56 protein-coding genes, 1 tRNA gene and 1 other RNA gene (1 of these 58 running past the window's edge) are annotated in these 55,095 nt (G+C 67.8%); 38 read left to right on the top strand and 20 right to left on the bottom strand.

Features of this window, described 5'->3' with window-relative positions; translation table 11 throughout:
- Positions 1-303 carry the 5' portion of a DUF7345 domain-containing protein gene (locus ACQUQR_RS09305; protein ID WP_435196186.1) on the bottom strand. It extends 753 nt beyond the left edge of the window, so 303 of the gene's 1,056 nt are visible here — the first part of the coding sequence; it begins with the start codon at positions 301-303; the stop codon falls past the left edge of the window.
- A 193-nt stretch (positions 304-496) separates the two neighbouring features.
- Here ACQUQR_RS09305 and ACQUQR_RS09300 point away from each other — a divergent pair, with 193 nt between their 5' ends.
- Positions 497-685, top strand: coding sequence for a DUF7554 family protein (locus ACQUQR_RS09300; RefSeq protein ID WP_435196185.1), 189 nt, complete (start codon positions 497-499; stop codon positions 683-685).
- 45 nt (positions 686-730) lie between these two features.
- Positions 731-1,207: a 2'-5' RNA ligase family protein gene (locus ACQUQR_RS09295; protein ID WP_435196184.1), complete on the top strand. Its 477-nt coding sequence runs from the start codon at positions 731-733 to the stop codon at positions 1,205-1,207.
- On the opposite strand, the gene ACQUQR_RS09290 is transcribed toward ACQUQR_RS09295, so the two are convergent.
- Both ACQUQR_RS09290 and ACQUQR_RS09285 read right to left on the bottom strand, forming a co-directional pair.
- Complete coding sequence (locus tag ACQUQR_RS09290; protein ID WP_435196183.1) at positions 1,204-3,366, bottom strand: ATP-dependent DNA helicase; 2,163 nt, start codon at positions 3,364-3,366, stop codon at positions 1,204-1,206. The two genes, ACQUQR_RS09295 and ACQUQR_RS09290, sit on opposite strands and share 4 nt — an antisense overlap.
- Before the next feature lie 171 nt (positions 3,367-3,537).
- Entirely contained in the window at positions 3,538-4,485 is a 948-nt protein-coding gene (locus ACQUQR_RS09285) for a cation diffusion facilitator family transporter (protein ID WP_435196182.1), read from the bottom strand.
- Between the two features lie 59 nt (positions 4,486-4,544).
- Between ACQUQR_RS09285 and ACQUQR_RS09280 the strand changes: the two genes are divergently transcribed.
- Complete coding sequence (locus tag ACQUQR_RS09280) at positions 4,545-5,057, top strand: metallophosphoesterase (protein ID WP_435196181.1); 513 nt, start codon at positions 4,545-4,547, stop codon at positions 5,055-5,057.
- 168 nt (positions 5,058-5,225) lie between these two features.
- Here the strand turns inward: ACQUQR_RS09280 and ACQUQR_RS09275 are convergent, their stop codons facing one another.
- Complete coding sequence (locus ACQUQR_RS09275) at positions 5,226-6,050, bottom strand: helix-turn-helix domain-containing protein (RefSeq protein WP_435196180.1); 825 nt, start codon at positions 6,048-6,050, stop codon at positions 5,226-5,228.
- Positions 6,051-6,142: 92 nt separating this feature from the next.
- Between ACQUQR_RS09275 and ACQUQR_RS09270 the strand changes: the two genes are divergently transcribed.
- On the top strand, positions 6,143-6,274 hold the full coding sequence (locus tag ACQUQR_RS09270) for a hypothetical protein (protein ID WP_435196179.1): 132 nt from the start codon (positions 6,143-6,145) through the stop codon (positions 6,272-6,274).
- Here the strand turns inward: ACQUQR_RS09270 and ACQUQR_RS09265 are convergent.
- Positions 6,271-7,278 carry a threonine aldolase family protein gene (locus tag ACQUQR_RS09265; protein WP_435196178.1) on the bottom strand — a complete coding sequence of 336 codons (1,008 nt, stop codon included), beginning with the start codon at positions 7,276-7,278 and terminating at the stop codon, positions 6,271-6,273. The genes ACQUQR_RS09270 and ACQUQR_RS09265 overlap by 4 nt on opposite strands.
- Positions 7,279-7,351: 73 nt before the next feature.
- On the opposite strand from ACQUQR_RS09265, the gene ACQUQR_RS09260 reads away from it, so the two are divergent.
- Complete coding sequence (locus tag ACQUQR_RS09260; protein WP_435196177.1) at positions 7,352-7,849, top strand: PaaI family thioesterase; 498 nt, start codon at positions 7,352-7,354, stop codon at positions 7,847-7,849.
- Here ACQUQR_RS09260 and ACQUQR_RS09255 read toward each other — a convergent pair.
- Positions 7,846-8,415: a cysteine hydrolase family protein gene (locus tag ACQUQR_RS09255; protein WP_435196176.1), complete on the bottom strand. Its 570-nt coding sequence runs from the start codon at positions 8,413-8,415 to the stop codon at positions 7,846-7,848. The two genes, ACQUQR_RS09260 and ACQUQR_RS09255, sit on opposite strands and share 4 nt — an antisense overlap.
- A gap of 76 nt (positions 8,416-8,491) precedes the next feature.
- On the opposite strand from ACQUQR_RS09255, the gene ACQUQR_RS09250 reads away from it, so the two are divergent.
- The 3 genes from ACQUQR_RS09250 to ACQUQR_RS09240 are packed head-to-tail and all read left to right on the top strand — an operon-like array spanning position 8,492 to position 12,497.
- Positions 8,492-9,991 (top strand): Hvo_1808 family surface protein, encoded by a 1,500-nt coding sequence (locus ACQUQR_RS09250; RefSeq protein ID WP_435196175.1) that lies wholly within the window; start codon positions 8,492-8,494, stop codon positions 9,989-9,991.
- Positions 9,988-11,292 (top strand): Hvo_1808 family surface protein, encoded by a 1,305-nt coding sequence (locus tag ACQUQR_RS09245; RefSeq protein ID WP_435196174.1) that lies wholly within the window; start codon positions 9,988-9,990, stop codon positions 11,290-11,292. The genes ACQUQR_RS09250 and ACQUQR_RS09245 overlap by 4 nt, the downstream gene beginning before the upstream one ends.
- Before the next feature lie 50 nt (positions 11,293-11,342).
- A complete protein-coding gene (locus ACQUQR_RS09240; RefSeq protein ID WP_435196173.1) occupies positions 11,343-12,497 on the top strand; it encodes a nicotinate phosphoribosyltransferase in 1,155 nt (384 codons plus the stop codon).
- Here ACQUQR_RS09240 and ACQUQR_RS09235 read toward each other — a convergent pair.
- Complete coding sequence (locus ACQUQR_RS09235; protein WP_435196172.1) at positions 12,488-12,823, bottom strand: winged helix-turn-helix transcriptional regulator; 336 nt, start codon at positions 12,821-12,823, stop codon at positions 12,488-12,490. The two genes, ACQUQR_RS09240 and ACQUQR_RS09235, sit on opposite strands and share 10 nt — an antisense overlap.
- Before the next feature lie 105 nt (positions 12,824-12,928).
- Here ACQUQR_RS09235 and ACQUQR_RS09230 point away from each other — a divergent pair, with 105 nt between their 5' ends.
- Positions 12,929-13,159 carry a SelT/SelW/SelH family protein gene (locus ACQUQR_RS09230; RefSeq protein ID WP_435196171.1) on the top strand — a complete coding sequence of 77 codons (231 nt, stop codon included), beginning with the start codon at positions 12,929-12,931 and terminating at the stop codon, positions 13,157-13,159.
- Entirely contained in the window at positions 13,156-14,061 is a 906-nt protein-coding gene (locus ACQUQR_RS09225; protein ID WP_435196170.1) for a bile acid:sodium symporter family protein, read from the top strand. Before ACQUQR_RS09230 ends, ACQUQR_RS09225 begins: the two co-directional genes overlap by 4 nt.
- Positions 14,062-14,280: 219 nt before the next feature.
- Here the strand turns inward: ACQUQR_RS09225 and rnpB are convergent.
- Positions 14,281-14,619, bottom strand: an RNA gene (gene rnpB / locus ACQUQR_RS09220) — RNase P RNA component.
- Positions 14,620-14,696: 77 nt separating this feature from the next.
- On the opposite strand from rnpB, the gene ACQUQR_RS09215 reads away from it, so the two are divergent.
- Complete coding sequence (locus ACQUQR_RS09215; protein ID WP_435196169.1) at positions 14,697-15,710, top strand: matrixin family metalloprotease; 1,014 nt, start codon at positions 14,697-14,699, stop codon at positions 15,708-15,710.
- Between the two features lie 218 nt (positions 15,711-15,928).
- Here the strand turns inward: ACQUQR_RS09215 and ACQUQR_RS09210 are convergent, their stop codons facing one another.
- From ACQUQR_RS09210 to ACQUQR_RS09200, 3 genes are all read right to left on the bottom strand, one after another.
- A complete protein-coding gene (locus ACQUQR_RS09210; protein ID WP_435196168.1) occupies positions 15,929-17,008 on the bottom strand; it encodes an aminopeptidase in 1,080 nt (359 codons plus the stop codon).
- Between the two features lie 41 nt (positions 17,009-17,049).
- Entirely contained in the window at positions 17,050-19,665 is a 2,616-nt protein-coding gene (locus ACQUQR_RS09205) for a valine--tRNA ligase (protein WP_435196167.1), read from the bottom strand.
- Between the two features lie 346 nt (positions 19,666-20,011).
- Positions 20,012-20,791, bottom strand: a complete 780-nt coding sequence (locus ACQUQR_RS09200; RefSeq protein WP_435196166.1) for a carbon-nitrogen hydrolase family protein — start codon at positions 20,789-20,791, stop codon at positions 20,012-20,014.
- A gap of 169 nt (positions 20,792-20,960) precedes the next feature.
- Here ACQUQR_RS09200 and ACQUQR_RS09195 point away from each other — a divergent pair, with 169 nt between their 5' ends.
- The 16 genes from ACQUQR_RS09195 to ACQUQR_RS09120 all read left to right on the top strand — a co-directional run bounded on the left by ACQUQR_RS09195 (position 20,961) and on the right by ACQUQR_RS09120 (position 36,564).
- Entirely contained in the window at positions 20,961-23,831 is a 2,871-nt protein-coding gene (locus ACQUQR_RS09195; protein ID WP_435196165.1) for an FAD-binding and (Fe-S)-binding domain-containing protein, read from the top strand.
- Positions 23,828-24,709 (top strand): DUF6282 family protein, encoded by an 882-nt coding sequence (locus tag ACQUQR_RS09190; protein WP_435196164.1) that lies wholly within the window; start codon positions 23,828-23,830, stop codon positions 24,707-24,709. The genes ACQUQR_RS09195 and ACQUQR_RS09190 overlap by 4 nt, the downstream gene beginning before the upstream one ends.
- Positions 24,710-24,789: 80 nt before the next feature.
- Positions 24,790-25,611 (top strand): amidohydrolase family protein, encoded by an 822-nt coding sequence (locus ACQUQR_RS09185; protein ID WP_435196163.1) that lies wholly within the window; start codon positions 24,790-24,792, stop codon positions 25,609-25,611.
- A gap of 7 nt (positions 25,612-25,618) precedes the next feature.
- Positions 25,619-26,932, top strand: a complete 1,314-nt coding sequence (locus tag ACQUQR_RS09180; RefSeq protein ID WP_435196162.1) for an MmgE/PrpD family protein — start codon at positions 25,619-25,621, stop codon at positions 26,930-26,932.
- A gap of 37 nt (positions 26,933-26,969) precedes the next feature.
- A complete protein-coding gene (locus ACQUQR_RS09175) occupies positions 26,970-27,677 on the top strand; it encodes a helix-turn-helix domain-containing protein (protein WP_435196161.1) in 708 nt (235 codons plus the stop codon).
- Positions 27,678-27,735: 58 nt separating this feature from the next.
- The gene (locus ACQUQR_RS09170; RefSeq protein ID WP_435196160.1) at positions 27,736-28,182 is read left to right on the top strand and encodes a universal stress protein; all 447 of its coding nucleotides are present in this window, start codon (positions 27,736-27,738) and stop codon (positions 28,180-28,182) included.
- Positions 28,183-28,294: 112 nt separating this feature from the next.
- Positions 28,295-29,245, top strand: coding sequence for a glycine betaine ABC transporter substrate-binding protein (locus tag ACQUQR_RS09165; protein ID WP_435196159.1), 951 nt, complete (start codon positions 28,295-28,297; stop codon positions 29,243-29,245).
- Position 29,246: 1 nt separating this feature from the next.
- Complete coding sequence (locus ACQUQR_RS09160) at positions 29,247-29,981, top strand: ABC transporter permease (protein WP_435196158.1); 735 nt, start codon at positions 29,247-29,249, stop codon at positions 29,979-29,981.
- Positions 29,978-30,982, top strand: coding sequence for an ABC transporter ATP-binding protein (locus ACQUQR_RS09155; protein WP_435196157.1), 1,005 nt, complete (start codon positions 29,978-29,980; stop codon positions 30,980-30,982). The genes ACQUQR_RS09160 and ACQUQR_RS09155 overlap by 4 nt, the downstream gene beginning before the upstream one ends.
- A complete protein-coding gene (locus ACQUQR_RS09150; protein ID WP_435196156.1) occupies positions 30,983-31,657 on the top strand; it encodes an ABC transporter permease in 675 nt (224 codons plus the stop codon).
- Positions 31,658-32,442: 785 nt separating this feature from the next.
- Entirely contained in the window at positions 32,443-33,339 is an 897-nt protein-coding gene (gnd, locus tag ACQUQR_RS09145) for a phosphogluconate dehydrogenase (NAD(+)-dependent, decarboxylating) (protein ID WP_435196155.1), read from the top strand.
- A 146-nt stretch (positions 33,340-33,485) separates the two neighbouring features.
- Entirely contained in the window at positions 33,486-34,070 is a 585-nt protein-coding gene (locus ACQUQR_RS09140; protein ID WP_435196154.1) for a 2Fe-2S iron-sulfur cluster-binding protein, read from the top strand.
- Between the two features lie 169 nt (positions 34,071-34,239).
- A complete protein-coding gene (locus ACQUQR_RS09135; protein WP_435196153.1) occupies positions 34,240-35,658 on the top strand; it encodes an MATE family efflux transporter in 1,419 nt (472 codons plus the stop codon).
- 40 nt (positions 35,659-35,698) lie between these two features.
- Positions 35,699-35,771, top strand: a tRNA-Arg gene (locus ACQUQR_RS09130).
- A 267-nt stretch (positions 35,772-36,038) separates the two neighbouring features.
- A complete protein-coding gene (locus ACQUQR_RS09125) occupies positions 36,039-36,299 on the top strand; it encodes a type II toxin-antitoxin system HicB family antitoxin (protein WP_435196152.1) in 261 nt (86 codons plus the stop codon).
- Positions 36,199-36,564: a type II toxin-antitoxin system HicA family toxin gene (locus ACQUQR_RS09120; RefSeq protein WP_435196151.1), complete on the top strand. Its 366-nt coding sequence runs from the start codon at positions 36,199-36,201 to the stop codon at positions 36,562-36,564. The genes ACQUQR_RS09125 and ACQUQR_RS09120 overlap by 101 nt, the downstream gene beginning before the upstream one ends.
- A 326-nt stretch (positions 36,565-36,890) precedes the next feature.
- Here ACQUQR_RS09120 and ACQUQR_RS09115 read toward each other — a convergent pair whose 3' ends face one another.
- The 3 genes from ACQUQR_RS09115 to ACQUQR_RS09105 form a co-directional block, all read right to left on the bottom strand.
- Positions 36,891-37,538: an alpha/beta hydrolase gene (locus ACQUQR_RS09115; RefSeq protein WP_435196150.1), complete on the bottom strand. Its 648-nt coding sequence runs from the start codon at positions 37,536-37,538 to the stop codon at positions 36,891-36,893.
- Positions 37,535-38,437 carry a VOC family protein gene (locus ACQUQR_RS09110; protein WP_435196149.1) on the bottom strand — a complete coding sequence of 301 codons (903 nt, stop codon included), beginning with the start codon at positions 38,435-38,437 and terminating at the stop codon, positions 37,535-37,537. The genes ACQUQR_RS09115 and ACQUQR_RS09110 overlap by 4 nt, the downstream gene beginning before the upstream one ends.
- A gap of 71 nt (positions 38,438-38,508) precedes the next feature.
- Entirely contained in the window at positions 38,509-38,994 is a 486-nt protein-coding gene (locus ACQUQR_RS09105; protein ID WP_435196148.1) for a deoxyuridine 5'-triphosphate nucleotidohydrolase, read from the bottom strand.
- Between the two features lie 140 nt (positions 38,995-39,134).
- On the opposite strand from ACQUQR_RS09105, the gene ACQUQR_RS09100 reads away from it, so the two are divergent.
- From ACQUQR_RS09100 to ACQUQR_RS09065, 8 genes are all read left to right on the top strand, one after another.
- The gene (locus ACQUQR_RS09100; RefSeq protein WP_435196147.1) at positions 39,135-41,105 is read left to right on the top strand and encodes an aconitate hydratase; all 1,971 of its coding nucleotides are present in this window, start codon (positions 39,135-39,137) and stop codon (positions 41,103-41,105) included.
- A gap of 297 nt (positions 41,106-41,402) precedes the next feature.
- The gene (rimI, locus tag ACQUQR_RS09095) at positions 41,403-41,879 is read left to right on the top strand and encodes a ribosomal protein S18-alanine N-acetyltransferase (RefSeq protein ID WP_435196146.1); all 477 of its coding nucleotides are present in this window, start codon (positions 41,403-41,405) and stop codon (positions 41,877-41,879) included.
- An 844-nt stretch (positions 41,880-42,723) separates the two neighbouring features.
- A complete protein-coding gene (locus ACQUQR_RS09090; RefSeq protein WP_435196145.1) occupies positions 42,724-43,356 on the top strand; it encodes a DUF5810 domain-containing protein in 633 nt (210 codons plus the stop codon).
- A gap of 44 nt (positions 43,357-43,400) precedes the next feature.
- Entirely contained in the window at positions 43,401-43,802 is a 402-nt protein-coding gene (locus ACQUQR_RS09085) for a DUF5809 family protein (RefSeq protein ID WP_435196144.1), read from the top strand.
- Positions 43,799-44,200: a hypothetical protein gene (locus ACQUQR_RS09080; RefSeq protein WP_435196143.1), complete on the top strand. Its 402-nt coding sequence runs from the start codon at positions 43,799-43,801 to the stop codon at positions 44,198-44,200. Before ACQUQR_RS09085 ends, ACQUQR_RS09080 begins: the two co-directional genes overlap by 4 nt.
- Positions 44,201-44,244: 44 nt before the next feature.
- Positions 44,245-44,826: an NUDIX hydrolase gene (locus tag ACQUQR_RS09075; protein WP_435196142.1), complete on the top strand. Its 582-nt coding sequence runs from the start codon at positions 44,245-44,247 to the stop codon at positions 44,824-44,826.
- Between the two features lie 51 nt (positions 44,827-44,877).
- Positions 44,878-45,228 (top strand): rhodanese-like domain-containing protein, encoded by a 351-nt coding sequence (locus tag ACQUQR_RS09070; RefSeq protein WP_435196141.1) that lies wholly within the window; start codon positions 44,878-44,880, stop codon positions 45,226-45,228.
- Between the two features lie 11 nt (positions 45,229-45,239).
- The gene (locus ACQUQR_RS09065) at positions 45,240-45,836 is read left to right on the top strand and encodes a GNAT family N-acetyltransferase (RefSeq protein ID WP_435196140.1); all 597 of its coding nucleotides are present in this window, start codon (positions 45,240-45,242) and stop codon (positions 45,834-45,836) included.
- 42 nt (positions 45,837-45,878) lie between these two features.
- Here ACQUQR_RS09065 and ACQUQR_RS09060 read toward each other — a convergent pair whose 3' ends face one another.
- The 6 genes from ACQUQR_RS09060 to ACQUQR_RS09035 form a co-directional block, all read right to left on the bottom strand.
- Complete coding sequence (locus ACQUQR_RS09060; protein ID WP_435196139.1) at positions 45,879-46,223, bottom strand: DUF5615 family PIN-like protein; 345 nt, start codon at positions 46,221-46,223, stop codon at positions 45,879-45,881.
- Positions 46,223-46,510 (bottom strand): DUF433 domain-containing protein, encoded by a 288-nt coding sequence (locus tag ACQUQR_RS09055; RefSeq protein WP_435196138.1) that lies wholly within the window; start codon positions 46,508-46,510, stop codon positions 46,223-46,225. The genes ACQUQR_RS09060 and ACQUQR_RS09055 overlap by 1 nt, the downstream gene beginning before the upstream one ends.
- A gap of 125 nt (positions 46,511-46,635) precedes the next feature.
- Positions 46,636-46,929 carry a stress response translation initiation inhibitor YciH gene (gene yciH / locus ACQUQR_RS09050; RefSeq protein ID WP_435196137.1) on the bottom strand — a complete coding sequence of 98 codons (294 nt, stop codon included), beginning with the start codon at positions 46,927-46,929 and terminating at the stop codon, positions 46,636-46,638.
- 51 nt (positions 46,930-46,980) lie between these two features.
- Positions 46,981-49,158: a transglutaminase TgpA family protein gene (locus ACQUQR_RS09045; RefSeq protein ID WP_435196136.1), complete on the bottom strand. Its 2,178-nt coding sequence runs from the start codon at positions 49,156-49,158 to the stop codon at positions 46,981-46,983.
- On the bottom strand, positions 49,155-50,102 hold the full coding sequence (locus tag ACQUQR_RS09040; protein ID WP_435196135.1) for a DUF58 domain-containing protein: 948 nt from the start codon (positions 50,100-50,102) through the stop codon (positions 49,155-49,157). The genes ACQUQR_RS09045 and ACQUQR_RS09040 overlap by 4 nt, the downstream gene beginning before the upstream one ends.
- The gene (locus tag ACQUQR_RS09035) at positions 50,099-51,052 is read right to left on the bottom strand and encodes an AAA family ATPase (RefSeq protein WP_435196134.1); all 954 of its coding nucleotides are present in this window, start codon (positions 51,050-51,052) and stop codon (positions 50,099-50,101) included. Before ACQUQR_RS09035 ends, ACQUQR_RS09040 begins: the two co-directional genes overlap by 4 nt.
- Positions 51,053-51,195: 143 nt before the next feature.
- Here ACQUQR_RS09035 and ACQUQR_RS09030 point away from each other — a divergent pair, with 143 nt between their 5' ends.
- The 3 genes from ACQUQR_RS09030 (at position 51,196) to ACQUQR_RS09020 (ending at position 54,801) form a co-directional block, all read left to right on the top strand.
- The gene (locus ACQUQR_RS09030) at positions 51,196-52,812 is read left to right on the top strand and encodes an AAA family ATPase (protein WP_435196133.1); all 1,617 of its coding nucleotides are present in this window, start codon (positions 51,196-51,198) and stop codon (positions 52,810-52,812) included.
- Positions 52,790-54,139, top strand: coding sequence for a hypothetical protein (locus ACQUQR_RS09025; protein ID WP_435196132.1), 1,350 nt, complete (start codon positions 52,790-52,792; stop codon positions 54,137-54,139). The genes ACQUQR_RS09030 and ACQUQR_RS09025 overlap by 23 nt, the downstream gene beginning before the upstream one ends.
- Before the next feature lie 257 nt (positions 54,140-54,396).
- Positions 54,397-54,801: a MarR family transcriptional regulator gene (locus tag ACQUQR_RS09020; protein ID WP_435196131.1), complete on the top strand. Its 405-nt coding sequence runs from the start codon at positions 54,397-54,399 to the stop codon at positions 54,799-54,801.
- The last annotated feature ends 294 nt before the right edge of the window (positions 54,802-55,095 follow it).

Genomic DNA, 55,095 nt, shown 5'->3' with positions numbered 1-55,095 from the left:
CTCCGCGTCGGCGACGGTCGCCTTCATCCGGTTGCGGAACCGGTCGCTGTAGGTCGTTCCGTTCTCGATCTCCGCCCTGATGGACTCGAACGCCTCGGTCGCGTTCTCGTCGTCGAGGAGGATGCGGTGTTCGATGACCCACGACGCGTTCCCCCCTGCACGCACGTCGGCGTGCATGAGCACGCTGTCTGGGGTCACCGCACCATCGGTCATACCACCACCAGCATCGACCGGGAGGGTCGCTACGAGCAGCATTGCGGCGAGGAATACCCCGACGGCGACCACGTTCCGCGTTCGTTGCACAGCCATGACAACGGTTTCTCCGTTCAAAACCGTTTCCACCCACGGTATCCGGACCAGTGTCCGTCGTGAAGTCCCCCGTGCCGGTGGCGGGGGCTTCGCCGTTTGGTCACGCCCCAGAGAACACGCTGTCATTCTCCCCGACTAGCCCGTCTGGGCCACAACGCTTTCCCCCTCTCCGCGCGCGAGAAGGAGTATGCTCCCGGATGCACGCGGCAAGATGGACGCCGAGGGACTGCTCAGAATCATCCTCATCCTCGTGGTGGTCTGGATCGCGCTGCAGATCGTCGGGGAGATCATCGACCTCGTGTTCGGCCCGTTCTCCTCTATCATCGGACTCGTCATCATCGTCCTCATCGTGCTCTGGCTGCTCGACCGCATCTAACGCGAAAACCGACGGCGCTTTTTTCCTCGATAGGCTAACGGGGCTGTGTACAGCGTCAACGTCCCCGTACCGCACGATGTGGCCCGGCTCGCGTCGGGCCTGGCGTCGAACTGCTATCTCGCGGACGTCCGCACCCGCCACACCCTCGTCGCCAAGCGGCTCGGCGAGCTCCCCAGCTCGGAGGAGATCCGACGCGCGCTCGCCGACACCCCACCGTTCGCCGCGCGGGTCTCGAAGATCGAGGCGTTCCACGACCCGCCGCGCGGGGCCGCGCCCGTCGTCTATCTCACCGTCGAATCCCCCGAACTCTACGCGCTCCACGACCGGCTCTGCGAGCGATACGAGCCCGTCGCGGGCTTCGAGGGCGAGGGGTACGACCCGCACGTCACCATCGCCCGGGGGGGCGACGCGGACAAACTCCTCGGCTCCGCTGTCGACCCCATCGAGTGGACCGTGGACCGGCTCGACGTCTGGGACGCCGAGTATCGAGAGGTCGTGGAGACGGTCTCGCTTCCAGTTTAGGGTCGCGGCGGCTCCCCGTCCCACGCGTCCATATCCGAGTAGAAGTTCAGCATCCCGATTTTGAGCTTCTCGGGGGCGATATCGATCATCTCCTCGCGCTCCTCCTCCGGGAACGAGGCGTAGACGGAGTACTCACCCAGTTCCGTCGCGTTCGCCAGCCCGTAGCGCTCGTCGGCGAGGATGCGGACGCCGAAGTCCGAGGGGGAGCGGACGACGCGCCCGAGCGCCTGCCGTGTCTTGCGAACCGTCGGGACCTCGACGGCGTACTGCCAGCCCGCGTCGCCGTCCTCGAACGCCGTCTCGTAGGCGCGCTGGACGGCCTTCATCCGGTCGTCGAGATGCGGATAGGGGACGCCGACCACGACCACCGTCCGGGCGTCGTCGTCGTCGTAGCTCACCCCCTCGGCGAGGGTGCCCCACAGGGAGGTGAAGAGGATCCCGTCGTCGTCGTCGACGAACTCCCGTCGCAGCTCCTCCGCGCGGACGCCCGGCCGGTCGAGATACGGGGTACCCGTCGTCTCCACCCGGTGGAAGTAGCGCTCGGCCTCCGCATACGAGGGGAAGAAGGCGAGGGTGTTCCCCGGGGTGAACCGGGTCGCGTCTTCGAGGAGGGTCGTCACGCGCTCCTGTATCTCCGGGTCGTCGCGTTTCGAGGCGAACAGCGCGGGCATGTCCACCGCGTAGGTCCGGCGGTTCTCGCGGGGGAACTGGTCGGCGTACGCCATCGTGAGCGGGTCCTCCACCCCGAGGACGTCCTGCGTCACGTCGAACGGCCGGAGCGTCGCGCTCATGAGCACGGTGGAGTGTAACTCCTCGAACAGTGGCTCGGTCACGTCGCGGGGGATGCAGGTGTAGAGCTCGGCCTTCCCGTACACCCCGGACTCGTTCCGGCGGACGGAGATGACGGGGTAGGTCCCCTGCTTCTTCGAGTCGGTGATCCACGCGTCGATGAACGCCGCCGACTGGAGCACGCGACACTCCTTCCGGCTCGTCGTTTCGCCCTCCTTGTACGCCTCCTGATACCGCTGGTCGAGCGCCTTCCCCAGATTCAGCGCCTGCTCTAAGTCCTCCTTGAACCCCGGGCCGGTGTACTCGTCGAGGAAGGCGAGCGTGAGGTCGTCGCGCCCCTGCTCGTTGTCGACGGTGAGGTCCTCCCAGTCCTCGCCGATCTGCTCGCGCTGGCCGATGCCGAGCTTCTCGTCGTAGGTCCGGACGAGCGCGTCGCGGAACGCCCGGATGGCGCGCTCCGCGGCGTCCGTCCGGTAGTCCTCCACGTCCTCCAGCTCCTCGACGCCCGCGGTGAGCGTCGTCTCGGTCAGCTCGCGGGTCGCGTGGTCGCGCGCGGCGTCCTCGACGTTGTGCGCCTCGTCGAACACCGCGATGACGTCCTCGGGGTCGCGCCCGAGCCACCGGAAGAACTGCTCGCGGATCATCGGGTCGAGCAGGTGGTGGTAGTTACAGACGACCAGATCGACCCCCTCCATCCCCTCCTTGAGGAGCTCGTAGCCGCAAAACCCCGTGCGCTCGGCGTACTCGTACACGTCGTCGGGGGTGCGCACGTCCTCGTAGAGCCACCCGTAGAACTCGTCCGTATCGGCGGTGAGGTTCTGATAGAAGCGCTCACAGACGTTGGCTTCCTCCTCCAGCGCCTCCAGCCCCTCCTGGACGTGCTGGAGTTCGTCCATCACGGCCGAGCGGGCCTCCGCCGCTTGGTCGTTCCCGTCCTTCGCCGCGTCGAGCAGTTCCTCCTCTCGCTCCTCGAGTTCCGCGAGGTCCTGCTCCTTCTCGACGAGCTCACGGGTCGTATCCCGGAGCGCCTGACACTCCTCGTAGCCCACGTCGATATGGCACATCGACGCCTTCCCGCGGAAGACGACGGCCCGGATGGGCTCCTGCCGCGTGATCGCCCGCGCCTCCTGGATGAACTGCCGCGTCTGCTGGTGGACGTTCGTCGTGATGACGACCGTCTTCCCCTCCTCGCGTGCGTACTCGAGGGCGGGGGCGAGCGAGGCGAGCGTCTTGCCCGTCCCGCAGGCCCCCTCGAACAGTACGTCCCGCCCGTCTTCGAGCGCGCCGTGTATCTCCCCCATCGCCTCCTTCTGGTGGTCGTACGGCTCGTCGTAGGGAAAAAAGCGGAGGAACGACTCGGCTGTTGCCACAGCGGGGGTTTGGCGCTTTCGGATAAAAGGCTTGAGGGGGGAGGCGAGTCGAGGCCGGGGGCCGAGAGTTCAAATACGAAGCCGGGACCAGCGTCTCCATCACCTGAACGACGCGCGGGTCGGCCACGGCGGGAGCGCGGGGCACCGGCTCGCGAGCGGTCGCCCCGCCTGTCAGATTTCGGGCTCGATGTACACCTTCGAGATGTCGGGTTCCAGCTCCTTCAGCCGCGCCTCGATAGCGGAGATGGTCTCGTCTATCGTCCCGGTGTCGAAGCCGGGCTCGAAGGCCACGTCGGCGGTGACGAGGACCTGCTTCGGGCCGAAGTAGACGGTCCGGAAGTCGACGATGCGGTCGACCCCCTCGTGGCCCGCGACGGCCTCGCGGAGCTCCCGCTCGTCGCTCCTGGGGAGCGACTCACCCAGGAGCAGACGCTTGTTCTCCCACGCCAGCGCGAGGGCAAAGCCCATCAGCATCACCCCGATGAGGAACGCGGCCACCGCGTCGTAGACGGGGTTCCCCGTGACCCGCGAGAGGTAGATGCCGAGTAGCGCCAGCCCCGCACCTCCCATCGCGATGGTGTCCTCGGTGAGCGCCGTCAGCACCGTCACGTCGGAGGTCTTGCGGAACGCCTCGCGGAAGCCGGACCACTCGTGTTCCTCGATCTGGGCCGACATCGCCGCGTACGCCTTCTTGAACGCGTACGCCTCGAAGACGATCGCTCCGACGAGCACCGCGTAGCTCACCCAGACGTTCGGGATGGTGCCGGCGACGGGAAGCGTCACGGTCCCCGGGTCGACGGGATGCGGGTGGCGGATGGCGTCGTAGCCGTGTTTCAGCGACTCCCAGCCGGCGATGCCGAAGAGGAACACGCTGACGAGGAAGGCGTAGAAGAACTGCGCCTTCCCGTAGCCGAAGGGATGCTCGCGGGAGGCCTCCTTCCCCCCGTAGAAGATACCGACGAGGAGGAACACCTGGTTCCCCGTATCGGAGATGGAGTGATACGTCTCGGAGAGCATCGCGGGGCTCCCGGTGAGGAGATACGCGCCGAACTTCAGCACCGCGATGGCCCCGTTCGCGAAGAGAGCCGCGAGGACGACGGACGTGCTGGTGCCAGCCATTTACCCGTCGTGCACGGGCGGACGGGAAAGCCCTTACCGTCGTCAGGGGAAGGGCGAGTATGCTCGTCGTCGTCTCCGACACCCACGGTCGGGACTCCCACCGGCTGGAGGGGCGCACCCTCGAAGCCGTCGAGTCGGCCGACCTCGTCCTGCACGCGGGCGATTTCACGACCGAGGCCGTCCTCGACGCCTTCGAGGCCATCTGCGAGCTCCGCGGCGTCACCGGCAACAACGACACGCAGGGGCTACGCGACCGCCTGCCGAAGACCCGCGTCGTCGAGTGGAACGGCTGCAGAATCGCGATGGCCCACGGCCACGAACACACCGACACCAGCCTCGCGCTGTTCGGCCGGCAGTCGAACGCCGACCTCGTCGTCGTCGGCCACTCGCACGACCCGGGGTTCGGCCACCTCGGGACGGTCCCCGTATTGAACCCGGGGAGCCACGCGGACCCGCGGTGGCACCGGCCGGCACACGCCGAACTCGAGGTCGAAGACGGGTCGCTCGTGGGGAAGCTCGTCGAGCCGGACGGCACCGTCTTCGAGGAGTTCCGCGTGGAGAAGCGGGGGTGACGTGTCGGGGGACACGCTGGATACGGTCGGCCTGCTGGAGGGCGACGGGCCGACGCGTGGAGGGCTGAAGCGTCAGCGGGGGGAGAGCCGAGCGTTCAGCACCCGTCTCTTCTACCTGAGTTGAAAAGTACCCACCGTAAGCTCAAACACCCGTTTTAGTTACCCCGGTCACCGCCAGTGGACGACGAGGGCGACGGCCAGAAGCACCGTCAGGCCGCCGAGGAAGAACACCAGTCCGGGTGGGAGCGCGAGCGGGTCGCCACCGCTCGCGGCCGTCTCGATGGTCCGCTGGGCGGCCTCGGTCGCGGTCGCCATCGGCGTCCCCGTCGGCTCGGCGGTCGGCTGTGGGGTGGGCGTCTGGGTGGCCTGCGGGGTCTCCGTCGCCTCCGCGATGCTGACCCCGCCGCCGTCGCTCGCCGTGGCGGTCGGTTCGGCGGTCGGCTGTGAGGTGGGCGTTGCGGTCTCGGCCGCCGTGTCCTGACTCTGCGTGGTGAGATTCGCCCCCCCACTCCCACCGCCTCCGCCATCCGCACTTCCATCCGTGCTCGCGAAGCCGGGGAGGCCATCTCCCAGGAGGGCCTGGACGAGGAGACTCCCGAGCGCGAGCGCGCCCACGCCGCCGAGCAGCTGTGAGAGGGCGGCGCGCAGCCCCGAGGCGTCCTCGTCGCGCCCGGCGTAGATGACGAGCGGCTCGTCGGCGGGCGCGTAGACGTCCATCTCGCGACCCTTCTCGGAGTAGGCGGTGCCGACGACCTCGATGGCGCCGGCCTCGGAGAGCCGCCCGAGGTGGTACTGGGCGTTCTGCAGCGAGGTGTCAGCCCGCTCCGCGAGGGCGGCGGGCGGGGCTGGCTCCTCGTGGAGTTCGGCGAGCAGGCGACGGGCGGTGTCCGAGGAGAGGGCACTCATCAGCGCGTCGGCCTCCTCGCTGTCGAGCCCGACTACGCGGGGGTCAGACTCGCTGGTGAAATCCAGGGTGGAGGGCAGGAGGCTCATCGGGCGTGGATTTCTGGCCCACCGTCATGAGTCTTGTCAGTGGGCAGGAGGGACAGGGGAAACGCCTTTAGTCCCGAGTCGGTAGCAGGGGTATGGTCAACGTGGACCCCGTGCTCGTGGGTATCATCGCCTTCCTCCTCCTCGTCGTCCTCGCCATCTATCTGATGATCCGCCGGACGGTCACGGCGTTCACCCAGGGGATGCGCGAGGGGAACAAGCGCTAGCGCTGGGCCGCGGGAACGGCCTCGATGGCGGCCTCGATCTCCGCACTGGAGACGTCCCAGTGCGTGCAGAATCTGACCTGCTGGTCGTCGAACGGCACCCCGAGCAGACCGTTCGCCTCGCAGGCGTCGAGGAACGCCTCGGCGGGGCCGGGCGTCTCGACGAGCACGATGTTCGTCTCCGGTTCGAGCACCTCGTACCCCTTCTCCCGAATCCCGGCGGCGAGCGCCTTCGCGTTCGCGTGGTCTTCATCCAGGCGATGGCGGTTCTCCAGCGCGAGCAGCCCCGGCGCGGCGATCATCCCCGCCTGTCGCATCCCGCCGCCGAACAGCTTCCGGGTGCGGTGGGCCGCCTCGATGAACGCCTCCGAGCCGGCGAGCATCGACCCGACCGGCGCGCCGAGCCCCTTCGAGAGACAGCACATCACGGAGTCAACCTCGCGAGCGAGGCGCTTCGCGGAGGTGTCGAGCGCCGCCGCGGCGTTGAACAGCCGTGCGCCGTCGAGGTGGACCGGGACTCCCAGGTCGTGCGCGGCCTCCGCGGCGGCGTCGATGTCCGCGGCGGCGATGGCCGTCCCCCCCTTACTGTTGTGGGTGTTCTCGAGCGAGAGCAGCCCCGTCCCGGCGCGGTGGCCGTCGGCCTCGACGTAGCTTTCCTCGACCTGTTCGGGCGAGATGACCCCCCGGTCGTCCCCCTCGATGGGGCGCACCTGGAGCGCCGCGTGCTGGGCGAACCCGCCCAACTCCCACTTGTAGACGTGCGAGTCGCGCTCCACGAGCGCCTCCTGCCCGCGGTCGGTGTGGACGCGCGCGGCGATCTGGTTCCCCATCGTCCCGCTGGGGACGTAGAGCGCCGCCTCCTTCCCGATGAGCTCGGCGAACCGGGATTCGAGCTCGTTGACCGTGGGGTCCTCGCCGTAGACGTCGTCGCCCACCTCGGCGTCGCGGGCCGCCTCGCGCATCGCGTCGTTCGGGCGCGTGACCGTGTCGCTGCGAAGGTCTAACATACTCTCCTCTCCCCCTCCGAACACAAATCCGTGTCGGGGTGGGTTCTTTCACGCTCCCCCGCGGGACCCATCCATGGACGAGGTTCCACCCGGCACGAAGGAGGCGCTCCAGCACTACTTCGACACCCAACACGAGTTCCTCTCGTGGCTCGGCATCGAGGTCGAGACGTTCGAGTACGGCCACGCAGTGATGCGGATTCCCTACGACACGAAGCTCACGAACGTCCCGTGGGAGGGGCTCGACGAGGACGACGACCACCGCCCCCCGGTACAGGGCGGGGTCGCCTCCACCCTCATCGACGTGGTCGGTGGGGTCGTCCTCAGACCGTATCTCCCGGACCCCGTGAACGACAACGTCGCCACCATCAACCTCAACGTCAACTACCTCCGGCAGACGACGGACGACCTCGTCGCGACCGCGGACGTGATTCGCGCCGGCGGGACGGTCGGCGTCTCGCAGGTGATGGTCGAGAGCGAGGTGCCCGACGAGGGGATGGTTCCCGTCGCGGCCGGAATGGGTGCGTATCGGCTGTTCAAGTCGACTCCCGACGACTCGTCAGACGGCGCCTAGAACGCGATATCGTCGAGCGAGCGGACCTCACCGAACAGCCACTCCGCGTGCTCCAGCGCGTACTCCCGGTGGCCGTCCTCGATGGCCCCCACCGCGTCCTCGACGAGTATCGGTCTGAAATCCCGGAGCCCCGCGCTCCCCGCGGTGTGGAGCACACAGACGTTCGCGAGGGTGCCACAGATGAGCAGGTCCTGGATTCCGTGGGCGTTGAGCCACCCTTCGACTTCGGTCCGGTGGAATGCGTCGTAGGTGTGTTTCTCGACGATCTTGTCCGCCTCCGTCACCGTGAGCCCCTCCACGATCTCCGTCTCCCAGCTGCCTTCGACGACGTGTTCGCCCCAGCGGTCGAACTCGTCGTAGTAGTGATTGTCCGCGAACTGCTCGGGGGGATGGACGTCCTTCGTGAAGACGACGCACGCCCCCGCCTCGCGGGCCCGCGAGGCGAGCGTCTCGCAGGGGTCGACCGCGGCCTCGCTGCCGGGGGCATAGAGGCTCCCGTCGGGGTGACAGAACCCGTTTTGCATGTCCACGACGACGACGGCCGTCGTCTCGGGGTCGAGTGCCATATCGGAGACACGTTCTCGCGGGTGAAAACCGTTCCTCCGGGGAGACACTTTTGGCCCTACCGCACCACCGTCCGGTATGCGACGCCTTCCCGGCCTCCTGCTCGCCCTCCTCGTACTTCTCTCCGGGTGTAGCGTGGGGTTCCAACCCGAGTCCGGCCCCATCGGCCCCGACCCGACCGCTACCCCGACACCGACGCCCCACGGCGACCCCGGTGTGACCCCGACGCCCGATTCCGACGCGACCCCGACGCCCGCCGCCAGCACCGACCTGCCGGACCCCGCATCCGACGTACTCGGCTGGGAGGACGGCTACTGGCACAACGAATCGCTGTCGGTGAACCAGTCCGACGGTCTCAACCAGACCGAGCTGCGCGCCGTCGTCGCCCGGTCGATGGCCCGTGTCGAGGTGATCCGGGAACTGGAGTTCAAACAGCGCGTCCCCGTCGATATCGTCCTCCGCTCGGCGTATCAGAACCGGTCGTCACCCGAGTACAGCGAGGCGTTCCGCACCTTCGACAACACGAAGTTCGAGTCGCTGTTCCTCATCGGCGAGGACCGGGACGCACTCGCCGTGCAGGAGGGGAACCGCGGCTCCTCCGTGCTGGGGTTCTACTCGCCCGCGAACGACTCCATCGTCATCATCGCCGACAGCGAGACGCCGCAGTTCAGCAACGAACTCACGCTCGGCCACGAACTCGTCCACGCGGCCCAGGACCAGTACTTCGATCTGGGGTCGTTCGTCCGCCCCACCCGCGAGGCGTACAACGCCAAGAACGGCCTCATCGAGGGTGACGCGAACTACGTCCAGTCCACCTACCGCGAGCGCTGCGAGAGCGAGTGGGAGTGTCTGCGCGCCCCGTCGGGCGGTGGCGGCGGTGGCGGCGACTTCCACCTCGGCGTCTACATCCTGAACTACTTCCCGTACAGCGACGGCCCCGGCTTCGTGAAGTACTTCGAGCGACGGGGCGGCTGGGAGCGCGTCGACGAGCTGTACGCCGCGCCCCCCGCCTCCACGGAGCAGGTCATCGACCCACCGAAATACGGGACCGATATGCCGACCGACGTGACGCTCACCGACCGGACCGCGAACGGCTGGGAGCGCGTCGTCCCCGAACCGCCGAGCAGCTCTCCTCGCCCGCCGTACGCCGTCTTCGGCCAGTCGGGCGTGGCGACGATGTTCGCCTACACCCTCTACGACCCGTACAACCGCTCCGCGGCCATCGCGCCCGACGACTTCCTCAACCGTGAGGGCGGGAGCATCAACCGGACGGACCCGTTCAACTACGACATCGCGCCCGCCTCCGGCTGGGACGGCGACCGGCTGCACATCTACGAGAAGGACGGCGAGGCCGCCTACGTCTGGAAGCTCGTCTGGGACTCCCCGAGTGAAGCCGAGGAGTTCGCGGACGCCTACGGCCGGCTGCTGAGCCACTACGGCGGCGCGAAGACCGGCCCGGACACCTACGTCATCGATTCGGGGCCGTACGCGGACGCCTTCCGCGTCACCGTCTCCGGTGACACCGTCGTCATCGTGAACGCGCCCACGACGGGCGACCTGGACGACGTGCGCCGATGAGACGCGCGCTCGTCCTCGCGCTGTTGCTCGTCACCGCGGGCTGTGCGGACCTCGTCGGGTTCGGGCCGCGCGAGCCCCCGGACGACGACACGCTCGGCTGGGAGGACGGCTACTGGTACGACTCCCCGCTCAACGTCACGACGGAAGACGGGCTCACCGAAGCGGAGCGGGAGGCCGTCGTCGCCCGGACGATGGCCCGCGTGGAGGTCATCCGCGACCTGGAGTTCGAAGAGTCGGTCCCCGTCAGCGTCATCACCCGCGCGGCGTACCGCGAGCGCCGCACTGGACGGAGTTCGGACCCCACCTACGAGGCGTGGAACAACCAGGTGTGGGAGGCCCTGCTCCTCGTCGGCGAGGACCGTAACGTCTCGCAGGTGTTCGACACCGTCTTCGGCTCCTCCGTACAGGGCTTTTACTCCCCCGCGAACGACGAAATCGTCATCGTCTCGGATTCGGAGACGCCGCAGATCGATCGAGGCACGCTCGCCCACGAGCTCACCCACGCCCTGCAGGACCAGCACTTCTCGCTCGGGGCCGGCGCGGCCACGCAGGACGCCCAGCTCGCGGAGGACGGGCTCATCGAGGGTGACGCGAACGCCGTGCAAGACGAGTACGAGGCCCGGTGTGCCGACGACTGGGACTGTCTCCCGCGTCCGGAGCGCTCCGGCGGTGGCGCCCCTGCCGACTTCAACATGGGCGTCTTCCTCACCGTCTTCACGCCGTACGCGGAGGGCCCGGCGTTCATCGAGGAGCTCCGCGACCGCTCGGGCGGCGACTGGGACCAGGTCGATCGGGCGTACGACGACTTCCCGGCGAGCACCGAGCAGGTCATCCACCCCGAGCGCTACCCCGACGACGAGCCGGTGGAGGTGACGGTCCGGAACCGCGCCAGCGACGGCTGGGAACGCTTCGACGTGGATCCCGTCGCCGACACGGTGGGTGAAGCCTCCGTCTACGCCATGTTCTGGGCGAACGGGGGGATCGACCGCGAGCGCTCCCCGTACAACTACTCACACCCCCTCTCCGACGGTTGGGCGGGCGACAGCCTCGTCCCGTACACGAACGGCTCGCATGGCGGGTACGTCTGGAAGCTCACCTTCGAATCGAACGACGACGCACGGGAGTTCACTCGCGCCTACGAGCGCGTGCTGCGCGACCGGGGAGCGACCGAGGTCGCCGACGGCGTCTACGACCTCGCCTCCGGCCCCTTCGCGGACGCCTTCGAGGTGACGCGCCACGGCAACACCGTCGTCATCGTGAACGGCCCCTCACGGGAGGCCCTCTCGAAGATTCACGGCTGACCCCTGGAGCGACACGGGTATCCTTTTAGCCAGCCCCGCGAAGGGTGGGTATGTTCGATATCGTCTCCGCCGACGCGATCCGTGAGGGGCGGGCCACCGACGCCTACTTCGACCGCACCGTCGAGGCGCTGGAGGGTGCCGGCAGGAACCCCCACGTCGTCGCGGAGGTGACTGCCGACCAGTTCCCCGACGGCGACTTCGAATTATTCGCGGGGCTCAAAGACGCCGCCCACCTGCTTGAGGGGCTTCCCATCGACGTCCACGCCATCCCGGAGGGGACGCTCTTTGATGGGGGACCGGTCATGCGCATCGAGGGGGAGTACCTCGATTTCGCGGCGTACGAGACCTCGCTTCTCGGCTTCCTCTCGCACGCCTCCGGTGTCGCGACGGGGGCGTTGGAAGTGAGAGAGGCCGCCCCCGACACCCCCATCTTCAGTTTCGGCGCCCGGCACGTCCATCCCGCGACGGCCGCGGCGCTCGAACGCTCCGCGCTCATCGCCGGCCTCGACGGGTTCTCGCACGTCGCCGCGGGCGAGCTTCTGGGGAGGGAGGCCGCGGGGACGATGCCCCACGCCCTGCTCATCGCCTTCGGGAAGGGGAACCAGGAGCAGGCGTGGCAGGCGTTCGACGAGCACGTCCCCGACTCCGTCCCCCGCGTCGCCCTCGTCGACACCTACTCCGACGAGAAGGACGAGGCCGTCCGGGCCGCGGAGGCCGTCGACGCCCTGGAGTCCATCCGTCTCGACACCACCGGCTCCCGCAGAGGTGACTTCGCCCACATCATCCGGGAGGTGCGCTGGGAACTCGACGCGCGCGGATTCGACGACATCGGGGTCTTCGTCTCCGGCGGGCTCGGTCCAGAAGACCTCCGCGTGCTGGAGGACATCGCCGACGGCTTCGGTGTCGGTAGCGCCATCTCCAACGCCCCGCCCGTGGACTTCGCGCTCGACATCGTCGAGGTGGACGGCGAACTCGCCGCGAAACGCGGCAAACTCTCCGGGAAGAAACAGGTGTACCGGACGCGCAACGGGGGCCACCACGTCGGGCTCGCGGGCCGCCCCGGCCCCACCGACAGCGAACCGCTCCTGAAACCTCTCATCGAGGACGGCGACCTCCTCCAGACGGAGTTCGATATCGACGCTGCGGCCGCCCGCGCCCGCGAGGACGCGAAGCGAGTCGGGTTCGGAACCCGTACTCAGGCGTAGCCGCGGCCCCACTCGGCCATCGCCGCGATGACCGGCTCCAGCGCACGGCCCGCTTCCGTCAGGTCGTACTCGACGCGGATCGGCTCCTCGCTCACGATCCGTCTGGTGACCACGTCGTCCGCGCGCAGATCGTCGAGCGTGTCCGAGAGGACGCGGTTCGACAGGTCCGAAGCGGCGTCGGCCAGCGCGGCGAACCCCTGTGGCCCGTCGCTCAGCAGTCGATGGACGACGACCGGATGCCACTTCCCCCCGAGGACGGCCGCGGCACAGGTCACCCCACACCAGTCGAGGTCGGCACACCAGCCCGCCGTGCAGCGTTCGCTCATGCCACCGCTTCGCACTGACTCCCTATACGTTCGGGGTGAGCCCGCGCTCACCGGGTGAGCGATGGCTTCGCTGGGATTCATCCCGCTGGAGCGGGGAGGATGGGTATGACCCGCGTCGAAATCGAGTACTGTGTCCCGTGTGGACACCTCGACCGAGCCATCGACACGCAGCGAACGCTCCTCGAACTGTTCGGCCGGCAGGTCGACCACGTCGCGCTCCGCCCCGGTGACGGCGGCGTCTTCGTCGTCCGCGCCGACGGCGAACCGGTGTTCGACAAGGCCGACGAGGCGTACGACATCGAGGCCATCACCGAACGGGTCCGCGAGCGGGTGTGACGGCGATCCGCGCGCTCCGGCTGGTCGAGGAACACCTGTTCGGGTTCGTCCTGCTGTCCGTCGCGGTCGGCTTCCTCTTCCCCGCGCTCGGCGAGCTAACCCCCCTCTCGCTGCCCATCCTCGCGGTGATGGTCGGGTCGGTGTCGCTCACGCTCTCCCCGGCGGCGTTCCGGGCAGTGGACCGTCGCGCGCTCGTGGTCGTCCTCCTCGTCCAGACCGGGATGGCGTTCGCGGGGTTCGTCGTCGCCACGCTTCTCGGGCTCTCTCCCGCCCTCGTCCTCGGCTTCGTCGTCCTCGGGGCCGTCACCCCCGAGCTCGTGACGCCCACGATGACCGAACTCGCCGATGGCGACACCGCGCTCGCGACGGTCGTGCTCGTCCTCGTCGGGCTCGGGAGCCTCGCCCTCGTACCCGGCTTCGTCACCCTCCTCGTCGGGGACGTGCCCGTTCCAGCCGGCCGCATCGTCGAGAACCTCCTGCTCGCCGTCGTGCTCCCGATGACCGTCGCCGTGGCCGCCCGCGCGCGGTTCCCCGAGCGCGTCGCGCGTGGCGACGACCAGTACCCCGCGATCTCGGCGCTGACGGTCGTATGCATCATCGGCATCGTCACCGCCGCGAACGCGGGGCTCATCCGGGCGAACGCCGCGCTCGTGCCCGCCATCGCCGTCGGTGCCGTGGCGCTCAACCTCGTCGGCTACGCCGGTGGCTGGCTCGCCGCCACCCCGTTCGACCGCCGGACCCGCATCGCCGCGACGCTCTCGGTCGGGATGCGCGATTTCGCCGTCGCGGCCGCGCTCGTCGTCGCCGCCGGCTTCCCCCCGATCGCAGCGCTCCCCGCCGTCGTCTTCGGCGTCGTGGAGATGGCTACGAGCGCGTGGCTCGCGGGCCGGTTCGGGGGGTAGGCCACCGAGTCAGTTCGGGCGCAGGCAGACCGTTTTTTTAGTACAAGCATCCGCGAGGGAGCGGAGCGACCGAGCGGTTCACTGAGCACGAACGAAGTGAGTGCTCAGGACCGAGGGCTGACTAACGCGAGCCGAAGGCTCGCGGCAGGAAGCCCGACGTGTCTTTTTCATGAACGTTTTTCGAGTGAGCGGCGCAGCCGCTCACGAATAAAAAGGTTCGGATGAGAGTAGTAAGCCCCCTTCTGTTTCGACCCGGCATTCGGCTGAGCACCCGCCACATGCGTCGGACTACCTAACGTGGCGGGCTTGCACCGGTGAGGTTTCGCCGTTCCATCCGTTCCCAGTCGTCTCGCGGCCGTTGGCCGCGCGCTCGGTGGGTTAGCTTGCTTCCCTCACGGGTCGCGTCGCGCACCTCATCGCTCGGACTGGGGGGTTTCGTTTCTGTTCCAGAGCCAGCGGTCTCCCGCTCCGGATTTGCATCCGGTCACCTGCCCGACGGTGGGGGGACTTTCCTCGCGTACGGTATCTCGCCGCCGCGGCGGCCGGGCACTCTCTTCCGAGTGGGGATAGCCCGGTGGCCGGATTAAGGGTGTCGGGCCACAACCGTCAAACCGGTTCGCCCAGTAGAGGAGGTAATGCGTGGCCGCGCCGTCCTGGTCGTCGTCTGTCTCCTCCTCGCGGGGTGTTCTACCTCGCTCCCCGGTGACCCGACGGACCTGGATGGCGCGACGACTCCCGAGCCAACCGAGTGGGACGGCGACCCGGAGAACCACTTCCGCGAGCGCGAGCTCACCGTCGCCGTCCGGAACGACGCCATCCCCGAACGCGACTACCGTCCGTTGGTTCGCGAGGCGCTGGACTACTGGGAAGCGGAAAGCGAGCGGTACGCGGGCTTCCCCATCGCCTATCGCATCGCCGAGGACGAGGACCCGGACGTCGTCGTGCGGTTCGTCCCCACCATCGAGGAGTGCGGCTCCGAGGACCACGCGGCGGGGTGTGCCCCCATCCTCACCGAACCGGGCCAGGTGAACCGCCCCGTGACCGTCCGGGTGCGCGGGAACTTCTCGGACGCCTCCACCGTCGAGGTGCTGAAACACGAACTCGGCCACACGCTCGGTATCCGCCACGGCGAGCCGCCCGAGGCCGTGATGCAGGCGTCCTCGAACCTCACGTCGCTCCCCCAGCCGGACGCCCGGAATCGGACGATGCCGTGGGGGAAGCCGGGGCTGTTCGTCCACGTCGACTACGGCGCGGTGCCGGCGCGCGATCGACCGGAGACCCGCGAGCAGGTGAACGCCGCCCTCGGCTACTTCGGCGACGGGGCGAACGGGACGGTGCCGGAGAACGTCACCTTCTACCGCGCGGAGACGGCCGAGGAGGCCGACATCGTCGTCCGGTTCGCGGAGAACGCCCCCTGCACGCAGGGGAGCGGGTCCTGTGGGAACCTCCGCGGGACCGACCCGGACGGCGACGGGCAGATCGAGCGCTACACCGCCCTCACCATCACGCTCTCGGGGATCGACACCGAGGCGACCGCGTGGCACGTCGGCTACTGGCTCGGCCGCGGCTTCGGGCTCTCCGGTGAGGAGCTCCCGCCGCCGCTCGCGAGCGACGACCCCGATGTGCGGAGAAGCGAGTGGTGGACATAGCGCGGCGCGCCCGCAGGGCGTGCCGCGAGGACACGAACGGCGAACGGAGTGAGCCGTGAGTTGCGTCCTGCGGGACGGTGAGTGGGCGACCCGTTATCCCTGGAATCCGTCTGCCTCGCGGCTACGCCGCTCGGCTTCGTCGCGGTACTCGCTCTGTCGGAGTACACTCCGATATGCCCTCGTTCGCCCGCGCTCACGAGGACTCCGCTCGAACCGCGCTACTCCCACCGGAACACGCCGTCTTTCTGCACCAGTTCGCCGTCCACCTCCAGCCGGGACTCCCCGCGCATGTCGGTGATCAGGTCGACGTGGACGGCCGATTCGTTGCCGGATTCCCCCTCGGGGAGGTTCGAGTCGTAGGCGCGCCCGAGCGCGAGGTGCACCGTCCCGCCCATCTTCTCGTCGAAGAGGATGTTGTCGGTGATGCGGTCGATGCCGCGGTTCATGCCGATGCCGAGTTCGCCGAGTCGCCGCGCACCCTCATCGGTCTCCAGCACCTCCTCTATGGCCTCCGCGCCCTGTTCGGCCTCGAACGAGACGACCTCGCCGTCCTCGAAGACCAGCTTCACGTCTTTCACGCGCTGGCCGTTGACGGTCATCGGCACGTCGAAGGTGACGTACCCCTCGGTCGCCTCGGGCGCCGTGAACACCTCGCCGGAGGGGAGGTTATGCGAGTCGTAGTCGACGGAGGCGGCGCTGTTGACGGCGATGCGACCCTCGATGGACATGGTGAGGTCCGTCCCCTCGTTGACGAGGTGGACCTCGCTTCCGGCGTCGAGGATCTCCTTCAGCTTCGCCATCTGGGCGGCCAGCGACTCCCAGTCTCGAAGAATGGCGTCGTAGGCGAACGCCTGGTACGCCTCGTAGGACATCCCCGCCTGCTGGGCGAGCGACCGGGTAGGGTGGACCGTGGAGACCCACTTCGTGTCGAGGCGGGCCTCACGGACGCCCTCGGTGGCCTTCGAGTGCGCCTGCCGGGTCTCGGCGGGAACGTCCGCCATCGCCGCCGTGTTGCGGCCGCCGCCCAGCGAGAGGACGGCGTCGGCCCGTTCGTAGAGGGCGAGTTCGTGGTCGCCCTGCTGGAAGTCGTCGTCGTGACTGGTGAGGTAGGCGCGGGAGACCTCTCCTGAAGAATAGGTGGTGACGACGTTCGCCCCGCGCTCGCCGAGTTCGGCGGCGACGGCGACGGCCAACTCGTGGGCCTCGGGGCCGACGGAGAGGACCACGTCGTCGCCCCGCTCGATGCGGGCGCTCCAGTCGACGAGGATGCGGGCGTGTTCGCGTACGCGTTCGTCCATGCGCGACCCTCGGGAGGGGGAGCGAAACCGCTTACGCTCCTCTATGGGTAGACGAGCACCGTCGTCTCACCCAACTCGATGACCTCGACCTCCTCGCCGCTCTCGGCACGGAACTCCTCGCGCACGTCGACCATCGCCTCGGTGACGGTGCGCTCCGCGCCGTCCACCTCGACGACGAGTTCGCCGTCGCGGTCGAGCCGCTCGTGCACCGTGGCGGGGTCCATCGCCTCGACGGCGTCGATGACCGCGCCGGCCTCGTCCCGGAACGTCGGGCCGAGTTCGGCGTGGTTCGGCTCGATTTCGACAGGAACCTGCTCGATGGCCGGGCTCCCCTCCTCGACGTAGACGGGGCCGTTGATGGCGTTCGCGAGGTCGTAGGTGTCGGGGTTCGGCCCGTCGATGTCGGGGAGGTACAGCTCGACGCGGGAGAGCTCCGCGTTGAGCGCCATCCCCGCGTCCGATTTCCAGCCCCGAACCGCGGCGGCGACTTCGGCGATGTGTGCGCCGCGCTCGTGGGCAGCCTCGTCGACCGGGGGGGCGGGCCACTCGGCCGCGTGGACGCTCCCCTCGGTGCCGGGGAGCTGTCGCCACGCCTCGTCGGTGATGAACGGGGCGAACGGCGCGAGCATCCGGAGCGAGGCCGAGAGCGCGGTGTACAGCGCGTGGCGGGCGGCGTTGCGCTCCCCGGGCCGTCCCTCGTAGAGCCGGCCCTTCGCCAACTCGAGGTAGTCGTCGGCCAAATCGTGCCAGACGAACTCCCGGACGGCCCGCAGCGCGCGGTCGAACCGGTACTCGGCCATGTGGCCCTCGATCTCCGCGGCGACCCGTGCCGCCTCCGTCAGGATCCAGCGGTCGGCGTCGCGGTAGGCCGGGTCGACGAGCGCCGTCGTCCGTTCCTCCACGTGGGAACAGGTGAACTTCGTGACGTTCCAGAGCTTGTTGCCGAACCGGGCCGCCGAGGTCACCTCCTTCGGCTGGAACTGCACGTCCGTCCCGGGCTGGCCGGCGAGCGCGAGCGCCTGCCGGAACGCGTCGGCGCCGTGCTCCTCGACGACGGTCTCGGGGCGGACGACGTTCCCCCGCGATTTCGACATCTTGTGGCCGTCCTCGCCGAACACCATCCCGTTGATGAGGGCGGTCTCCCACGGCGTTTCGTCCTCCAGTGCGGCGGTACGGAGGAGGGTGTAGAACGCCCATGTCCGGATGATGTCGTGGCCCTGTTCTCTGAGTTGGACGGGCTCGAAGTCGGCGTCGGGCCAGCCACGGATGGCGAGCGCCGAGAGCGAGGAGTCCATCCACGTGTCCATCACGTCCGTCTCGCCGCGCCACGCCTCGGAGTCGCACTCGGGGCAGGCGTGTTCGGGTGACTCCTCCGTGGGGTCGAGGGGAAGGGCATCCTCCTCGGCGACCTCGACGTGACCGCACTCACAGAACCACGCCGGAATCGGGGTGGCGAACACACGCTGGCGGGAGATGACCCAGTCCCAGTCCATCCCCTCGGCCCACTCCTCCAGTCGGGCGTACATGTGCTCCGGCACCCACTCGACCGCCTGGGCGCGGTCGAGGATCTCCTCGCTATCGACCCGGACGAACCACTGCTCCTTCGAGAGGATCTCGATGGGAGTGTCACACCGCCAACAGCAGCCGACTGACTGCTCCGTTGGCTCCTCTTCGTGGAGATGCCCGGCCTTCGAGAGCGCGGTGGCGATCTCCTCTTTCGCCTCGTCGATGGTGAGTCCCGCGAACTCGCCCGCCTCGTCGTTCAGGTGGCCGTCCTCCGTCAGGACCGTGCGCAGGGGGAGGTCGTGTTCGGCCCACCACGTCACGTCCTGTTTGTCCCCGAAGGTGCAGACCATCACTGCACCGGTGCCGAACGCCTCGTCCACCTCGCTGTCGCCGATGACCGCGACCTCGTGGCTGAAGAGGGGGACCTCGACGGTGTCGCCCACGCGGTCGGCGTGGCTCCCCTCCGGGTCCACGGCGATGGCGACGCAGGCCGGGATGAGCTCCGGGCGCGTCGTCGCGATCTCGATGTCGTCGTTCCCGACCCCCGCGAAGGTGACGTAGTAGAGCGTTCCCTGTCGGTCCTCGGGCTCCACCTCCGCGTCCGCGATGGCGGTCTCACACCGGGGACACCAGTTCACGGGATGTTCGTCGCGGTAGCAGTAGCCCTCGGCGTGCATCCGGACGAACGACTGCTGGGTCTTCCCCCAGTAGTCGGGGTCCATCGTCCGGTACTCGTGGGCCCAGTCCTGGGAGAAGCCGAGGGTTCCCATCGTCTCTTTCATCGCGTCGATCTGGTCCTCGGTGTGCTCGATGCACAGCTCCCGGAACGCCTCGCGTGAGACCGCCGTCCGGTGGATGTCGTGGTTCTCCTCGACTTTCACCTCGGTCGGCAGGCCGTGGCAGTCCCACCCCTGCGGGAACAGCACGTCCTTCCCCTGCAGACGGTGGTACCGCGCGAGGAAGTCCATGTAACACCAGCCCAGCGCGTTCCCGATGTGGAGCTTTCCGGTGGGGTACGGCGGCGGCGTGTCGATGACGTAGTCCGGTCGCTCCTCGTCGTCGTTGTAGGCGTAGATCTCGTCGTCGCGCCACGCCTCGCGAAGCCGCGGTTCGGCCTCGGCGGGGTCGTAGCTGTCTGGTATCTCACTCATGGGTAGGGGTGCGCCCGGCGAACGCGCAGTTGGCTCCTCGGACGGCGGTTTCGCTTAAAAAGCTTGGTACATTCTTTATATTTCGTTTATATATTCACTCGGCTCTGTTGAACGTCTCAACCCTTGATAGGAAGTGCGTGACACATATAGAGGGTGTATCGGTCACCCCCACTCCTATGCTCGAATAGCCGGCAAGAAGGCCTAAATCGACCATCCTCCGTTCCACCCCGACCCGCGACCGGAGTGGTAGCACCTCGGGTTGACTGATAAGGCGACGAAGGAATTGCCAGGGCGAGAACGGGCACGCCGGCGGAGCATCGAAGCGCCGGAACCACTCGGCACAGGTTCAGCTGTCGTCCGTCCACGCGGTCGACAGCTGCCGCCGTGTCTCGCGTACCGGGTTCCGCTCCCGGGCGGCGTCGAGCGCCACCGAGTCGACCGTCGCGACGGCCGCATCGGGCGCCGTCCCCGTCTCCACGAGCACCTCTCCCTCCGGGCCGGCGACGAGGCTCTCGCCGGCGTGGTCGCGCCCGCGCTGGTCGCCGACGTGGTTCGCGCCGACCGCGTAACAGGGGCCGTCGAGCGCTCGCGACCGCAGGAGGAGCCGCCAGTCGCTGCGGAACGATGTCCGCCACGCAGCCCCGACGGCGAGCACGTCACAGTCCCGCTCGGCGTACGCCAGCGCCAGTTCGGGGAAGTTGAGGTCGTAACACAGCAGGAACCCGACGCGGCCGACGCGCGTGTCGGCAACGACCGGGCCAGCCCCCGTGTCGAACGCGCTCGGCTCGTCGCCCCAGGGGTAGCACTTCCGGTAGGTCGCCTGCACGCCGTCGCCGTCGACGAGGACGAATACGTTGTACAGCGCGTCGCCGTCCCGCTCGGGAAGGCCGACGACGAGTTCGGTGTCGGTCCAGCCAGCGATGTCGACCAGGGGTGCCGTCAGGTCGCCGGGGACCGGCGTCGCCCGCTCTCGCGCCACCGACAGGTCGTACCCCGTCACGCACAGCTCCGGGAACACGGCGAGGTCCGCGTCCGCCTGCTCGGCTAGCGCCGCGATGCGCTCGTAGTTCGCGTCGAGGCCGCCCACGACCGGCTCGAACTGGCACGCGGCGACGCGCGGCGTCATGCCGGGTCACCCGCGTCGTCTCGGTCGACCATCTCGTGTTGGGGCTGGCACCAGCCGGGCAAGGGCGTTGCCGGCCACATGTCCACCGTTTAAACGACCGGCTGGGCGAATAAACCCCGGCATATGTTCGTCTGAAAGCCCAACGGCGGCTGGCGCCAGCATCCCGGTAATGAGCACCGACGACGCGACGCCTGCCCCCGACGGCCTCGCCGCCCGACTCGACGGTGAGGTTGACTTCGGCGCCGCCGCCAGGCACCTGTACGCCACCGACGCGAGCATCTACGAGGTCGAGCCCAGCGGCGTCACCTTCCCCCAGTCCCGCGAGGACATCCGCGAGATCGTGGCGTTCGCCCGCGAACACGACCTCTCCATCACGGCCCGCGGCGCCGGCTCGTCGCTGACGGGGAACGCGGTCGGTGAGGGCATCGTCGTCGACTGCGAGCGACACCTCGACGACGTGGTCGAGGTCGACTCCGACACGCAGACGGCGACCGTCCAGCCGGGCGTCGTTCTCGACGACCTCAACGCGATGCTCGAGGCGCACGACCTCTACTTTCCCCCGGACCCCTCGACGTCGAGTACCTGCACCATCGGCGGGATGGTCGCCAACGACGCGGCTGGCGCCCACTCGGTCCGCCACGGCACGACTCGCGACAACGTCCGGCGCGTCGAGTGCGTGCTGGCCGATGGCACCGTCGCCGACTTCCGGCGCTACGAGGGCGCCGACCTCGAGGCGGTGTTCGAACGGGACGACCGCGTCGGCGAGGTCCACCGGACCGTGCGCGACCTTGTCGCCGAGCACGCCGCCGAGATCGACGCCCGCTACCCCGACGTCGAGCGGAACTCGAGCGGCTACGACCTCGAGTCGAGCGCCGACCCCGACGGCGAGTGGCTCGACCTGTCCCGGCTCGTGGTCGGTAGCGAAGGGACGCTCGGCGTCATCACCGAGGTGACGCTCGAGTTGACGGAGCGGCCCGAGACCCGTGCCGCCGCGCTCGTGTTCTACGACGATGTCGTCACCGCCGCGGCCGCCGTCGCCGGGACGCTCGAGGCGGACCCCAGCGCGGTCGAACTCATCGACGACGCCGTGCTCGGCTACGCCCGCGACGCCTGGGGGTTCGACCTCGTCCCCGAGGACGCGGGGGCGGCGCTGCTCGTCGAGGTGGAGACCACGCACGCGGCCCAGGAGCGCGACCTCGACGCGGCCGTCGCCGCCGCCCGGACCGACGCGACGGTCGCAGTCGAGCGGGCGACCGACGACGCCATGCAGGACCGCCTCTGGAAGGTGCGGAAAGCGTCCAACCCGCTGCTCAACCGTCGGATGGGTGACGAGCAGGCGCCGTCGTTCATCGAGGACGCCGCGATTCCGCCCGAATCCCTCCCGACCTATCTGGAGCGCGTCGGCGACGTGCTCCGCGAGCACGACCTCGAGGCGAGCGTGTTCGGCCACGCGGGCCAGGGCGTCCTCCACATCAAGCCGTTCCTGAACCTGCAGGAGGAGGGGGACCGCGAGGCGCTCCGCGCGGTGTCCGAGCGGGTCCACGACATCGTGCTCGATGTCGGCGGGTGCGTCTCCGGCGAACACGGCGACGGGCGACTCCGCTCGGAGTACCTCCCGCAGATGTACGGCGACGAACTCTACTCGGCGTTCGTGGAGGTGAAGCGGACGTTCGACCCCGAGGACGTCTGCAACCCCGCGAAGGTCGTCCCGTCGCGCGACGGGGAACTGGCGTCCGTCGACGAGGACCTCCGGTTCGAGGGGTACGATCCGGCCGCGGTGGACACGGCGCTCGACTTCGGTGACGAGGGCGGGTTCGACTCGCTGGTCGAGCAGTGCAACGGCTGCTCGAAGTGTCGGACCACCGGAAGCGGAGTGATGTGCCCCTCCTACCGGGCGACTGGTGAGGAGGTTACGAGCACCCGGGGGCGGGCGAACATGCTTCGGGCGGCCATCGACGGCGAACTCGGGGAGGACGCGCTCACGAGCGATGAGTTCCAGGAGGCCGTGCTCGACCGCTGTCTCGCGTGCAAGGCCTGCGAGACCGAGTGTCCGACCGGCGTCGACATGGCGAAACTCAAGACCGAGGCGAAACACCAGAAGCACCAGGAAGAGGGCGTGCCGCTCCGGGCTCGGCTGTTCGGGAACGTCCGGCTCCTCAATCGGGCGGGGAGCGCGCTCGCGCCGCTGGCCAACCGCCTGAAGGAGTTCGGCCCGGGGCGCGTCCTCGCGGAGAAGACGCTGGGCATCGACCGGCGGCGCACGCTCCCCGCGTTCGCGGCCGAGTCGTTCCCCGAGTGGGTCGCGAGTCACGAGCCACACCCGGCGGCCGGCGAGCGTGGCACGGTCGCGCTGTTCCCGGACTGCTACACGGCGTACAACCATCCGGCAGTCGGCCAGGCGACGGTGCGGCTGCTCGAATCGCTCGGCTACGCCGTCGAGGTTCCCGACATCGACTGCTGTGGCCGCGCCGCGCTCTCACAGGGGCTCATCGAGCGGGCACGCGGGTTCGCCGAGACGAACGCCGATGTCCTGGGCGCGTACGCCGACCGCGGCGTGCCGGTCGTGGGCGTCGAGCCCTCGTGTGTCAGCGCCCTCACGGAGTACGACGACCTGCTCGACGAGCCGAACGGGGTGCCCGCGGCCAGCCGGACCGTCGCGTCGTTCCTCCGCGACCGCGTCGACGCCGGCGCCATCGACCTCGCCCACGCGGCCGACGCGACAGACGCGACCGTCGCATTCCACGGCCACTGCCACGCGACGACGAAGGGCTGGGACGTCGACCCGGTGGCGCTGCTCCGGCAGGCGGGCTACGAGGTGCGTCCCGTCGACGCCACCTGCTGTGGAATGGCCGGCGCGTTCGGCTACGAGACCGAACACTACGACCTCTCGACGACGCTGGGCGCCGACCTGGAGGAGAAACTCGACGCCACGGACGCCGACCTCGTGGCCGCAAGCGGCGCGTCGTGCAGCCAGCAACTCGCCGACCGCGACGTGGAGACGCACCATCCGATGGAGCTGCTCGCGGAGGTGGTCGCGTGACCGCCATCGACGACGCGGAACCGGCGTACGACCTGCTCGACGGGGCGCTCGACGTGCACGTCCACACCGCGCCCGATCTCGTCGAGCGGTTCCAGAGCGATGTCGCGCTCGCGCACGCCGTGCGGGACGCGGGGATGCGTGGCGCCGTCGTGAAGAGCCACGTCGTTCCGACGGCTGGGCGGGTCGAACTCGCGAACGAGGCGCTCGGCGAGCAGGTGCTGTACGGCGGGGTCGCGCTCAACGGGAGCGTGGGCGGCGTCAACCCCGACGCCGCGGAGGTGGCGCTCGACCTCGGCGCGAAGGTCGTCTGGCTCCCGACCGCGTGGAGCCACAACCACGCGAGCCAGGCGCGGGCCACGGGCGTCGAACGGTTCGTCGGCCAGCGCGTCCCCGACGCCGACGAGGACCTCCACGTCACCGCTGACGGCGACCTGACGCCCGCCACTCGGCGCGTCGTCGATCTCGTCGCGGAGCACGACGCGGTGCTGGGGACGGGCCACGTCCACCCCGACGCCATCGAGACGGTGGTCGACGCCTGCGCCAACGCGGGCACGCGTTGTCTCGTCAACCACCCGTTCTTCCGCGTGCTCGATCTCTCCATCGACCAGCAGGCGGCGCTCGCGGACCGGGGCGCCGTGATGGAGTTCTGTGGGTACGCCGTCCAGAGCACCGAGGGTCACACCGTCGAGCGCGTCGCCCGGGCGGTCGAGCGTCTCGGCCCCGAGCACTGCCTGCTGGCGACGGACTTCGGGCAGGCGTCGAACCCGCCCGTCGAGGGGCTCGCGAAGTTCGCGGCCGCGCTCGTCGACGCGGGCCTCGACCGCGAGACCGTCCGTCGCCTCCTGTCTGAGACGCCGACCGACCTGCTCGGCGTGTAGCCGGATGTCGACCCGCACTTGAACGGTGTGACATGTAGCCGCGAATCCTGATACGGGATATCCCGCTACGTCGGCGTGCAATGGCAGATTACCCTGTCGTCAACGGTCACCACCACATCGGCAACCCCAACGCCGAACAGGACCGCACGTTCGAGTGGTCCGAGAGCATCGCCCAGATCATCGACGCGATGGACGAAAACGAGGTCGACGCGACCATTCTCCAGCCGCTGGGCGGCGAGAACGACCGCTCAGTCACCGAGGTTCACGACCACATCTACGAGGCCTCCCAGGCGTACGAGGGGCGCATCTTCGGTACTGCGGCGGTCAACCCGCACCTCGGCAGCGAGTTCGTCCACGAGGAGATCACCCGCTGTGTGCAGGAACTCGACTTCAAGTTCGTCAAGCTGCACACGCTCGCGTGGGGCGTCGACCCCACCTCCGACATCGCCTACGACGTCTACGATGCCTGCGTCGAGAACGACGTGCCGGTGATGGTCCACACCGGCCCCCACGGAATGCCGTTCTCCATTCCCGGGATGTTCATGCCGGTCGCCGAAGATTACCCCGACCTCCCGATCATCTTCGCGCACATGGGCGGCGCATACACGCTCACGCAGGAGGCCATCTTCATGGCCGAGCGCTACGACAACATCTACCTCGACACGACGCTCGCACTGAACATGTACATCCGGCGGGCGATGGAGGCGGTCGGCGCCGACCGGCTCATCATGGCCGCCGAGCACTCGACGAACATCCCGGTCGCGCTCACGAAGATCGACTGCATCGGCGCGAGCGAGGAGCAGAAGCGGAAGATCCTCGGGCAGAACGCCATCGACCTGTACGACCTCGACGTGGCAAAACAGGACTGGGACGAACAGGAAGCCACCGCCGCCGACGACTGAGGCGACCGTGACGACGGACGACGCCGTCGCGTTCGCCCGCACCGCGAGCCATCGACGGGGCGAGGAGCCAGTCGCCACCCATCTCCGGGCCCGGGTGCTCGACACGCTGGCCGCGGCGACGGCGGGCTATCGCCTCCCGACCGCCGACATCCTCCGGACGTACGCCACCGACCGGTTTGCCGACGCAGTCGATGCCACACTTCTCGACGGCACTGGTACTCGTGTGTCGCTCGAAGCGGCGACGCTGGTGAACGCCACCGCGGCCAACGCGCTCGACATCGACGACGGCCACCGCGAGGTGAAGGGCCACCCGGCGGCGGTCGTCGTGCCCGCGGCGCTCGCCGCAGCGGAAGCCGCGGACGCGACGGTCGGCGAGTTCCTCGACGCCGTCCTCGTGGGGTACGAACTCGGGGTCCGTGCCGGCCTCGCCATCCACGCGACCGACGCCGTCTACACCGGCACCGGGTCATGGGGGGCTGTCGGCGCCGCGGCCGCCGTCGGGCGGCTCCGGAACCACGACCCGGAGACGCTCGCGGCCGCGCTCGGTACCGCCGAGTACCACGCTCCGCGGACGCCCATCATGCGCGGCGTCGAGAAACCCGGGATGACGAAAGACGGCATCGGCTGGGGGTCGTACGCGGGCACCGCGGCGGCGCTGCTGGCCGAGCGGGGATTCACCGGGTCCGGGACCGTCTTCGACGAGGCGACGGTCGCCGTCACCGACTCGCTGGGCGAGCAGTTCCACGTCACCGAAGGCTACCTGAAGCCGTACCCGTGCTGCCGGTGGGCGCAGCCCGGAGTCGCCGCCAGCCTCGACCTCCGGGAGCGGGCGCGCTTCGACCCCGAGGCGATCGAACGCGTCGAGGTCGAGACGTTCGCGGAGGCGACACACTTGGGTACACGCGCGCCCGACTCCCCGGAGGCCTCCGAGTACTCGTACCCGTATCCGGTCGCAGTGGCGCTGGCCCGCGGCCGGTTCACGCCCGCCGACCTGGAAGCGTCGGCGCGGGGAGACGACGCCGTCAGGCGGCTGGCCGAGCGCGTCGACCTCGTCGTCGACGAGGGGCTCGACGACCGGTTCCCCGCCGAGTGTCTCGCCCGTGTCACCGTCGAGACACCAGCCGAGACGTACCGTTCGGACGTGCGGCGCCCGCCAGGGGCCCGCGAACAGCCGCTCACCCGCGCAGAGCGGGGCGAGAAAGCCCGCCGGCTTCTCGCGCCCACGGTCGACGCGGCGGCCGTCGAAACACTCCGGGAGACGCTCCGGAAACCCGACCAACCGGTACGGGCGCTCCTCACGCCGTGGTCGGATTCGGCGTGATACTTAACCTATCTGGGGAGGTCTAGAGAGGAAAGCCATGCTGACTGCGAAGGTGTGTGTCCGGTACGAGGGCGACTGGACGGCGGAGCTGGCGGCACACGACGTGTTCGGCGAGTTCATCGCGTCGACGTTCCGCGACCGCCGCTACGTCGGCATCATGGCTGTCGAGTGCAACGCGGACGAGGTGGAGAAGGTTCTCGACATCATCGGAAGCCACCGCATGATCGACGAGGTGGAGGTCGTAGAGGAGTTCGCCGCGGACGAGCGAAACCGGAGTTCGCTGACGCTGTTCCTCGAGGGGCAACTGACGGAGTTCACGCCCCTGCAGACGCTACTGTACGAGGGGTTCCTCCCCATCGGGCCGACGAAACTCGAGAACGGGCGGGAGTGTTTCGACCTCCTGTTGCACGACCGCGACGAGTTGTCGAAGGCCATCGAACTGCTGGGGGAGTTCGGCAGCGTGACCGTCGACCGCATCAGCGAGGAGTTCAGCCGCGAGGTGGTCCCCTCGCGGACCGGCTGGCAGTCGCTGCTCGCGTCGATTCCACCGCGCCGACGGGAACTGCTGAACCTCGCGCTCGAGGAGGGGTACTTCGAGATTCCACGAAAGGTCACGCTCGAGGAACTGGCCGACGAGATGGGCATCACCAAGACGACGGCCTCCACACACCTCCGGAAGGCCGAACGCCAACTCGTGGAGTTCCTCCTCCCCTACATCAACCTCGCGGCCGAGACGGACGAGTGATAAACGTCGCCATATGTTGGGCGGGCGACTCAAGGCGTCGCTGGCCGAGTCAAAGAGTATGACACGCGTGCTGCTCCCCGTGAGCAACCACTCCCGCTGGGCCGAGAGCGTCGCCGAGGTGGTCGTCGACACGGAGGCCGCCGCCGACCTCACGGCAGTCGTGACCCATGTCTTCGACGAGGAAGAAGTCGCCTCGACGAACACGAACCTCGACATCGAGGGACGGGCGAAGGTGGACGAGCTGGCGATCCGGAAGTCCGGCGTGAACGCGGCGACAGAGCGCCTGAAGGAAGCCGGCATCGACACCGAGGTTCGCGGTGTGGAACACGAAGGGGAGCCTGCCGCTGCCATCGTCGACGCCGTCGACGAGGAGGACGTCGACCGCCTCTACATGTATAGCCGCAAGCGAAGCCCGGCCGGGAAGGCCGTCTTCGGAAGCACGCTCCAGCAGGTCATTCTCCAGGCCGGCGTTCCCATCGTCGTGGTCCCCTCGAATGCGCTGTGACGCGCGCCCCCGGGAACGCTCGCTGTCTCGGCAGGATTCGAGCCGATTAATAAAAGGTCACAATAGTTCGCGCGAACGGTTACCCCAGTAGGTCCGACACACTCGGTAGAGCATGACACCAAAGCACACGCGCCGACAGGTTCTGAAGCAGGGGGCAGTCGCCGGCGGTGCCACCGGGCTCACGGCACTGGCTGGTTGTACGAGCTTCATCGGCGGCGCCAGCGGGACGGTGAAGGTCGGGTCGAAGCAGTTCACCGAGCAGGAACTGCTCGGCTACATGGCCTACGAGTCGCTGAAGGCGAACACGGACGTGAAGGTCGTCAACGAGGTCGGATTGGGCGGCACCACGACCAACTTCCGGGCGGTGAAGAACGACGAGATCGACCTCTACTGGGAGTACACGGGCACCGCGTGGGCCACGCTCCCGCCCAAGCACGACAAGGTCATCACCGACCCGAAGAAGATCTACAACAAGGTGGACAAGGAGTTCAACAAGCAGCACAGCCTCGATTTCCTCCAGCGGGCGCCGTTCAACAACACGTACGTGCTGACGGCGAACCCGGACTGGGTCGAGAAGACGGGCGTGAAGACTATCTCCGACTTCGCCGAATACGTCAATAACGGGAACACCGACTTCACGGTGGTGCTGAACGCGGAGTTCGAGAAGCGGCCCGACGGCTGGCCCGGCCTCGCCAAACACTACGGCTTCGACGACGTCCGCTCGAAGCTCAATGTAAAGAACGTCAGTTCGGGTCTCACCTACCAGACGGTCGGCCAGGGCGACGCGCAGGTGGGCGTCGGCTTCAACACGAACCCGAAGATCATCAAGTTCGACCTCGTTGTGCTGAAAGACGACAAGAAGTTCTTCCCGGTGTACAACCCGGCACCGCTGGTGAGACAGGACACCCTGAACTCGAACCCGTCGATCAAGAAGCCGCTGAACGCCATCGGGCCGAAGCTCTCGACGGACCAGATCCGGAACCTGAACAAGCAGGTGTCCATCGACGGCGCGGACGCCCAGAAGGTGGCTCGGGAGTTCCTGAAGAACGAAGGGCTCATCTGAGATGCTCACCACCGTCGCGACCGTCGCGAGTCCACCGCTGTTCGTTCACGCCTACGTCGAGTACATCCTCTCGAACAGCGGGAGCCTCGTGCGACTCACGCTCCAGCACATCTCCATCATCGTGCAGGCGATCGCCATCGCAGTGCCGCTCGGCGTCGTGGTCGGCACACTCATCACGTACAACGACCGGGCGGCGACGGTCGTGCTCTGGCTCGCCGGCGTGATGATGACCGTCCCGAGCATCGCGCTGTTCGGGCTGCTCATCCCGGCGTTCGGCATCGGCAAACCGCCCGTCATCGTCGCGCTGGTGCTCTACTCGCAGTTGCCGGTTATCCGCAACACGTACGTGGGGCTCGACCGCGTCGACCCGGCCGCGGTCGAGGCCGGCACCGGCCTCGGGATGACCCGCCGCGAGCGGCTCCGGCGCGTGAAGCTCCCGATGGCCCTCCCGGTCATTATGGCCGGCGTCCGCAACGCCGTCGTCGTGCTCATCGGCATCGCGGCCATCGGGGCGTTCATCGGCGCGGGCGGGCTCGGCGACCTCATCTTCAACGGCGTCTCCGAGCCAGACATCCAGGAACTCGTCGTCGGCACCGTCCTGCTCTCGCTGCTGACGCTTGCCGTCGACTACGGCTTCGGACTGGTCGAGCGCGTCCTCCGGCTCCGCAACGGTGAGGACGTCCAACTGCCGCGGCTGGTGCGAGGCGCGGTTACCAACTCAGGAGGCACCTCATGATCGAGTTCGAGAACGTCACCAAGGAGTATCCGGACGGTACCGTCGCCATCGAGGACATCAGTTTCACCGTCGAGGAGGGCACCACGACCGTCCTCGTCGGCCCCTCGGGGTGTGGGAAGACGACGACGATGAAGCTCGTCAACCGGCTCGAGGACCCCACCGAGGGGACGGTGTACTTCGATGGGACGGACATCTCCGAACTCGACGAGATCGAACTCCGGCGCGACATCGGCTACGTCATCCAGGAGATCGGCCTGTTCGACCACATGACCGTCGGCGAGAACGTCGCCACCGTCCCCGAACTGAAGGGCTGGGACGAGGCACGTATCGACGACCGCGTCGACGAACTGCTGGAGTTGATGGACCTCCCGCCCGAGCAGTACCGCGACCAGTACCCCGGCGAACTCTCGGGCGGCCAGCGCCAGCGCGTCGGAGTCGCTCGGGCGCTCGCCGCGGACCCCGACGTGATGCTGATGGACGAGCCGTTCGGCGCGCTCGACCCCATCACTCGTGAGAACCTGCAGAACGAATTCCTCGACATCCAAGAGGAGATCAACACGACCATCCTGTTCGTCACCCACTCCATTGACGAGGCGCTGAAGATGGGCGACCGCATCGCCATCTTCGATGTCGGCGAGATCGTCCAGTACGACACGCCCGGCGAGATTCTCTCGAACCCGAAAAACGAGTTCGTCGAGGACTTCATCGGCGCCGACCGGACGCTGAAACAGCTTCAGGTGACGTCCGTCCGCGAGGTTATGGAAGAGCCAACTGACGACCACCGCGAGGTCGTCGCGGCCGTCGAGGACGACGGGCCCGCAGGCACGGCCATCGGTGATGGTGGCGAGGTGGTCCCGGTCGAACCGACCGACAGCACACAGGTCGCGCTCTCGCGGCTCATCCAGGGTGGCGTCGACGCGCTCCCGGTCACGCGTGAGGGGGAGGTCGTCGGTGTCGTGACCGAGGCCGCGATCCGCGACGGCCGCAACGGAGGGTCGTAGATGGGTATCCTGCAACAGCTCCCGGCCGCGTGGGACTACCTCCTGGCGAACCAGCAGCAGTTCGTCGAACTGCTCATAACGCATCTCCAGCTCGTGTTCGTCGCGGTCGTCTGTGCCATCCTCGTCGCCGTGCCGGGTGGCATCCTCGCGACACGCCGGCCGAAACTGAAAGGGTACATCCTCGGCCTCGGCAACATCGCGCAGTCGGTGCCGACCATCGCCATCATCTTCCTGGTGTTCCCCTTCCTCGGCATCGGGTTCACGACGGCACTAGTGGGGCTGTTCACCTACGCCATCCTCCCCATCCTCACCAATACCATCGCGGGCATCGAGGACGTCGACTCGTCGACGGTCGAGGCCGCCCGCGGCATGGGGATGACCGACTGGGAGATCCTCAAGGAGATTCAGCTCCCGCTCGCGCTACCCGTCATCTTCGCTGGCATCCGCACCGCATCGGTCATCACCGTCGGGACGGCCTACCTGGCCTTCTTCATCGGCGGTGGCGGCCTGGGCTTGTGGGTCGTGGTCGGCATCAAACTGTTCAACATGCCGCAGGTGCTCGCCGGCGCGATTCCCGGCGCACTGCTGGCTATCGGCATGGACTCGCTGTTCGCCCTCGTGGAGCGGCAACTCGGCGGCGAAGGGCTCCAGAAGGAGTCCGCCGCCGGCGCGTGAGTCTGCAAGAGGAATTCTTCTCCGTGTCAATATCGATACTCACCGGCGCAGAAACAACATATCGACCACTTCAATGGGCTCGGTTCCGCTCACCTGCTGGTGGCCGACTCGCGCGCTGTATTCAACACGATCCCAACAAATTATTAGCGACTGAGAATTTCAACAGAGCTGTCTGCTTTGGTATCGTGGGATTTTGCGCTGGTGGTGTCTGCTGTGTTCGTTCATCTGGACGTGGGATTCGGGACTGCAGAGAACACCTCGAAAGCCCCGCTCTGCTGGTGAACCGCGGTGCCAGCTGTCGACACCACCTCGAAAGCCCCCGAGTGCTCGCGGTCGCTGCGCGAGATATTCGCTTCGCGAATAGGGCTCGCGCAGGTGACTCCCCTCCGGCGCGAGCCCTCGGCCCCTTTCAGTCCCCCCCGGACCGAGTGTTGAGCAAGCAATCGTGGGTCGGCTGGTCGACCTGTTACTGGGGGTCGTTTGCCGAGGAAACCACCGCGGGTGGGACTGAAAGGAGCGGCTGCGCGGCGGCGCGCGACTTGTCGAGGCCGGCAAGCCGGCCTCGCGTGCGCTGGAGGAAGGCGCGGAGCACTGAGCACCGCAGCGAGTGAAACGAGCGAGGAGCGCAGCGGGCGCACCGACTCCAGCGCGTCGGGGCTTTCTACCTGTTGCTGGCGGACCCGTCTTTTGCGGTTGCACGGTACGTTGCGGCCTCAAGACCAGCAGCAGACCATCATCAAAAGAGGAACCACAATTCTCAGGTGTGACCCCTCAGACTCCCGAGTATGCAACTGGGACTGATCGGACTCGGGCGGATGGGGCGGATCGTCGCGGACCGGGTCATGGCCGTGGGCCACGACGTGGTCGCGTACGACGTGAGCGACGAGGCCGTCGCGGACGCCGCGGACGCGGGCGTCACCCCCGCGGAGAGCATCGCCGACCTCACCGAGCAGTTGGGCGAGGAAAAACGCATCTGGCTGATGGTGCCCGCCGGCGACCCCGTGGATGCGACCCTCGAGGAGCTGGACCCGCATCTCACCGAAGACGACGTGGTGGTCGACGGGGGGAACAGCTACTACGAGCGCTCCGTCGAGCGCGCCGAGGCCTGCACCGCGGCGTACCTCGACTGCGGGACCTCCGGGGGGCCGGCGGGCGCGGAGCTCGGCTTCTCGCTGATGATCGGTGGTCCCGCGTGGGCCTACGACGAGCTCGTCCCCGTCTTCGACGCCGTCGCCACGGGGCCGGATGGCCACGACCACATGGGCGCGGCAGGCAGCGGCCACTACGTGAAGATGGTCCACAACGGCGTGGAGTACGCGATGATGCAGGCGTACGGCGAGGGGTTCGAACTCCTCCACGAGGGCCGGTACGACCTCGATATGGAGTCCATCGCCCGCACGTGGGTCAACGGCGCGGTCATCCGCTCGTGGCTCCTCGAGCTGTGTGAGGAGGCGTTCCGCGAGGAGGGGAACGATTTGGGGACCGTGGCCGACCACATCGCCGGCGGCTCGACGGGGACGTGGACGGTCCAGGAGTCGCTCGAACAGGAGGTGCCGGTCCCGCTCATCTACCAGGCGCTCGCCGAGCGGTTCGATTCGCGCAACGAGGGTCGGTTCTCCCGGCGGCTCGCGAACCGGCTCCGGTACGGGTTCGGTCGCCACGAGGTCAAGCGGACGGAGTGAGTCGGGCGCCAGTCCGCCTGTACCCAGGTCAAGCGGACGGCGTCGGTCGGCACCACGCCCCGACCACTCGGAGGAGACGGCAATATTCGGGCTGCCGGCCCGCAGCAATCACAACGCTATTGAATGACGCCTCGTAAGGCCCAGATATGGTTGAAGTACTGGCTGTCGCGCTCGGGGCGACGATGACGCTCACCGTCGTCGCGCTGCACTTCTCCAAGGGGACGTCGTACCCGATTCCGGACGACATCTCACAGGAGGTCTTGGAGCGCCGGGCCGCAACGGTGCCGGAGACGGACTTCCCGGAACCGATGAACCGTTCCATCGGTGGCGGTGGCGTCGCGGCCGGTGCCGTCGCTGCCGGCGAGGGTGCCGAGGGTGAACTCGAGGAGGCCGCCGAGGAGGAGGCGGACGACCCGTCCGCGATCCCGGACGACGAGGCTGAGGTGTTCGAGGTCGAGTACGTGAAGGAGGGTGCCACCATCGAGGTCAAGGAGAACGAGACCCTGCTCGAAGCCGGCGAGGACGAGGGGTGGGACCTCCCCTACGCCTGCCGTGAGGGTCAGTGTGTCTCCTGTGCGGGCCACATCGCCGACGGCGGCAACTCCGAGGACTACGTCTACCATCACAACCAGTCGATGCTCGGCGAGGCCGAACTGGACGAGGGGTACACGCTCACCTGCGTCGCCTACCCCATCGCCGACCTCTCGCTCGAGACGCGCGAAACCCCGTAACGCGACCGCCGTTTCGGTTCTCTCATCCCCGAGCGACCGCCCTGATTTTCTCTCCCTTCTCGCCCCGAACACCGTCGTTTCCTCTCGAACGCGTCGTTGACACGGGTGACAGTTTCTCACACACCACCGTAACGAAGGTGGCATATGCGCCCGATGGCTGGACTAGCCAGTGAGTCAGTCCCCGGAAAGCTCCATCACCGAGGGGAGCCTCGCCCGCCCCCTCTTCACGCTCGCGTGGCCCATCGTCGTCACGGAGCTCCTGCAGGTCGCCTACAACATCGCCGACACCATCTGGCTCGGGCGCACCGCAGAGCCGGCCGCCGCCATCGGCGCGCTGAGCCTCGCGTTCCCCCTCATCTTCCTTCTGCTGTCCGTGGGTGGGGGGTTCACCGTCGCCGGCAGCACCCTCGTCGCGCAGTACACCGGCGCGGGCGGTGACGACAGCGCGGGGAAGGCCGCGGGCCAGACGCTCTCGTTCGTCACCATCCTCGCCGTCTTCCTCGGGATTCTGGGGTATTTCACCACCCGCCCGCTCCTCGCGCTCCTGCCGACGGACCCCGAGACCGCGGCCGACGTCATCCCGCTCGCCGCGGAGTACATGGAGGTGTTCTTCCTCGGCACCCCCTTTTTGTTCGGCTTCTTCGTCTTCTCCGCGCTGATGCGCGGCTACGGCAACACCCGAACCCCGATGCGCGTGATGGTGCTCTCCGTCGGCCTGAACGTGGTGTTCGACCCGTTCCTCATCTTCGGCTGGTGGGTCTTCCCCGAACTCGGCGTCGCGGGCGCCGCGTGGGCCACCCTCATCTCCAGAGCCGCGGCGACCGTCGTCGGGATGTACGTCCTCTTCTCGCTGCAGGCCGGCCCCGCCGTTCGGCTCGAACACCTCAAACCCGATCTCACCTACATCACGAAGATCGTCCGCATCGGCGTCCCGAGTGCGCTCGAACAGTCCACGAGCGCGCTGGCGATGCTGACGCTCACCGCGATGGTCGTCACCTTCGCCACCCCCGTCGTCGCCGCCTACGGGCTCGGCAACCGCCTCATCTCGCTCGTCTTCCTCCCCGCGATGGGGCTCGGCCGCGCGACCAACACGATGGTCGGCCAGAACCTCGGCGCGGGGAAGGCCGACCGCGCCGAGAAGGCCGTCAAGCTCGCCGCCGGCGTCGGCGCCGGAGTGATGCTCGGCGTGGCCGGCATCGCCCTCCTCTTCGCCGAACCCATCGTCAACGTCTTCCTCACGACGAACACCGCGGACGCCGCACTCACCGTCCGGCTCGGCGCGGAGTACCTCCGTATTCGGACCGTCGAGTTCGCCTTCATCGGCGTCCTGCAGGTTCTCCTGGGTGCGTACCGCGGCGCGGGCAACACGAAGACCGCCCTCGTCTTCTCGCTCGTCGCCCTCTGGCTCGGCCGCGTCCCCACCGTCTACTACCTCGCCTTCGTCGCGGGACTGGGCGCGACGGGCATCTGGATCGGGATGGCGCTCGGCAACATCGTCGGCGCCATCGGCGCGGGCGCGTGGTTCACCCGCGGCACCTGGAAACGCGCCGTCGTCGACACCGGGACGACCGCCGCCGGCGAGGACTGATGATAACCGTTAAACCTGACGCTCGGGTACGGTCAGGCGAGGGCCCGTAGCTCAGTGGACAGAGTGCTTGGTTCCGGACCAAGATGTCGTGGGTTCAAATCCCATCGGGCTCGCTTGTGCGCTGAATTAACGCGTGAGTCGCAGATAGCGAGCCCCGTGGATTTGAATCACGTCGGAGCGAAGCTCCGACGGAGGTTCAAATCCCCCGTCGCTGGCGCGACGGGTTCTCGTTCACTCACGGTGTTCGTTCACGAGAATCCCGCGAGAGCAGAGCTCTCGGGTCGTTCGCAACTGCTCTGGGTTGTTCACTCCTCATCGAACTGTGTCCTGCGGCAGGCACCACCAATAGAGTTATACTCATCGTTTACTTTTTGTATGGCATGACTAGCCAGCTGGCTCCCGCTGATTTTGAGCTCACCCAGGATGGTGACCTCTGGGTGGCGCTTCACGTCAAGAGTGGGGTAGCAAGCCAGGGCAGCACCCCGTCTGAAGCGGTTGAGATGGCCATGGAGGCTGCGAAACTCTCGCAGCAGAAGCACCATGCTGGTGATGAAGCGTACCAACAGGAGATGCTCGAAGAGTGCGGCATCAACCTGGACGAAGTCTCCGAGTCTATCGAGACACCCAACGGGATGCCCTAACGGTCATTCAATGACGCCGAGGCGGAATTTTACTCATTCTGAGGTGATGAAAGTCCTGTACAAAGCCGGATTTCGGTACGCCAACCCTAACTCGGGTGGGAGTCATATCGTGATGACGAAACAGGACCACCACGGTAAGTCGTATAATGTTACACTCATTGCGAACGGTGGTCGGATAGCGGAAGATACGCTCCGGAGTATCGCAAAGCAAGCAGGTGCCGATGATTTCGACGAGTTTTGCGAGTGGATCGATGATAACTGTTGAGTGATTCAGCATACTCGGCGGCCTGTCTACGCCACTGCCTGCACCACTGGGTGACGTTTTTGCAGGTCTTTCTACCAGTATGAGTGGACTCCGTCAGATTCGGTCGATATCAAAATAGCGCAAGACCTGCCGCTTGTGGGCGTAACATCCATCAGAAGTTGGAATGCGCCCCGGTGCTACGGTCGGTCGCCAGTGATCCCAATCAGTGAAGACCGGGCAAAGGTGGCGCCGCGACCGGCTGCCGAGTTGCGTCTCGACGGAGTGGGGGGAGCCGGATAACGGTGCCGGTCGCCGGGCGCTTTCTCTTCTGTCCCCACGTCCCCATCTCACGCCACGCGGTCGAGGCTGCCTCGGAACGCCTGCAGCTCCGCGTCCGAGATCGCGTGGCCCAGCCCCGCCTCGACGTGGGTCTCCACCTCGCCTCCAAGCTGCTCGAACACCCGGCCCGTGGCTTCGATGCGCGCGGGCGAGACGTGCGGGTCGTCGTCGCCGACGGCGAGCGAGACGGGGGTCCCCGCGAGCGCATCGCCGTCGCCTCCCCGCGCGTCGAGCGCGTCCACGGGGCCGAGCAGGCCGCCGGCGAGGCCCACGAGCCCACCGTACGCCCGTGGATTCGCCAGCGCGTACTCGCAGACGACGGCCGCCCCCTGCGAGAAGCCGGCGAGGACGACGTTCTCGAGGGAGATACCGAGGTCGCTCGCCATCGCGACTGCGGCGTCGATTCGGCCGAACGCGGAGTCGAGGAACGCGGCCCGGCGCTCGGTGTCGGGGTCGTCCATCGCGCCGGGGTACCAGACCCGGCCGGCCGCGGCGGGCGCGAGGTAGGTCACCCCGCGAACGGCGAGCTCGTCCACGAGCCGGAGGATGCCCTCGGGGGAGTCGCCTCGGCCGTGGAGCAGGATGCAGGCCGCGGTCGCGGTCCCGCGCGGTGCGCCCGCGGTCCGAATCGGCTGGTCGGCGTGCGGGTCGATCATTCCAGCGGGGGCAACTGCGACTCGATGACTTCCCGATCCTCCTCGAACTGCGGCGGGAGATAGAGGCCGTCGGCATCGCCCCCGTACTCGGCCATCCCCGCCGACGCGGTGGCGAGCTCGAAGAGGATGCCGCCGTCTCCACGAACGTAGAGCGAGTGGAAGAAGTGGCGGTCCGTGACGTAGGAGACGCGGCAGTCGTCGCGCCCCGCGAGGATGTCGCGCCAGTCGTGGAGCGCGGCCTCGTCCGGGACGGCGAAGGCGACGTGGTGGTGGGTCCCCGCGCCCTCCCGGCCGAAGGCGGTCTCGCGGTCGAGGAGGTCCACGACCTGTGTGCCCGTCCGGTAGCGGACGCGGTCGCCCTCCTGGCGGCCACGGTCGAGGCCGAAGGTTTCGAGGAGGCTCGCGGTGACGAACGGGGCGGCAGACAGCAGCGAGACGCCGTGGATGCCCCGAATCGCGTATTCGTTCTCTATCACCTCGGTCCACGGCTCCCCCACCCCCTCGGCCTCCACGAGTTCGAGGTGGGTGCCGTCGGGGTCGCGGAACGGAAGCACCGGCTCGCCGAACCGTTCCTCCACGGGGTCGTACTCGACACCGAGCCGGTCGAACCGCGCTGTCCAGACGTCGAGGCTCCCCTCGGGGACGGCGAGCGCGGCACTCGCGATCTGGGGGCGGCCGACGCGCCCGTCGACCTCGTCGGGGAACGGGAAGAACGTCAGGACGGTGCCGTTTCTCCCCGAGGAATCGCCGTAGTAGAGATGGTAGGCGAAGCGATCCTCGAAGTCCACGGTGCGCGTGACGAACCGAAGCCCGAGGCTCCGGGTGTAGAAGGCGCGGTTCGCCCGCGCGTCGCGGACGATGGTCGAGACGTGGTGGATGCCGTCGATGTCCGGGGGCACGCCCTCCCTTCGCGGGGGCGGCGTAAAACGCCTCGGCAACCCCGGTGTCGGCTGGTGACCCGGGTGTTAGCTCAGAGGTTCTCGCCCTGGTAGCTCCCGTCGTAGGTCCCCTCGTGGGCAGCCTCCGCGAGGACGAGCTGGGCGATCCTCGCCCCCTGTTCGAGTTCGATGGGGTGGTGGACCTGGAGGAGTCCCTCGCCTTTCCCCTCGTAGCCCGCGTCCCAGACGGCGGTGTTCAGCATACAGGAGTTTCTGAGCAGGGACGAGCGGGGGTAGAGGAAGCCGACGTGCTCCTCGGGGATGGAGACGGTCTCGGCGTACTGGACGATGTAGCCGCCTGCGTCGAGGTGGAAGGTGTCGTCCTCGGGCTCGAGCTCCCGGCGGTCGCCGACGGTTTTCCCCTCGACGCCGATGTGGCCCGCCTCGGTCTGTTCGTACACGCGAGCGAGCGTGAGGTCCACGCCGTTCGGCTGCTCCTGCCCCTCGCGGAGGTCCCCCAGCTGCGCCGCGACGTACGCACCACTTTCGAACATGGTCGCGATTTCACCCCCGGTCAAAAGGGGGTTTCCATCCGGCCGTTGGAAAAATCATGTAATTCCGCGGTATTCGGGCATCTCCCGCTGTTTCCCGGTGAAACCGCGCAAAAGCGGCCGAACACGCCGGATTTATATTCCGTGAGGGGCGAGATTCGCACGTTATGGGACAGACGCTCGCGGAAAAAATCCTCGACGACCACCTCGTTGAGGGCGACCTCACACCCGGTGAGGAGATCGGCATCGAAATCGATCAGGTCCTCACCCAGGACACGACGGGGACGATGGTGTGGCTCCAGTTCGAGGCGCTCGGCCTCGACGAGGCCCAGACCGAACTCGCCGCCCAGTACTGTGACCACCAGACGTACCAGTTCGACTTCAAGAACACGGACGATCACCGCTTCCTCCGCTCCGCCGCGGGGACGTTCGGCGCGTACTTCTCCCGCCCCGGGAACGGGATCTGTCACAACGTCCACAAGGAGAACTTCGCCGCGCCCGGCAAGACGCTTCTTGGAAGCGACTCCCACACCCCGACGCCCGGCGGCCTCGGCCAGCTCGCCATCGGTGCGGGTGGCCTCGACATCGCCGTCGCCATGGGTGGCGGCGCGTACTACGTCGAGATGCCGGAGATCGTCAACGTGCGCCTGGAGGGCGAGCTTCCCGAGTGGTCCTCGGCGAAGGACGTCGCCCTCGAGATGCTGCGCCGGCTCACCGTGAAGGGCGGTGTCGGCAAGATCTTCGAGTACACCGGCCCCGGTGTCGAGACGCTCTCCGTCCCCGAGCGGACGACCATCACGAACCTCGGAACGGAGCTCGGCGCGACCACGTCCATCTTCCCGACGGACGAGAAGACCAAGGACTACCTCGCCCGCCAGGGTCGTGAAGACGAGTTCGTCGACCTCGCGCCCGACGAGGACGCGGAGTACGCCGACGAGATCGTCATCGACCTCGACGACATCGAGCCGCTCATCGCGTGCCCCTCGATGCCCGACAACGTCGTGCCCGTCCGCGAGGTCGCCGGCACGTCCGTCGAGCAGGTCATGATCGGCTCCTGTACGAACGGTGGCTACGAGGACATCCTCCCCGCCGCGAAGATGCTGAAGGACCGCGAGGTCGACATGAAGACCGAGATGATCATCGCGCCCGGCTCCAAGCAGGCCTCCGAGATCCTCGCCCGGCAGGGCTGGACCGCGGAGCTGATGGCCGCCGGTGTGAACTTCTCCGAGGCGACGTGTGGTGCCTGTATCGGCATCGGTCACGTCCCCGCCTCCGACTCCGTCTCCCTGCGGACCTTCAACCGCAACTTCGAGGGTCGTTCGGGTATCGAGGACGACAACGTCTACCTCTGCTCGCCGGAGGTCGCCACCGCGGCGGCGATCAAAGGCGAGATCACCGATCCGCGCGACCTCGCGGAGGAACTCGGCGACCTCGACGCCCCCGGTGTCGAGCTCCCCGAGAAGTACGACGGGTCGAAGACGGACATCATCACGCCGGAGGAGGCCGTCGACGACGAGCTCGTCAAGGGCCCCAACATCGGCGAAGTCCCCATCCGTGACCCCCTCGAGTCCGACATCAAGGGCCCCGCGCTCCTGAAGATGGAGGACAACATCACGACCGACCACATCATCCCGGCGACGCAGGACATCCTGATGTACCGGTCGAACGTCCCCAAGCTCTCGGAGTTCACGCTCTCGCGTGTCGACGAGACGTTCGCGCAGCGCGCGCTGGAATCCGACGGTGGCTTCCTCGTCGCCGGCGAGAACTACGGCCAGGGCTCCTCGCGTGAGCACGCGGCCCTCTGCCCGATGTATCTCGGCGTCGAGGGCGTCCTCGCCCAGTCGTTCGCCCGCATCCACAAGGCGAACCTGTTCAACTTCGGGCTGGTCCCCCTCACCATCGACGAGGAGACCTACGAGAAGATCGAGCAGGGCGACGACATCGAGATCGTCGACGACGTCGCCGCGGCCGTCGAGTCCGGCAAAGAGGAGTTCACGGTCCGCGTCAACGACGAGTGGGAGGCCACGGCGCGGCTCGACGCCTCCGAGCGCGAGCGGCGCATCCTCGCCGCCGGTGGCAAGCTCTCGCTGACGAAACAGCAGCACGAGGAGGGCGGCGCGGCCCCCGCCGACGACTGAGCAACACCTTCTCTCTTCTTTCACCCGCGACGAGCGACAGCGCTGGCTCTCGGGCTCTCGCCAGCTGTCGAACGCGGCCGCTCGCGAGCGGTGAAAGGAGAATGGGCGTGCGACGGGGTGGGGGGAGTTGTCGCACGCCCGAAGCGGGGTGGGGGGTGGGGATGCACCCTGGTGGGTGCAGTTCTCACTTCAGTACCCGTATGCATCAACCTTGTGGCCCGTCTCCGGCGAACGTGGCCGGTAGCACCGGTGAACGTGGCCGGTAGCACTTTACTCCCGTGCGGTCTACCGGCATGTGTGACCACCGCGGCGGCCGCGTGTACCGTTCGGGAGGCGACCCGCGCCGACCTGCTGGACGTCTTCCGGATCGAACGCCAGTGTTTTCCCCAGCCGTGGCCCTTCGCCGCCTTCGAGCGGTTTCTGGGACAACCGGGCTTCCTCGTCGCCGAGCGGGACGCTCCCGCCCCCGACGAGAACCCCCTCGCCGGCTACGTCGTCGCCGACACCGTCCCGAACCACGGCCAACCGCTCGGCCACATCAAGGACCTCGCCGTCCACCCGGCCTACCGGGGCCAGGGTATCGGGAAGGAACTGCTCTCACAGGCGCTGTTCGTCCTCGCGACGGCGAACGCCTCCTCCGTGAAACTGGAGGTCCGCGCCTCGAACGAGCCCGCCATCTCGCTGTATCGGTCGTTCGACTTCCAGCCCCGGCGTCGGATCCCCCGGTACTACGACGACGGCGAGGACGCGATCATCATGGTCCGGAGTTTCTGATCTTCGTTCGTGTTGGCTCGTTGGATGGCGTGCGCTGGTGGGTTTCTGTACCGTTCTCTTTTGAGGTGATTTCCGTACCGCGAACACTTGGGAAGCCCTCGACCGCTCGCGGTCGCTGCACGGGATATCCGCTTCGCGGATAGGGCCCGTGCAAGCGACTCCCCTCCGGCGCGACCGCCCTCGCCCTCTGTGAGACTCCCTGCGGTCGTCTCACATGCTCTCGTTCGCTCACGCTCACGAGACCTTCCCGAGTCCACCAGGTCCGCACAGCTCCGCCCCGCAACCCTACCTTTCCCTTGTGGTGCGACAGCCTCGCGTCGGCTCACGGCTTCGCCGTTCGCCACTCCGAGACACTCACTCTGCCGGAGACAAGCTCCGGCGTGCCCTCGTTCACTTCGTTCACGAGGACTCCGTTCGCGTCTCGCTTCGCTCGGCTGCACGCACACACAGCCGCGTGGCCGGTCGCGCGTGCCGAGCGAGCGAGACGCGAACGAAGTGAGTGTCTCGGGAACGCGAGCGGCGCAGCCGCGAGCCAAGCGAGGGCGCGCGGGCCGGGGAAGGGCTGGTTCGGTGCGGTCGCGGTGCTGTTGCGGCCCTGGTGGAATCGCAAAGGGCGAACGGTCTCGACGAAGACGGGCGACGCAAGCACCGCAGGCCGGAGGCCGAGGAGCGCAGCGAGCCCATCGAGTCGAGAGCGTGAGGGCTTTGCAGGTGTTCCCGACACCAAAGCAGAATCAAGAGAGGGCTTTGCAGGTGTTCTCGCCACCCAGAGTAGACTATCCAACAGTACGATATCATCAGAAAAATCCAATCCGTTATCCGGATACAGACCACACACGGAAGCATGGGATACGCCTGTCCGGTGTGCGCGGAGCCGCATATCGACGCGCGGCATCTCGCGAACCATCTCGCGTTCCTCGCGATGATGGGGCGTGAGGAGTACGAAGAGTGGCTCGCGGAGCACGCGCCCGAGTGGGAGGAGGGCGGTGAACAGGAACTCGCGGCTCGCGTCCGGGAGCTGGCTGCGGACGCGGAGTACCCGCAGGTGTTCGAGGACACGACGGGGCGCATCGAGTCGGAACACGGCGACGACACGGAGCGGTCGGGGAAGCTGTTCGAGGAGAGCGAGCCGCGAAGCGGCTCGAAACAGGCGAGCGGGGAGGGGACCGACCCGCGAGACGGCGAGCATTCGGGCCACGCACACGACCACGGCCACGACTTCACGCAGGGGCAGGGCTCGGCCATCGTGAACGAGGGGAACATGAACCCGGAACAGCAGGAGATCTTCGCGGAGGCACAGGAGTTGACGCGGGAGATGCTGGAGAGTGAGGCGGGTGGAGACGAGACCGGGGACGAGAGCGGAGACGAGAACGAGAGCGGGGACGGGAACGAGAGCGGGGGCGAGGATGGAAACGAGACCGGGGAGGCGGACGCCGATGGGGAGCACGCCGACGCCGAGGACGAGACGGACGCATAAGCCGAGAGGACAACGCCTACTTTCCTGCCGCCGCTAGGGCGAGTATGCACGTCGTCGGCGAGTTCACGCCGTCTTCGATCGAGGAGGCGCGTGAACGCTACGAGACGCTCGGCCCGGCCGCCCAGACCGTCGTCCGCGAGGTCGCGCGGGCGATGGAGTTCGACCGCGAGGAGTATGGCGAGCGCGTCGACGCGGACGTGGTCGCCACCGCGCGAGATGCGCTCTTCGCCTCGCTGCTCGCAGTCCACGTCGGCTCCCGCGAGGAGTTCGAGGCTGAAACTGAGGGGCTCGAGACGCACGTCATCGGCAACGAGAACGTCGACCGGGTGGCCTGGCACGCCTTCGACGGGGAGTGCGTCGCCGCGACGTTCCACGAGAAGGAGGACGCCGCCGTGGCGACCCTCCGCCGGCAGGCGTACGGCCGGCTCTACCGCGAGCGGTTATGAGGGAGGTCACGCGGAACACGCTCGTCGCCATCGGTGTCGTGGTCGTGCTCCTGCTCGCGCTGGGGGCGCTCCCCTCGCTGCTCAAGAGCGGGGACCCGTACTACGTGACTGCCGAACCCGTTTCCGAGGCGCCGACTGAGACGACCATCAACGCCTCGAACCTCTCGCAGCGCGCGTACCCGTACACGTTCGGGGCGCTCGCGAACGCGCCCGAGGGCGGGCAGTCCGAGCCCTACTGGAAGGGGCCGTTCGGGTTCAAGGAAGCCTTCTCTCACTCCCCGTTCGACGAGTTCGCGGCCTACCGCGAGCAGTACGCGGGGGCGACGGACGGGGAGGCCGTCTTCATCCGGCAGGGGAACACTACCTTCCGGCTGACCATCGAGCAGGCGCGCCAGTGAACACGCAAGGAGAGGTCTTTCACGGTGGGGCACACACTCCAGTCATGACCGAGCGTCACGACTGGCCCGTCATCGAGTCGGAAATCGAGTACGAGACCGGCTGGTACACCGGGGGGTACGACCTCGTCGAACAGCCCGACGGCTCCACGAAGAAGTACTACTGGGCGGAGCTCCCGCCCGCGACGGTGGTCGTCGCCCTCGTCGACGGCACCCGGGTCGAGTCCGCGGAGGGCGTCTCCGGCGACGCGGACCGCTACGTCGTCATGGTCGAGCAGTACCGCCCGACCATCCGCGAGCACTGTCTGGAGCTCCCGGCCGGCATCGTCGAGGACGGCGAGAGCTTCACCGACGCCGGGGTCCGCGAGCTGCGCGAGGAGACGGGGTTCGAGGCCTCCTCCGCCTCACTGCTCGAATCGTTCTGGTGTTCGACGGGCGTGTTGCGCCACGAGCGCGGCATCGTCTTCGCCGACGGCCTCTCGCCCGCCCCCCGGAAGCTCGACGGGAACGAGTTCATCGACGTGCGGTTCGTCCCGGCCGACGAGGCGCTCGACCACGCGCGCGCCGCCCCCGCGAACGACGCGACGCTGGAGGGGCTGTTGCTCGCGGCGGAGGCCGAACTGCTGTGAGCGCGCACGACCGCTGAAGGATTTATACTGGGGCGTCGGTTTCTATGCCACATGGACGGCGAAATCTCCTCTGAAGAACTCCACGCGGCACTGGAAGCGGGCGACGAGCTCAGAATCGTCGACATCCGGTCGCCGGCCGCGTTCGCCCGGGGACACATCCCCGGGAGCGAGAACATCCCTTTCGGCGAGCTCCCCCAGCGCGTCGAGGAACTGGAGTCGGCCCCGCGGGTCGTCACCGTCTGCCCCCACGGGCAGGCGTCGATCCAGGCCGCCCGACTCATCGGCTCGTACGAGGGGACGAAGGAGACCGTCGTCGAGAGCCTCTCGGACGGGATGACCGGCTGGGCGGAGGCGTACGAGGTCGAATCCGCGGACGTGGAGGAGACGGACGCGCCGTTCTGATCCTCCTCTCCGTGTTCCCCGAGTCCATCGAGACGCCCCGTCTCCGCCTGGAACGACTCTCTCGCGACTCTGTCGACGTGTTCGACTGCTACGAGCGACGATCCCACCACGAGCTGGGCATCGAGGCCGTTACCGAGTACCTCCCGTGGGACCCCCACGAGACGGTGAAGGAGACCCACGACTACATCTCCGACCTCGAGTCGCAGTGGGACGACGGTACCCGCGCGGAGTACGTCATCCGACCCAAGGACGGAGCGTCGGGAACGGGTGAAATCATCGGCTCGGGTGGGCTCATCGTGGACTGGGAGAAGAGACTGGGGAAACCTGCCATCTGGCTCCGGAAGCCCTACTGGGGCCACGGCTATTCGGGTGAACGGGCCGACGCGATGCTGGAACTGGCGTTCGACCGGCTCGACTTGGAGCTCGTCGCGGTGCCCGTACAGGACGGGAACGACCGCTCGCGACGCGCCGTCGAGAGGTACGTCGAGCGCCACGGCGGGCAGTACGAGGGGCTGTTTCGACACTCCGCGGTGCGGCCGGACGGAACCGTCATCGACCACCATCGATATTCGGTGACGCGGGAGGCGTATCGGTCGGAGCGGAACTGAGTTCGGGCAGTCGCGATGCCATGCGTGTTCTTCGTCCGCTGGTCAGCCCCACGTGTCGAGTATCTCGCGCCCCCCGAACGCATCACGGCTCGGATACGCATCGACCAGCGCGATAAGTGCCGACGCGACGCGGTAGCCGGGCATCGTATCGTCGTGGAGGAGGATGATTCCTGCGTGGACGGATGCCGGTAACGCCCCGAAGTCAGTCACGTCGCTCGTGACGATGATGCGGTCCTGTTCTCGTGCATACGGAAGGACATCGTCCTCGTCGTCCGCACCCAGCCCGAGTGTGTCCCGGACGTGTTCTGCGTCCACGTGCTCCTTCTCGAGATACGTCGCCACTTTCGGGTCGATGTTCTCGTCGAGGAGGAATCGCCACTCGCCCATCAGGCGTCCGGCTCGACGCCCTCGGGCCGGTCGATTCCTTCCCGGAACGACTCCACTGCGGCCTCGCGCTCGGCTTCGACCTCGCGCATCTCGCGCGGGTGGTCGTGGTAGTAGGCGAGGGCGTGATACACGTCCGCGACATCGAGGTCGTACCGGTCGGCGACGGCCTCGGGTTCGACACCGCGTCCCTCGACGAGCGCGTACACCTGCCGGACGCTGATGCGACGACCCGCGATGTGGGGTTCGCCCAGCTCGTGGGCGATCCGTCGCGTTTCACGCGTTGCCATACTCAGGGGTAGCGCCTACTCTCGCAAAAACGTTCGTACGAGGTGTACGTCGAGTGCCGCCGCTCGCCACTCGAATACGGAAACGAAAGGGGGAGCGCTCGCCGTGCGGGCGCTCGGGCGGTCAGTTAGGCAACGTTGAATCCTTTATCGCGGAGGAAGTCCTCCACGCGCCCCGTGTGGTTCCCCTGCAGCTCGATGGCCCCGTCCTCGACGGTGCCGCCGCAGGCGAACTTGGACTTGAGATCGCTCGACAGCGAGTCGAGATCCACGTCCTTGGGGTCGAATCCCTCGATGACCGTTACCTCCTTACCGTATCGGCGCTCGTCGATGCGGATGCTGATCTCCTGGGACTCCTTCGCGACGTCCTCGCAGACGCAGAGTTCCTGGGGCAGCCCGCACGTCGAGCAGACTTCCGACATTACAGTTCGGGAGTAGACGACGCCCGTATTAAATACTGTCGGGGTCGGGGGCTATCGGAGGTCGTCTGCGAGCGAAACCGCCTCGTCAGCGGCCGATTCCGATGCCCGACCGGCGTACTTCGCCTCCTCGTAGAGGGTCGCGAGCCGTCGCGCGCGCTCGTCGCCCACGCTCGCGGCGTACTGCCGGACCGTCTCACCCGCGCGCCGGGGGCGCACCCGTCTGGAGAGGACGTACTCCGCGCGCCGGTAGGCGCCCTCGATGTCGGCGACGGGGTCGCGTCTGGGCTGGTAGCGCAGCCAGACGGCGCGGTAGGCCCGGTCGCCGAGTCCGGAGCGACGGGCCGCGGCGACGGCCCCCAGCCCGACGACGCTCCAGAGCGCGAGCTCCTCACGCGGCGGGAGCTCGGGGATGGAGAACCCCTCGTTCGCGTCGGTCCCGCCGAAGGGGGTCTGGCGGAACTGGCTGAAGTCGGGTGTCGGGGTGGTGTTCCGGCTCTGGTTCCCGAACTCGGGTGTCGGGGTGACCCGTCGGGGCGTCTCGGGTGTCGGGGTGGGCGTGGGCGTCCACGCCTCCGGCCCGGTTTCGACGGTGTCGACGTTCGACTCGTTGTTGGCGCGGGCCTCCTCCAGTCGCGCCTGTTCGGCGGCGGTGCGGGGGCCGGCGGGTGTGGGGTCGAACCGGACCCAGCCCACGTCGGGGAAGTAGACCTCGACCCAGGCGTGGGCGTCGAGCCCGCGGGCGACCCAGCGGTCGCGCGCGACCTGCTCGCCCGTGGTGTAGCCGACGGCCAGCCGGGCGGGGATACCCTGCGTGCGGAGCATCGTCACCATCGTGGTGGCGAAGTAGGTGCAGTAGCCGGCGTCCATCTCGAAGAGGAAGGCGTCGGCGGTGTCGCCGCGTGGCCGTTCCACGTCCAGCGAGTAGCGCTTGTTGTTCTCCAGCCACTGCTCGGAGACGCGCGCGATGTCGTAGGGGTTGTCCGCGTTCGCCGTGATGCGGCTGGTCCGGTCGGCGACGCGCTCGGGGAGGTTCTCCGGGAGCTGGAGGTAGCGCTGTTCGACCTCGTCGGGGTAGTCCGTCCCCGCGGTCCGCAGCGTCCGCGGCGAGGGGTTCACGACCCGGCTCGTCACCGCGTAGCCGTCACCGGTCGAGAGGGGGGTCGCGGGGCGCAGGCTCCCCTCGTCGAGGACGCGGATGGGGACGTCGTTCGCCCCCGCCGTGGTGGGTTTCCAGAGCGCGGGCATCACGGTCATCGTCGTCTCCATCGTGAACCGCTGGTCGACCACCTCGTTCCGGCCGGGGGGGCTCGACAGCCGGCCCTCGTAGGGGCGGGCGCCCCCGGTACGCACCCAGCCCTGGCCCGTGTAGCGGTCGTAGGAGTTCACCTTCCAGTAGCCCGGCTGCTCCGAGGTGACGGTAAAGCGCACCTCCGGGGAGAGCTCGACGGAGCCGAGCACCTTCAGGTCGTCACCGGCGCTGACGAGGCTGGCCTCCACGCTGGCGGAGCCCTGTGCCCCGCCGAACCCGGAGAAGACCCCGCCGCCCCCGCCCGCCCCTGCGGGAACGGGGACGACGGTGACGGAGAAGGAGACGAGGACGGCGACCGCGAGCACGACGGCGATGACCTCGGCGCTGTCGAGGCTCCCGTCTCGCCTGTCCAGATCGCCGAATCCGAGTGCGCCCGCCGCGCCGAGGACGCCGATGAGCGTGGTCGTGGCGTCCGCGTCGCCCGTGAGGACGAAGACGCCGAGGGTCGCGCCCGCGACGGCGACTGCGGCGCTGTAGCGCCCCCGCACGGCGAGATACCACGCGAAGAACGTCGGGGCGGGGGCGACGGCGAGCGCCCAGACGCCGGCGTTGACGATGCGCAGAATCGACAGCCCCGTGAGCAGCGCGAGGCTGTCGGTGACGATGACCGACAGTTTCCCATAGACCTCGATGTTCGCGGGCAGCGAGGTGACGTAGAGGTACGCCCCGACGAGGAGCGCGAGCGTCGCCAACAGGAGCGCCCGCCGGAGGGTGAGCAGCCGGGCGAAGACGGTGGCCGCCCCGACTGAGCTCCCGACGACGAGCGCGAGATGGAGGGGGTTGCCGGTGACGGTGATGACGAACAGCAGCACCCGGAGGTAGGCGGCGACGAGCAGGCCGACGCTCCCGACGGCGAGGAGGCGCGGGGTGGCGAAGCGGTCCTCGCGCGTGCTCGGGAGATAGCGGTTCACGACGCTCATCGGCTCACTCCCTGGATGTCCGAGTAGGGGAAGGCGTCGTCGGCCACCCGAACCTGGACGCCGTCGCCGGTGGCGAGCACGCGCACGTCGGCACCCACCTCACCCACGCGCCCGCCGGGGGTGCGTGCGAGCAGCGCGAGCGCGGCGTCCCGCTGGTCGTCTCCCCCACCCTTCTCGAGGTGGCCGCCGGGCGTCTCGAGCCCGACCCGGATGTCGGCGTCGAGCAGGTGGACGACGATGCTGGCCGCGGCGCTCGCCATCGCGTCGGCGTGGCCCGCGTCGCACTCCGCGGCGACGGTGACACCCCCTTCGTCGTGGGTGGCGAACTCCGCGACGACGAGGTCGTCACGCTTCGCGCTGGACTTCCAGTGGATGTCGCGCAGGGGGTCGCCGGGGACGTACTCTCGTAAGGAATCGAACGCCTGCCGGTCCGGGGTCCCCGAGCGCTCGACGAGCCCGTGGAACGCCCGGTTCGGCGTGAGCGGGTCCACCCGCGGGTAGACGAGCAGGTCGGTGCGGGTCGTCTCGCGGGTGGCCCGCCGGCAGAGCCCCAGCGCGTCGGTGACGGTCACCCGTGCGGGGCCGACGGGGTGGTCCCCCCTCGACAGCAGCTCCACCTCGTAGTGCAGGGTGGCGTCGCCCGCGACGGCCCGCTCGGGGTTCGCGATGCGGAGCCCGCCGTCGGTCCCCTCGCGGATGTCACACGGCCCCGTCGCCTCGACGGTGGCCTCTACGTCTCTGTATTCGCCGGGGTACCCCGGCGCGGGCTTGCGTCGCGAGATGGTCGGGGGCTCGCGCCGGGAGACCTGGACCACGCCCGCGGCGAGCATGACGAGCGCCGGCGCGGCCACGGCGTTCAGCGCGCGCGGCCCGAAGGTGTACGAGAGCCCCATCGCCGCGACCGCCACGGCGAGCACGGCCCAGCCGCGACGGGTGAGCCTCATTCCACCGCGACGGCGTCCAGCGCGGCCGTCACCAGCTCCTCCGGCGTCCCCTCCCCTCGCGCCACGCGGACCCGGTGGGCGAGCGTCGGGAGCGCCTCCCGCTGTACGTCGTCCGGGAGGACGTAGTCCCGGCCGTCGAGCACGGCCCGCCCCTGCGCGGCCCGCAACAGCGAGATCGACCCCCGTGGCGAGACGCCGAGCTGGGCGTTCTCGCGGGTGTAGCGCGCCAGCCGGGTGACGTACTCCCGGACCGGCGTCTCCACCGTGACGTTCGCCGTCGTCTCGCGTGCCGCACGGAGGTCGCCGACGGCCGCCACCGGCTCCAGTTTCTGGATGGGGTGGTCGCCGACGATCTTCCCCAGCACCTCCACCTCCTCGGCCTCCTCGGGATAGCCGAGCGAGAGCTTCTGCATGAACCGGTCGAGCTCCGCCGCGGGGAGCTCGTACGTCCGGTCGCGCTCCACGCTGTTCTGCGTCGCCACGACGAAAAACGGGTCCGGGACGAGATGCGTCTCCCCGTCGACGGTCACCTGTTCCTCCTCCATCGCTTCCAGGAGCGCCGCCTGCGTCTTCGGGGGCGCGCGGTTGATCTCGTCGCCCAAGAGCACGTTCGCGAAGATCGGCCCCGGACGGAACTCGAACTCGCGGCTCTGTTGGTTGAACACGTTCACGCCGGTGATGTCGGAGGGCAGGAGGTCCGGGGTGAACTGCACGCGCTTGAACTCACACTCGAACGACTTCGCGACCGCGCGGGCGAGCATCGTCTTCCCGACGCCCGGCACGTCCTCGAGGAGCACGTGCCCGCGTCCGAGGATCGCCACCACGAGATGCTCGATGGCCTCGTCGTTGCCGACGATGACCTCACCGATGTTGTCGATGACCGCCTGCGCGGTTCTCCCCGCTGTCTCCACGTCGGCCGGCTGTGCCTCGCTCATTGGTTCGGGGACCATACCGAGGCGGTTCGTTCACTGGCATAAGTGTCTTCACCCAAACGGGACCCGATTGCCATGCGTTCACGAGGGACGCGAGGGTTGTAAGCGTGTCTCCGGTGTGCGGGCGAACACCTATGCCGGTGGGCGGTGGGGTTGTCGTCATGACGCAGACGACGTTGGGCGGTCCGGACCGCACGATTTTCAAGGCGACTGGGCCACCGGATCACTGGCTCACTACGCTCGTCACGGGAATCTGGGGATTCACGGAGGACAACAGAAGCGCGTGGGAGCGGGTGGAGTCGGGCGACATCATCGTCTTCCATTCGACGGGGACGGACACGCACGACGGCTCGTGGGAGTCCGGACTCGTCGGCTACGGTGTCGTCGAATCCTGCGAGCGGAAGGACTACCCACTGTGGCGCTCCGAAACCGAGGCCGAGGAGAACCAGTATCCGTACATCGCCCTGCTTCGCGAGACCTACTGGCGCGGCTCCCTCCGGGATATCGACGGCGCCCCCATCGGCTCGAAATCCGTCGAGCAGATCCACGCCGAGATCCGGGCGCTCCTCACGGACCGAGTCGAACTCTCTACCTTCTCCGATCGGTTCGACTACAACTTCCCGGTGATGGGGTCGTTCAGCGAGTTCCAGTACGCCGACGAGACGCTCGATCTCTTCCACGAGCAGCCGATGACGCGGGTGCAGTACCGCGAGCGCGAGTCGGGTGACACCACGACTGATTCCTCACCCACGGTCTCCTTCGACGACATCGCGGCGACGACGGAGCTCACCGTCGACACCGATACGCTCTTCGACGGCCTCTACTTCCCCGACGCGGAGCGCGAACGCATCGCCAGTGCCGTCGCCGCCGCGATTCACTCGGGGAAACACCTCATCTTCACCGGTCCGCCCGGGACCGGGAAGACGGAACTCGCGGAGAACCTCTGTACTGCGCTCACCGACGCGAACCGCCAGTACACGGGCTATCAGGTGACGACGGCGACGGCCGACTGGTCGACGTTCGACACCGTCGGGGGGTACATGCCACGCGAGAGCGGTGACGGCTCGCTGGAGTTCAACCCGGGCCAGATCCTCCGACGACTGGCCAACGGTGACCGGGCTCGGAACGAACTGCTCGTCATCGACGAGATCAATCGCGCGGACATCGACAAGGCGTTCGGCCAACTGTTCACGGTGCTCTCCGGGCAGGCGGTGCAGCTCCCGTTCGAACAGGGCGGTGAGGAGATCACCATCTCGCCGTCCACGGAGATCGAGTGGGGAGCGCTCACCGCCACCGACTACGTCGTGCCGGAGTCGTGGCGGCTCCTCGCCACGATGAACAGCTACGACAAGACCTCGCTCTACGAGATGAGCTACGCCTTCATGCGACGGTTCACCTTCGTCCGGGTGGGGACGCCGGCGAACGACCGACTGGAGGAGGCCGTCGACGAGTACGTCGCCCGATGGAACGTCGCCCCGACGGCGACACAGCAGGTTGCCGTCACCGACATCTGGAAACGGACGAACGAGTCGGGGCGCCCCATCGGCCCGGCCCTCGTGAAGGACATGCTCGGCATGGTCACGAACGGTGGCGGTGTGACGGAATCGACGACACAGGCGGTCGTCAGCTACGTCTTCCCACAGCTGGAGGGGGTACCGGACCGGAAACGCGTGGTCGCCTCGCTCTGTGACAGCGAGTACGTGGACGCCGACAGGCTTCGAACGGTCGCGAGCGAGATGTTACAGGTCAGATTCGATGAAACGCAACGAACTGCTTGAGGCGCTCACCGCGGACATCCTCGGCTACGTGATGGCCGGGAAGGTCTCCGAGGGCGTCGTCGCGGAGGCCATCAGCCCGCAGGGACTCGACGAACGGTTCGAGGAGTTCGAGTTCCTCGTCGACCTCCACTTCCTCTTGCGCGAGGACGTGGTCCAGTTCGTGCGCGATCTCCCGCGACACCTCCGAGAGCTGGAGACCTCGACGCGAACCCGCACACACGTCGTCCGCGGGGGCGTCCGCGGGCGCGTGAACTGGCAGCGGACGCTCATTCGCCGCTACGGCGAGAGCCCCAGCGATACCGCGATGTTCGTCTGTGACACTCGCACGGAGAACTACGATACCGACGAGAACCTCGTCCTCAAACACCTCCTCTCCGTCGTCCACCGGACGCTCGACCGGGCCGAGCGCTTCCTCGACCGGGAGTACGACTGGGTCCACGACGCGTGGCTCGCCGAGGACCTCGTCGACGACCTCCGTCGGGTGTTCGAACGGAACGTCCACGTCCGACGGATCCGCGACCCGGAACAGTACGAACCGACCGACAGGATGCTCGCGACGGCAGAGGCGTCCCGGCAGGGAGTCTATCGGGAAGCCGCTCGGCTCGTCCGCGCCCGCGAAGCCGCCAGAACCGGGAAGCGAGACGCGATTCGCGACCTCCTCGAACGCACGGCCATCACCCCGGACGACGAGGAGACGCTGTTCGAGCTGTTCGTCCTCTTCCGGATCATCTCGACCATCGAGGACCTCCGTGACGGGGAGTTCACCCTCCGGACCATCGAATCGGGGAAACAGGAGATCGCCCGTTTCGACGGCGAGAAGGAAGTCGTCATCTACCACGACAGTTCCGCGAGCGACCGCAGTCTTTCGTTTCTCACCTCCCCGAAGGAGGCAGAGAAATCCGACGAGGCGCTCACCCGCGCCGAGACGGTCCAGCGGACGGCCCGCTCCGTCGCGAAGGACTACTTCGGTTCCGGGTTCGACGAGCGCACTGGCCGTCCCGACGTGGTCGTCCTCGAGATCCACGACGAGGGGACGAACGAGTACGACTACTTCATCACCGAGGTGAAACACTCCACCCGACGGAAGACGGTCCTCCAGGGCATCCGCGAGACGCTGGAGTATCTCGCCTTCCTCCGTGTGGACGAGGAGTTCGCCCACGGAGACGGGGACGACGGCCCGTTCTTCGGCGACGGCTGGAACGGCCTCCTCGTCACGCAGGACATGGACAGCGAGACGCGCCCGCTCGAGGAACAGGAGACGATTCGGATTCTGCAGGCGTCGGAGCTGGAAGCAGAGTTGGCGACGGTGCTGGACCGGGTGGTTTGAGGACGGTAGTACGCTATCTCGGTCCAACCGGACGGCGAAGCGTGGAACCACGATTCTGCAGCGATGAACGATATACCGCGTACCACCGCCAAACGTTTATACAGGAATTGGCCACCAGAGCAGGTAATGCGCCCGTCGGAGAACGCGACGGAGTTCGACCGCGAGATCGAGGCGGTCGAACTCGGGGACGGGGACTCCCTCGACGAGCGACTGGCCGAAACGTCTTTATGGCACAATTGACTACATTCGGGTACACCATGCCGGTGCTCCTCAAAGACCACGACTCTGACCTCGAGCTTCGCCCAGGAACCACGAAATCAGATATCGTGGTGTACCTGTACCAAAATCCTGAGTGGGGATACTCGCCGCAAGAGATCAAAGAGGCCCTCGACATCCCTCGAGGGACCGCTACGACCACACTCAAGCGTCTCCATGATGACGACTACGTCGGAAAAACGGACGACGGCTACTACTACGCTCTGAGCGAACGAGACGACATCCGACGGTACCTCTCCAGTCTCAACCAAGTCGATCGACTGTTCGGTCACCACCGCGATGCGGACGCCACTCCCGAAGAACCCGAGACACAACTCGGAGCGGGTCGTACCGACGAGGAGCTCGATGCAGAACTCGCAGCGTTGGAAGGCGAACTGAATGAATAAACTATCTGCAGGCGATGTTTGCTGGGCACAAGACCCAACAGGTGCTCATCCCCAGAGACCAATTATCGTCTTGGCTCACGATACACACCCGTTCAGTGCCACCGATTGTACTGTGATGTGCGTTGGGACAAGTGCCGGGAAGTACCAGCAAACTACGCCGGAACTCAAAGACGAGCACCTCACGGGGATTTCGTTCAACGACACGTCGTATCTGATGCCGTGGGCCCTCTACACGATCGCACCAGGGTCGATCATGAACGGGGATATAAAAGGTAAACTCACAGAAGACGGACG

Origin of the sequence: Natronomonas sp. EA1, from assembly GCF_051195035.1 — an archaeon.
In the GTDB taxonomy this organism is placed as follows: domain Archaea; phylum Halobacteriota; class Halobacteria; order Halobacteriales; family Haloarculaceae; genus JBNTJV01.
This window is presented reverse-complemented; position numbering and strand designations above follow the sequence as displayed.

Excerpts from the sequence above, each read along its gene's own strand:
- ACQUQR_RS09045 (WP_435196136.1), bottom strand. The coding sequence starts at position 49,158 with ATGAGCGTCGTGAACCGCTATCTCCCGAGCACGCGCGAGGACCGCTTC.
- ACQUQR_RS09100 (WP_435196147.1), top strand. The coding sequence starts at position 39,135 with ATGGGACAGACGCTCGCGGAAAAAATCCTCGACGACCACCTCGTTGAG.
- ACQUQR_RS09040 (WP_435196135.1), bottom strand. The coding sequence starts at position 50,102 with ATGAGGCTCACCCGTCGCGGCTGGGCCGTGCTCGCCGTGGCGGTCGCG.
- ACQUQR_RS09185 (WP_435196163.1), top strand. The coding sequence starts at position 24,790 with ATGGCAGATTACCCTGTCGTCAACGGTCACCACCACATCGGCAACCCC.
- ACQUQR_RS09205 (WP_435196167.1), bottom strand. The coding sequence starts at position 19,665 with ATGAGTGAGATACCAGACAGCTACGACCCCGCCGAGGCCGAACCGCGG.
- ACQUQR_RS09115 (WP_435196150.1), bottom strand. The coding sequence starts at position 37,538 with ATGATCGACCCGCACGCCGACCAGCCGATTCGGACCGCGGGCGCACCG.
- ACQUQR_RS09150 (WP_435196156.1), top strand. The coding sequence starts at position 30,983 with ATGGGTATCCTGCAACAGCTCCCGGCCGCGTGGGACTACCTCCTGGCG.
- ACQUQR_RS09055 (WP_435196138.1), bottom strand. The coding sequence starts at position 46,510 with ATGGCAACGCGTGAAACGCGACGGATCGCCCACGAGCTGGGCGAACCC.
- yciH (WP_435196137.1), bottom strand. The coding sequence starts at position 46,929 with ATGTCGGAAGTCTGCTCGACGTGCGGGCTGCCCCAGGAACTCTGCGTC.
- ACQUQR_RS09175 (WP_435196161.1), top strand. The coding sequence starts at position 26,970 with ATGCTGACTGCGAAGGTGTGTGTCCGGTACGAGGGCGACTGGACGGCG.
- ACQUQR_RS09215 (WP_435196169.1), top strand. The coding sequence starts at position 14,697 with ATGCGTGGCCGCGCCGTCCTGGTCGTCGTCTGTCTCCTCCTCGCGGGG.
- ACQUQR_RS09275 (WP_435196180.1), bottom strand. The coding sequence starts at position 6,050 with ATGAGCCTCCTGCCCTCCACCCTGGATTTCACCAGCGAGTCTGACCCC.
- ACQUQR_RS09080 (WP_435196143.1), top strand. The coding sequence starts at position 43,799 with ATGAGGGAGGTCACGCGGAACACGCTCGTCGCCATCGGTGTCGTGGTC.
- ACQUQR_RS09075 (WP_435196142.1), top strand. The coding sequence starts at position 44,245 with ATGACCGAGCGTCACGACTGGCCCGTCATCGAGTCGGAAATCGAGTAC.
- ACQUQR_RS09240 (WP_435196173.1), top strand. The coding sequence starts at position 11,343 with ATGTTCGATATCGTCTCCGCCGACGCGATCCGTGAGGGGCGGGCCACC.
- ACQUQR_RS09285 (WP_435196182.1), bottom strand. The coding sequence starts at position 4,485 with ATGGCTGGCACCAGCACGTCCGTCGTCCTCGCGGCTCTCTTCGCGAAC.
- ACQUQR_RS09280 (WP_435196181.1), top strand. The coding sequence starts at position 4,545 with ATGCTCGTCGTCGTCTCCGACACCCACGGTCGGGACTCCCACCGGCTG.
- ACQUQR_RS09245 (WP_435196174.1), top strand. The coding sequence starts at position 9,988 with ATGAGACGCGCGCTCGTCCTCGCGCTGTTGCTCGTCACCGCGGGCTGT.
- ACQUQR_RS09250 (WP_435196175.1), top strand. The coding sequence starts at position 8,492 with ATGCGACGCCTTCCCGGCCTCCTGCTCGCCCTCCTCGTACTTCTCTCC.
- ACQUQR_RS09020 (WP_435196131.1), top strand. The coding sequence starts at position 54,397 with ATGCCGGTGCTCCTCAAAGACCACGACTCTGACCTCGAGCTTCGCCCA.
- ACQUQR_RS09170 (WP_435196160.1), top strand. The coding sequence starts at position 27,736 with ATGACACGCGTGCTGCTCCCCGTGAGCAACCACTCCCGCTGGGCCGAG.
- ACQUQR_RS09300 (WP_435196185.1), top strand. The coding sequence starts at position 497 with ATGCTCCCGGATGCACGCGGCAAGATGGACGCCGAGGGACTGCTCAGA.
- ACQUQR_RS09200 (WP_435196166.1), bottom strand. The coding sequence starts at position 20,791 with ATGACGCCGCGCGTCGCCGCGTGCCAGTTCGAGCCGGTCGTGGGCGGC.
- ACQUQR_RS09255 (WP_435196176.1), bottom strand. The coding sequence starts at position 8,415 with ATGGCACTCGACCCCGAGACGACGGCCGTCGTCGTCGTGGACATGCAA.
- ACQUQR_RS09060 (WP_435196139.1), bottom strand. The coding sequence starts at position 46,223 with ATGGGCGAGTGGCGATTCCTCCTCGACGAGAACATCGACCCGAAAGTG.
- ACQUQR_RS09235 (WP_435196172.1), bottom strand. The coding sequence starts at position 12,823 with ATGAGCGAACGCTGCACGGCGGGCTGGTGTGCCGACCTCGACTGGTGT.
- ACQUQR_RS09165 (WP_435196159.1), top strand. The coding sequence starts at position 28,295 with ATGACACCAAAGCACACGCGCCGACAGGTTCTGAAGCAGGGGGCAGTC.
- ACQUQR_RS09140 (WP_435196154.1), top strand. The coding sequence starts at position 33,486 with ATGGTTGAAGTACTGGCTGTCGCGCTCGGGGCGACGATGACGCTCACC.
- ACQUQR_RS09030 (WP_435196133.1), top strand. The coding sequence starts at position 51,196 with ATGACGCAGACGACGTTGGGCGGTCCGGACCGCACGATTTTCAAGGCG.
- ACQUQR_RS09195 (WP_435196165.1), top strand. The coding sequence starts at position 20,961 with ATGAGCACCGACGACGCGACGCCTGCCCCCGACGGCCTCGCCGCCCGA.
- ACQUQR_RS09125 (WP_435196152.1), top strand. The coding sequence starts at position 36,039 with ATGACTAGCCAGCTGGCTCCCGCTGATTTTGAGCTCACCCAGGATGGT.
- ACQUQR_RS09230 (WP_435196171.1), top strand. The coding sequence starts at position 12,929 with ATGACCCGCGTCGAAATCGAGTACTGTGTCCCGTGTGGACACCTCGAC.
- ACQUQR_RS09155 (WP_435196157.1), top strand. The coding sequence starts at position 29,978 with ATGATCGAGTTCGAGAACGTCACCAAGGAGTATCCGGACGGTACCGTC.
- ACQUQR_RS09035 (WP_435196134.1), bottom strand. The coding sequence starts at position 51,052 with ATGGTCCCCGAACCAATGAGCGAGGCACAGCCGGCCGACGTGGAGACA.
- ACQUQR_RS09160 (WP_435196158.1), top strand. The coding sequence starts at position 29,247 with ATGCTCACCACCGTCGCGACCGTCGCGAGTCCACCGCTGTTCGTTCAC.
- ACQUQR_RS09120 (WP_435196151.1), top strand. The coding sequence starts at position 36,199 with ATGCTGGTGATGAAGCGTACCAACAGGAGATGCTCGAAGAGTGCGGCA.
- ACQUQR_RS09210 (WP_435196168.1), bottom strand. The coding sequence starts at position 17,008 with ATGGACGAACGCGTACGCGAACACGCCCGCATCCTCGTCGACTGGAGC.
- ACQUQR_RS09070 (WP_435196141.1), top strand. The coding sequence starts at position 44,878 with ATGGACGGCGAAATCTCCTCTGAAGAACTCCACGCGGCACTGGAAGCG.
- ACQUQR_RS09270 (WP_435196179.1), top strand. The coding sequence starts at position 6,143 with ATGGTCAACGTGGACCCCGTGCTCGTGGGTATCATCGCCTTCCTCCTC.
- ACQUQR_RS09260 (WP_435196177.1), top strand. The coding sequence starts at position 7,352 with ATGGACGAGGTTCCACCCGGCACGAAGGAGGCGCTCCAGCACTACTTC.
- ACQUQR_RS09025 (WP_435196132.1), top strand. The coding sequence starts at position 52,790 with ATGAAACGCAACGAACTGCTTGAGGCGCTCACCGCGGACATCCTCGGC.
- ACQUQR_RS09265 (WP_435196178.1), bottom strand. The coding sequence starts at position 7,278 with ATGTTAGACCTTCGCAGCGACACGGTCACGCGCCCGAACGACGCGATG.
- ACQUQR_RS09085 (WP_435196144.1), top strand. The coding sequence starts at position 43,401 with ATGCACGTCGTCGGCGAGTTCACGCCGTCTTCGATCGAGGAGGCGCGT.
- ACQUQR_RS09090 (WP_435196145.1), top strand. The coding sequence starts at position 42,724 with ATGGGATACGCCTGTCCGGTGTGCGCGGAGCCGCATATCGACGCGCGG.
- gnd (WP_435196155.1), top strand. The coding sequence starts at position 32,443 with ATGCAACTGGGACTGATCGGACTCGGGCGGATGGGGCGGATCGTCGCG.